Raw genomic sequence first — 56,429 nt, forward strand, 5'->3', positions numbered from 1 at the left:
GGCCCGGTCCGGCCGGATGCCGGCCAGAGCCGTCACCGCAGTCGAGGGCTTCGCCCCGGACCCTGGGGTGGTGCGTCGGCTGCAGGCCGTCGGTGGCCGATCGCGCAGTTCCCCGCGCCCCTTACGGGGCGGAGATCCGCCGGTGGCGGACGGGAAAGGGTGAGCCCCGCGCGCCCGGGGCGCGCGGACGCGAGACGATCAGGGCGTGGAACTGACTCTCCTCGGCACCGGAGCCCCCGACGGGCTGCCGCGCCCCGGCTGCCCCTGCGCGTCCTGCGCCGCCGCCACGGGCGGCGAGGCACGCGCCGCCACGGCGCTGCTCGTCGACGGCGCGCTCCTCCTCGACCTCACGCCCGGCCCCGCGTTCGCCGCGGCCCGCGCGGGACGCTCGATCGCGGGGGTGCGCCAGGTGCTGCTCTCGCACCCGCACGACGGCCCGGCCCTCGAGCTCCCGGCCGGGCTGCCGGCGCCGGTGCGGGTGCCGGACGGGCGCGAGCTGTCGGTGATCAGCGGGCACCGGGTGCGGGCGCTGGCCGTGGACGCGCCGGGGACGGCGTACGAAGTGACGTCCCCCGACGGGGAGCGGCTGCTGTACCTGCCGCCGGGCGCGGCACCGGCCGGGCTGGGGACCGTCCCCGGCCCGTACGACATGGTGCTGCTCGACGTCCTGGACCGGCCCGACGCGCTGGCCCGGCTGCGGGAGGCCGGGGCGGCCGGGCCGACGACGGACGTGATCGCCGTGCACCTGGACCACGACGTGCCGCCCGGCCGCGAACTGCACCGGCGGCTGGCGGCCGCGGGCGCCCGTGCGGTACCCGACGGCACCACGCTGGTCGTCGGCGACTACCACGAGGTGCCGGACCTGCCGCGGCGGACGCTGGTGCTGGGCGGCGCGCGCTCGGGCAAGTCGGTGGAGGCGGAACGGCGCCTGGAGTCCTTCCCCGAGGTGCTGTACGTGGCCACGGGCGGCACGCGCGAGGGCGACCGCGACTGGGCGGCGCGCATAGCGCTGCACCGCGAACGCCGCCCCGGGTCCTGGCGGACGGCCGAGACGTGCGACCTGGTGCCGCTGCTGACGGAGGAGGGGCCGCCGCTGCTCGTCGACTGCCTGGCGCTGTGGCTGACGGACGCGATGGACTCCGTCGGCGCGTGGGACGACGCGACCTGGGCGGACGGCGGCCGGGACGCGCTGGCCGCGCGCACCGCGGACCTGGTGGCGGCGGTCCGGGCCACGCGCCGCGTGGTGGTGCTGGTGAGCAACGAGGTGGGCTCCGGGGTCGTCCCCGCGACGTCGTCGGGGCGCCGCTTCCGCGACGAGTTGGGGCGGCTGAACGCCGCCGTGGCGGACGAGTGCGAGCACGTCCTCCTGGTCGTCGCGGGGCAGGCCCTGCCCCTGCGGGGCGGTGCCGGTTGCGCCCCGTAAGGGGCGCGGGGAACTGCGCGACCAGCCACGACGCACCCGCAGATGACGTGCTGCCCCGGGGTCGTGCGTCGCCTGCGGGCCGACGGTGGCTGATCGCGCAGTTCCCCGCGCCCCTTACGGGGCGCCGTCACCCCGCACGGAGTGCGAACCCGGCACCGTGCGCCCGCTGTCCGGGCCCCCCGCAGGGGTAAGGTGTCGCGGATGAGCGGTCTGAATCTTGATGACTTCGCCTCCCTGATCGAGCGGCCCGACGCAGTCGTCCGGCGGGACGCCGAGGAGCGCCGGGAGCGCCTCGCCCCGCGCCCGGGAGCGCTGGGCCGGCTGGACGAGCTGGGCGAGTGGCTCGCCGCGGGTCAGGGCTCCGTGCCCGTGAAGCCCATCGAGCGGCCCCGGGTGCTGCTCTTCGCAGGCGACCACGGCGTCGCCTCCCTCGGCGTCTCCGGCGGCCCCGAGGCCGGCGCGCAGGAGCTGGTGCGCGCCGCCCTGGCCGGGGAGAGCGCGGCCGCGATCCTGGCCCGCCGCTTCGGCGCCGGGCTGCGCGTGATCGACATGGCCCTCGACTGCGACCCGGACGCCTTCCCCGAGGACGTCACCCGGCACCGGGTGCGCCGCGGCTCGGGCCGGATCGACGTGGAGGACGCGCTGACCGCCGAGGAGGCGGAGCAGGCGTTCCGCACCGGCATGGCCGTCGCCGACGAGGAGGCCGACTCCGGCACCGACCTCGTCGTCCTCGGCGACCTGAGCGTCGGCGGCACCACCGCCGCCGGCACCCTGATCGGCGCCCTGTGCGGCACGGACGCCTCCGTGGTCACCGGCCGCGGCAGCGCCGGCATCGACGACCTGGCCTGGATGCGCAAGTGCGCGGCCATCCGCGACGCGCTGCGCCGCGCCCGCCCGGTCCTCGGCGACCAGCTGCAGCTGCTGGCCGCCGTCGGCGGCGCCGACCTCGCCGCCACCACCGGCTTCCTGCTGCAGAGCGCCGTGCGCCGCACCCCGGTGATCCTCGACGGGGTCGTCGCGACGGCCTGCGCCCTGGTCGCCCAGCGTGTCGCCTTCCGGGGGCCGGACTGGTGGCTGGCGGGCCAGGCGAGCGGCGATCCGGCGCAGGCGAAGGCACTTGACCGGATGGCGCTCAACCCCCTGCTCGACCACGGCGTCACTGTGGGGGAAGGGACAGGAGCCCTGCTCGCCCTTCCCCTGGTGCAGGCGGCTGCGGCCCTGGCGGCGGAGCTTCCCGAGCGTTCCTGAGGCAGGACCGGACCACACCGCGCACCAGGCCCCATACGATCGCTTTTCATGGGAGAGGTCCGCTTGACTCCGGATGAGGGCACCCGCGGCAGCACCTGGCCGCGGCGTGCCGCCGCCTTCGCCGTGTGGTATCTGCGCGCCGTCACGTTCGTCAACCTGTTGGGCGCGTTCTGGGTGTCCTTCGGTGCCGACGTCCGGCGGCACAACGTCGACGAGTTCTTCACGCCGTATCTGCTGTCGGCCGGCTTCTCGGCGACGGTGGTCTCGCTGTTCATGGCGATCACCCTGCGCCGCCGCAAGCGCGCGGCCTGGATCCTCAACCTGGTCCTGTCGGGACTGCTGTTGCTGATCCTGATGCTGGTGATGGCCTTCCCCGAGTACCGCAGGCACGCCCTGAACTGGTTCTCGCTGGTGGTCACGACCCTGTTCGTGGCGGCCCTGGTCGTGGGCCGCAAGGAGTTCTACGCCAAGGGCGACCGCTCCAACCCCAAGCTGGCGGCCGCCGTGGCCGCCGTCGGCCTGCTGGTCACCTCGCTGATCGCCGCCCTGCTGGTGACCGTCACCAACGAGGCGCACGACGAGTACCGCTCCACCTTCCTGGACCGCTGGCACTACGGCGTGATGCGCATGGCGTACATCGCGGCCGACAACTCGCGCTACGCGGGCATCGCTCCCCCGGGCTGGGTCAACGTCGTCATCAACGTGATGAGCGTGGTCCTGCTGGTCCTCGTGGTCTACGCGGCCTTCCGCTCCCGCCGGGCCACCGACCCGATCACCGCCGAGGACGAGGCCGGGCTGCGCGCCCTGCTGGACAAGCACGGCGACCGCGACTCGCTGGGCTACTTCGCGCTGCGCCGCGAGAAGAGCATCATCTGGTCCCCGTCGGGCAAGGCCGCCGTCACCTACCGCGTCGTCGGCGGGGTCTCGCTCGCCTCGGGCGACCCGATCGGCGACCCCGAGGCCTGGCCCGGTGCCATCGAGCCCTGGCTGGCACAGGCGCGCGAGCACGGCTGGATCCCGGCCGTGATGGGCGCGAGCGAGGAGGGCGGCACCATCTACTCGCGGCACGGCCTGGACGCCCTGGAGCTGGGTGACGAAGCCATCGTGGACACCGGGGAGTTCACCTTGGACGGGCGTGCGATGCGCACCGTGCGCCAGGCGTACAACCGCGTCAAGCGCGCCGGTTACACCGTCACCGTCCGCCGCCACGAGGACATCCCCGAGCCGGAGATGGACCATCTGCTGCGCCGTGCCGACGACTGGCGCGACGGCGCCACCGAGCGCGGCTTCTCCATGGCGCTGGGCCGGCTCGGCGATCCGGACGACGGGCGCTGCGTGATGCTCGAGTGCTACGACACCCACGGCGAGCTGCGCGCGCTGCTCAGCTTCGTCCCGTGGGGTCCCAAGGGCCTCTCCCTGGACCTGATGCGCCGTGACCGGGACTCCGAGAACGGCCTGATGGAGTTCATGGTCATCGAACTCCTGCAGCAGGCCCGGCAGCTGGGCATCCACCAGGTGTCGCTGAACTTCGCGATGTTCCGCTCGGTCTTCGAGCGCGGCTCGCGGCTGGGCGCGGGCCCGGTGCTGCGGATGTGGCGGTCGCTGCTGAGCTTCTTCTCGCGCTGGTGGCAGATCGAGTCCCTCTACCGAGCAAATGCGAAATACCGCCCCATCTGGGAGCCTCGTTTCATGCTGTTCGAGAAGAGCAGTGACCTGCTGCGGATCGGCATCGCCAGCGCCCGCGCCGAGGGGTTCCTGGAGGCGCCCGGCCTGCCCAAGTGGCTCAACCGGAAACACCTGGAGAGCCGACGTTGACGATGCGCGCGGCGCTGCGTCGCGCCGCGCGCACCGAGTGGGGTCCGCTGTACGAGGCGGTCCGGGGGGCGTTCGTCCGCAACCGGTTGCGGGCCGTCCCCATGACGCTCACCGCCGTCGTCCTCACCTCGCTCTTCCAGATCGTCCAGAACCAGCACTGGGGCTTCGAGCCCGTCCAGCGGCTCGGCTCCGTCCAGGCGCAGCTGCCCTGGTGGCAGGCGCTGCTGCGGACCCCGCTGTCGCTGTTCGTCCCCGCGCTCGACCTGCCGGTGTGGGGTGCGCTGGCCCAGATCCTGATCGTCTTCGGCATCGCCGAGGCGTGCATCGGCAAGTGGCGCACCCTCGCGGTCTCGTACACCGCCACGCTCGCCGGGACCATGTACGCGCGGCTGGGCGTGGCCATCGGCCCGGGCTCGCCGCTGGGGCTGCCGCCGGAGGCCGCGAAGATCATCGACACCGGCCCGTCGGCGGCGGTGGTCGGCCTGGCGGTGTATCTGTCCTGGCGCTACCGCGCCTGGCTGACCTGTGCCGGCGTGGTGCTGGCCATGGTGGTCGAGGTGCTGGTCAAGCCCAACCTGGCGGGCAAGGAGCACATCGCCGCGGTGGCCGTGATGCTGGTGGTGTGCGGGGTGGACGAGGCCCGAAGACGCCGCAAGCCGCGCAGCGACGAGCACCGGGAGCGGGATCAGCGGTCCGGGGCCCCCGCCACCAGGTCGTGAAAGCGGCGCCGGAAAGCCGCCCAGCGCGCGTCGTGCCGGTAGGCGCGCACCCTCGCCCGGCGCCGGGCCCGCGGCCGGTTGCGGTAGAAGCGCCGGTACCAGGGCGACCCGGGCCGGGCCAGCCGGATCGCGCCCACCAGGGCCACCAGCGGAACGACCGCGCCGATCAGGGCGATCCGGGGCTTGCCCTTGGCGAGGGCGAACAGCGCGATGAGGAAGTTGGCGAGGGTGTTGGCCACCACGATGGTGCGGTTCTGCAGCTCGTCGGGGGTGAGCTCGTTGACCCCGAACGGGGAGAAGCCGGAGAGCACCAGCCCCACCAGGGCTGCCGTGAGCACCACGATCTCCACGCTCTTGCGGCCCTGTTCGGTCCAGTAGACGTCGTCCAGGTGCAGCACCAGCGCGAACTCGTCCAGCACCAGCCCCGCGCCGCTGCCGAACAGCACCGCCGAGACCGCCGCCCCGAAGCCCTGCCGGCTCGCGGCGACCGCGCCGAAGCCGCCGACCACCATCAGCACGATGCCCGGCACCACATGGTGCACGTGCAGCCCGCCGGGCCTGATGTTGCGGAAGGGACCCCTGCCCGCCCGGATGAGACGGGTGATGACCCGGGTGACCAGGAACGTCAGGACGAACGCGGTGAGCGCGAGCAGCAACGGCAGCTTTCCGGGATCGACGATGTTGCGTGCCAGCCAGTGACCCATCTTTCGTCCTTCGCCTGCGGAGCCGCGAAGCGGCGTAGTACGTTGTGCCCCTGTCCTCGGGCAGCGGTCAGGGCTTGGCCGTCATGAGGCTCCCCGGAGCCGAGTGAGAAGCCGCCCCGTTCGCGGGGAGGAGGAGTCACGGAAATCCGCTCCTGCAGAGTGTGCGGTATTTCAGTCGCGCGGTGCATCCGGCCCGCTGGATAGCCTGCCCGGATGCACGCCACGCCCCCGCCCCGCGCCACCGTCGCGGACGCCCTGCGCTTCGCCTTCGGCACCCTGACGGTGCTGCCGGTCCCGCTCACCCGCTGGGACCGCGCCGCGGCCCGCGGCGGAATGCTCGCGGCACCCCTGGCCGGACTGGTCGTGGGCGGCTGCGCGGCGGCCGCAGGCCTGCTGTTGACGCTGCTGGGCGCGGGCCCGCTGCTCGCCGCCGTGGCCACGGTCGCGGTGCCCGCCGTGCTGACCCGGGGGCTGCATCTGGACGGGCTCGCGGACGTCGCCGACGGGCTCGGCAGCGGCAAGCCCGCCGCAGATGCGCTGCGCATCATGAAGCAGTCGGACATCGGCCCGTTCGGCGTGGTCACGCTGGTGCTCACGCTGCTGGGCCAAGTGGCCGCCCTGGCGCAGTCGTACGAGGCCGGTACGGTCCGCGGCGCCGTGGCGGCCGTCGTGGCGGGGCTCGCCGCGCGCTGCGCGCTGACGCTCGCCTCCCGCCGCGGGGTGCCCGCCGCCCGCCCGGAGGGCCTCGGCGCGGCGGTCGCGGGCGCGGTGCCGGTGCCCGCGGCGCTGACCGCCACCGCCCTGGCCCTCTGCGCGGCGGCGGCGACGGGCGCACTGCTCGGCCCGTACGCGGCCCTGCACACGGCCGGCGCCCTGCTGTTCGCCCTGCTCGCCGCCGAACTCCTGCTGCGCCGCTGCTGCACCCGCCTCGGCGGCGTCACGGGCGACGTCTTCGGCGCCCTCGCCGAAACGGCATCGACAGCGGCACTCCTCGCAATGACACTGGCCTGAGCCCCACAGGGCGCTCAGGGAACCGCATGACAAGCCACATACGACCCGCAGCCGGGCGAGGCCCACGCAAACACGGCGCATACGATGCGCAAGGGCCCCGCGGGACGCGCTCGGCCGAAACTCAACGGAAGAGAGACTTCACCACCGTGACTGCTCTGACTCTCAGCACTTCCACAGCGGCGACGCTCCGCGCGGACGTCGTCGTCGTCGGCGTCGCCAAGGGCCCGAAGGGTCCCGTCGTCGCGCCCGGCGCCGAGGTCGTGGACCAGGCCTTCGACGGCAAGCTGGCCTCGGTCCTGGAGACCCTGGGCGCCTCCGGCGACGAGGGCGAGGTGACCAAGCTCCCGGCTCCGTCCGGCCTCAAGGCCCCGGTCGTGCTGGCGGTCGGCCTCGGCGAACTCCCCGCCAAGGACGAGGTCTTCACCGAGGAGGCCCTGCGCCGCGCCGCCGGCACCGCGGCCCGCGCGCTGGCCGGCACCAAGAAGGCCGCGTTCGCGCTGCCCGTCGAGGACGCCGAGTCCGCCGCCGCGATCGGCGAGGGCGCGCTGCTCGGCGCGTACTCCTTCACGGCCTTCCGCTCCAACGGCAACGGCAAGAAGAAGGACGACAAGGGCGGCCCGCTGGGCGAGGCCGCGATCCTCGGCGCCAAGCCGCGCGACAAGGCCTTCAAGGCCGCCGCCGAGCGCGCCGCGGCCGTGGCCGCGGAGGTCAACCGGGCCCGCGACCTGATCAACACCCCGTCCAACGCCCTCACCCCCAAGCTCTTCGCCGAGGCCGCCCAGACCGCGGCCAAGGAGCACGGCCTCAAGATCGAGGTGCTGGACGAGAAGGCGCTGATCAAGGGCGGCTACGGCGGCATCATGGGCGTCGGCCAGGGCTCGGCGAACCCGCCCCGCCTGGTGCGCCTCGGCTACACCCACCCCCAGGCGGAGAAGACCCTCGCCCTCGTCGGCAAGGGCATCACCTACGACTCGGGCGGCATCTCCCTGAAGCCGGCCGGCCACAACGAGACCATGAAGTGCGACATGAGCGGTGCCGCCGCCGTGTTCGCCGCGGTCGTGGCCGCCGCCAAGCTCGGGCTGCAGGTCAACGTGACGGCCTGGCTGGCCCTCGCGGAGAACATGCCCTCCGGCACCGCCACCCGTCCGGGCGACGTGCTCACCATGTACAGCGGCAAGACCGTCGAGGTGCTCAACACCGACGCCGAGGGCCGCCTGGTGCTGGCCGACGCCCTCACCCGCGCCTCGGAGGAGAACCCCGACGCGATCGTGGACGTCGCCACCCTGACCGGCGCGATGGTGCTGGCCCTCGGCGACCGCACCTTCGGCGTGATGGCCAACGACGAGGCCTTCCGCACCGCGCTGTACGAGACGGCGGAGGAGGCCGGCGAGCAGGCCTGGCCGATGCCGATGCCGGCCGAGCTGCGCAAGACCATGGACTCCCCGGTGGCCGACATCGCCAACATGGGCCAGCGCATGGGCGGCGGCCTGATCGCCGGCATCTTCCTGAAGGAGTTCGTGGGCGAGGGCATCGCCTGGGGCCACCTGGACATCGCGGGCCCGGCCTTCCACGAGTCCGCCCCGTTCGGCTACACCCCGAAGGGCGGCACCGGCTCCGCGGTGCGCACCCTGGTCCGCCTGGCGGAGCGCACCGCCGACGGCGACCTGGGCTGACCCGCGGCGCAGGATCCGCGGCCCCGGGAATGCGCCCGGGGCCGTGGTGCGTTCGCTCTCAACGAAAACGTACTTTTCTACGCACTAGTAACCCTCAAAGGTGACGCATCAGTCGCCGCTGAGACCCGCCCGGCGTCCCGCCCTCCGTCAACAAGTGCGAAGATGTTGTCTCGGCAGGACAGGGCCCCCTTATTCACAGGGCCGACGAAATGCGGCCGAACGACAGCCGCCGCCCGGTCACCGTTGACCGGCAACGGCGTACCCATGCATGGAGGACGTGACGTGGCGAACGACGCCAGCACCGTTTTCGACCTAGTGATCCTCGGAGGCGGTAGCGGTGGTTACGCCGCCGCCCTGCGCGGGGCCCAGCTGGGTCTCAACGTCGCCCTGATCGAGAAGGACAAGCTGGGCGGCACCTGCCTGCACCGCGGCTGCATCCCCACCAAGGCTCTGCTGCACGCCGGCGAGGTCGCGGACCAGGCCCGTGAGGCCGAGCAGTTCGGTGTCAAGGCATCCCTCGAGGGCATCGACATCGCGGGCGTCCACAAGTACAAGGACGACGTGATCTCCGGCCTGTACAAGGGCCTGCAGGGTCTGGTCGCCTCCCGCAAGGTCACCTACATCACCGGCGAGGGCCGTCTGTCCTCCCCGACCTCCGTGGACGTCAACGGCCAGCGCATCACCGGCCGCCACGTCCTGCTGGCGACCGGCTCCGTGCCGAAGTCGCTGCCGGGCCTGACCATCGACGGCAACCGCGTCATCTCCTCGGACCACGCGCTGGTCCTGGACCGCGTGCCGAAGTCCGCGATCGTGCTGGGCGGCGGCGTCATCGGCGTCGAGTTCGCCTCCGCGTGGAAGTCGTTCGGCGTGGACGTCACGATCGTCGAGGCGCTCCCGCACCTCGTCCCGGTCGAGGACGAGAACAGCTCCAAGCTGCTGGAGCGCGCCTTCCGCAAGCGCGGCATCAACTTCTCCCTCGGCTCCCGCTTCTCCGGTGTCGAGTACACCGAGTCGGGCGTGAAGGTCTCGCTGGAGAACGGCAAGACCTTCGAGGCCGAGCTGCTGCTCGTCGCCGTCGGCCGCGGCCCGGTCTCCCAGGGCCTGGGCTACGAGGAGGCCGGGGTCGCCATGGACCGCGGCTACGTCCTCGTCGACGAGTACATGCAGACCAACGTGCCGACCGTCTCGGCCGTCGGTGACCTCGTCCCGACCCTCCAGCTCGCGCACGTCGGCTTCGCCGAGGGCATCCTGGTGGCGGAGCGCCTGGCCGGTCTGAACCCCGTGCCGGTCGACTACGACGGCGTGCCGCGCGTCACGTACTGCCACCCCGAGGTCGCCTCCGTCGGCATCACCGAGGCGAAGGCCAAGGAGCTGTACGGCGCGGACAAGGTCGTCAGCCTGAAGTACAACCTCGCGGGCAACGGCAAGAGCAAGATCCTCAAGACCGCGGGCGAGATCAAGCTCGTCCAGGTCAAGGACGGCGCCGTGGTCGGCGTCCACATGGTCGGCGACCGTATGGGCGAGCAGGTCGGCGAAGCCCAGCTGATCTACAACTGGGAGGCGCTGCCCGCCGAGGTCGCGCAGCTCATCCACGCGCACCCGACGCAGAACGAGGCTCTGGGCGAGGCTCACCTGGCCCTGGCCGGCAAGCCGCTGCACTCGCACGACTGAGTCCCGAGCGCACCACCATCCCCCCAATCGTAAGGAGCAACCGCACCATGGCGGTTTCCGTAACCCTGCCGGCGCTCGGCGAGAGCGTGTCCGAGGGCACCGTCACCCGCTGGCTCAAGGCCGAGGGTGAGCGCGTGGAGGCCGACGAGCCGCTGCTCGAGGTCTCCACCGACAAGGTCGACACCGAGATCCCCGCCCCCGCCTCCGGCATCCTCGCGTCCATCAAGGTCGCCGAGGACGAGACGGTCGAGGTCGGCTCGGAGCTGGCCATCATCGACGACGGCACCGGCGCCCCCGCCGCTGCCCCGGCTCCGGCCGCCGCCGAGGCTCCGGCCCCGGCCCCGGTCGTCGAGGCCCCCGCCGCCCCGGCCCCCGTGGCCGAGGCTCCGGCCGCGCCGGCTCCGGCCGCCGCTGCCCCGGCCGCCGTCGGCACCGACGTCGTGCTGCCCGCGCTGGGCGAGTCGGTCACCGAGGGCACCGTCACCCGCTGGCTGAAGGAGGTCGGCGAGACGGTCGAGGCCGACGAGCCGCTGCTCGAGGTCTCCACCGACAAGGTCGACACCGAGATCCCCGCCCCCGCCTCCGGCACCCTGCTGGAGATCCTGGTCGGCGAGGACGAGACCGCCGAGGTCGGCGCCAAGCTCGCCGTGATCGGTGTCGCGGGTGCCGCTCCGGCCGCCGCGCCCGCCCCGGCCGCCCCGGCCCCGGCTCCGGCTCCGGTCCAGGAGGCCCCGGCCCCCGCCCCGGCTCCGGCCGCCCCCGTGGCTCCGGCCCCGGTCGCGCCCGTCGCCCCGGCTGCCCCGGTCGCCCCGGCTCCGGTGGCTCCGGCCGCTCCCGCCCCGGTGGCCCCGGCCGCCCCGGCCCCCGCCGCCGCTGCTCCGGCCGCCGACGGCGCGTACGTCACCCCGCTGGTGCGCAAGCTCGCCGCCGAGTCCGGCGTCGACCTGTCCACCGTCGCCGGCACCGGCGTCGGCGGTCGCATCCGCAAGCAGGACGTCATCGCCGCCGCCGAGGCGAAGGCCGCTCCGGCCCCCCCCGCCGCCGCTGCCCCGGCTCCGGCCGCCGCCCCGAAGGCCCCGGCCCTCGAGGTGTCCCCGCTGCGCGGTCAGACGGTCAAGATGCCGCGCATGCGCAAGGTCATCGCCGACAACATGATGAAGGCGCTGCACGGCCAGGCCCAGCTCAGCTCCGTGGTCGAGGTGGACATCACCAAGATCATGAAGATGCGCGGCAAGGCCAAGGACGCGTTCGCCGCCCGCGAGGGCGTCAAGCTGTCCCCGATGCCGTTCTTCGTCAAGGCCGCCGTCCAGGCGCTGAAGGCCCACCCGGTCATCAACGCCCGGATCAACGAGGACGAGGGCACCATCACCTACTTCGACTCCGAGAACGTCGGCATCGCCGTCGACTCGGAGAAGGGCCTGATGACCCCGGTCATCAAGGGTGCGGGTGACCTCAACATCGCGGGCGTCGCCAAGAAGACCGCCGAGCTGGCCGGCAAGGTCCGCACGGGCAAGATCAGCCCGGACGAGATGTCCGGCGCGACCTTCACGATCAGCAACACCGGCTCGCGCGGTGCGCTGTTCGACACGGTCATCGTGCCCCCGAACCAGGTCGCGATCCTGGGCATCGGCGCGACGGTCAAGCGTCCGGTCGTCATCGAGACCGCCGAGGGCACCACCATCGGCGTCCGCGACATGACCTACGTGACGCTGTCCTACGACCACCGTCTGGTGGACGGCGCCGACGCGGCCCGCTACCTGACCGCGGTCAAGCAGATCCTGGAGGCCGCGGAGTTCGAGACCGAGATCGGTCTGTAACTCCCCGGCACCCTTCGGGTTCCTCAGGGCGCGGCCCCGGATCGTATTCCGATACGACCGGGGTCGCGCCCTTTGCCGTGCTTGCAGCCATAATGACGTCCGATTCCCTCTAATTCCCGCCGATTCACGCCCGTTGAGGAGCACCCATGGCACCACCCGTCGTCCACTCGCTGCGCGAGCAGATCCGCGAGCACATCCTGGAGGGGATCGTCGGCGGGCGCTGGCAGCCGGGCGAGCGGATCGTGGAGCGGCGGATCGCGGCCGAGCTGCTGGTGAGCCAGACCCCGGTGCGCGAGGCGCTGCGCGAGCTGGAGTCGCTGCGGCTGATCGAGTCTGCCCCCAACAAGGGCGTCCGGGTGCGGGAGCTGACCGCGGCCGACCTCAAGGAGAGCTACCCGGTGCGGGCGGGCCTGGAGCAGGTGGCCGCCGAACTGGCCGCCGAGGCCCTGGCCGAGGACCCCTCGGCGCTGGAGCGCGAGGTGACGGCGCTGTACGCGGCGGACGAGGCCGGCGACAGCGAGGCACAGGTCCGGCACACGGTGGCCTTCCACCGCGCGATCGTGGAGGCGGCGGGCAACTCCGTGCTGCTGCACACCTGGGAGTCGCTGGGCATCGAGGTGTGGACGACTCTGTCGATCCGCTGGCTGCGCCCCGAGCCACGGCCCCACGCGGAGGAGCATGCGCAGCTCGTGGCGGCGTTCCGGCGCCGCGACCCGGCCATCTGCGAGCTGCTCAAGGCGCACGTGCTGAGCTGCGCGCCGCAGGTCTGAGCGGGATTTCCGCGCATTCTCCACAGAGGGATTGATCGATCATCGATCAGGGGCGTATGGTCTCCACGGAGCCGCGCCCCTCACGCCCTGTCCTGTGACGGGGGGCGGCACCGGACGAGACTGCAGGTCCCCGAGCGTCATCCGTTGCCCTGGCCGGCGCCGGGGTCCTGTCGTCGCGCCCTGCCGTGTCGGTGCTCCCCGTCATCATGGGAGGCATGCGCGCGGCACGGCTGATCAAGATGGTGCTCCTGCTCCAGTCCCGCCCCACGGTGGGGGTACCTCCCATGCCGTTCAGGCTATGGGGGAGGGCGCGGAGCTGGCGCGCCGCCTGGAGGTCTCGGAGCGCACGGTCGCCCGCGACGTCCTCGCCCTGTCCGAGGCCGGGATCCCGGTCTACGCGGACCGCGGCCGCGCCGGCGGCTACCGCCTCATCGGCGGTTACCGCACCTGCCTCACAGGCCTCGGCCGCACCGAAGCAGAAGCTCTCTTCCTCTCCGGAGTACCCGCCGCGCTGCGCGAGATGGGCCTGGCGGACGCGGCCTCGGCGGCCCGCCTCAAGGTCTCCGCCGCCCTCCTGCCGGAGCTCGGCGACGCCCCCGACAGCGCGGCCCAGCGCTTCCACCTGGACGCCCCCGGCTGGTGGCACCCGCACACCCCGCCGCCCCTGCTGCCCGCCCTCGCTGACGCGGTCTGGGACGACCGCCGGGTCCTCGTCCGCTACCGGCGCAAGGACGCCGAGGTGGAGCGCGAGCTGGAGCCGTACGGCCTCGTCCTCAAGGCGGGCGTCTGGTACGCGGCGGCCCGCGCCGGCAAGGACTTCCGCATCTACCGGGCGGACCGCTTCACGGACGTCCGGCTGCAGGACGAGCGCTTCCGGCGCGCGGAGTCCTTCGACCTCGCGGCCTTCTGGGAGGAGCGCGCGGCGCAGTTCGCCCGCTCGATCCTGCGCGAGACCGTCGTCCTGCGCCTCACCCCGGAGGGCGCCCGCCGCCTGCCGCACACGGCGGACCCGGCCGCGGCCCGCGAGGCGGTCGACCGGGCGGGCGGGCCCGACGAGCAGGGCCGCATCACGCTCACCCTGCCCGTCGAGTCACTGGAGGTGGCCTACGAGCAGCTGCTGACCCTGGGCCCGGAGGCGGAGATCATCGAACCGCCGGAACTGCGCGAGCAGTTCGCCGAGGCGATGTCGCGTGCTGCCGAGCTCTACCGATAATCCTCCGCAGCCGCATCCCGCCCCTCGTACCACACCTCCTGGATGTACCGGAGGGCGTCCGGCCGCGAGCCGTCCACGTCCGTGAACCCGTAGTGGGCGGCCAGCTGCCCGCTGGACAGGGACTGCCCGCTCCACCGCGCCCGCCCGGGATCGGCGGCGAGCGCGACGACCGCCCGGCCGACGAAGGCCGGGGACTCGGCGATGGCGAAGGACGGCTCCTTCTCCACCGCGTCCCGCCAGTTCGCCTCGGTGACCCCGAAGTGGTCGAGCATCTCCTCGGACCGCAGGAAGCCGGGGCTCAGGGCGACGGCCGTGCCCCCGCATTCCCGCAGTTCCTCGGCCAGCGCCCAGGCCATCCTGATCGGCCCGTACTTGGCGAGGTCGTACAGCAGATTCTCCCGGTAGTGGGCGGTGTTGAACTCCGCGGTCCCGTCGGTGACCTCCACCACCAGCCCGCCGGGCCGCCGCACCAGCAACGGCAGCGCGAAGTGGCTGGTGATGGCATGGGTGTCGATGGCCAGCCGCAGCATCCGCAGCCCCTTGTCCAGGTCGAGCTCCCACACCTTCTTGCTGAACTCGATCAGGCGCTCCCCGCCCCACACGTCGTTGACGAGCACGTCGAGCCGCCCGTGCTCATGGTCGATGCGCTCCACGAGCGCCCGGACCTGCTCCGGCTCCAAGTGATCGGTGGGGACGGCGATCCCGGTCCCGCCCGCCGCGGTCACCAGTTCCGCCGTCTCCTCGATCGTCTCCGGGCGCCCCACCTCGCTCTGCCGCTCCCGCGTCGTGCGCCCGGTCGCGTAGACGACGGCCCCGGCGGCTCCCAGGGCCACGGCCATCGCCCGCCCGGCACCCCGCGTGGCCCCCGCGACCAGCGCCACCTTCCCGTCCAGCGAACTCTTCACCACGGTCTTCCTCTCGTCGGTCGATCACCACCGACACTCCCAGCGATACCCGACACCTCCTGTCGTGTATTACGAGACGGCCGCATCCGGCCCGCTCCGGGTGCGTTGCCCGGTGCCAGGGCCGATGCTTGTGGCGTGATGGACGAGACGGAGTTCTGGGACCTGGTCGACAGCGCCCGCGACGCCGCCGAGGGCGATGCGGAGGACCAGGCCGATGTGCTGGTCGAGCGGCTGCTGCAACTCGACCCCGACAGCGTGGTGGACTTCGCCCGGCACTTCGAGGCGCGGTACAACCGCGCGTACCTCTGGGACCTGTGGGGTGCGGCGTCCGTACTGCTGGACGGGGCGAGCGACGACGCCTTCGACTCCTTCCGCTGCTGGCTGATCGGCCAGGGCCGGGAGACCTACGAGGGGGCGGTGCACGACCCGGACAGCCTGGCCGAGCTGCTGGAGGACTTCGACGACGAGGTGGACGGCGACGGGGAGGACCTCGGCTACGCCGCGGACGAGGCGTACGAGCAGCTGACGGGCAGCGAGTTGCCCGACCTGGGCCTGCCGGACCAGCCGGCGGAGCCGCTGGGCACGGCGTTCGACGTGGAGGACGACGCCCTGCTGCCGGAGCGCTTCCCGAAGCTGTGGGACCGCTTCCGGGAGTGACCCGGAACCCCACAGGAAACGGAGGCAGGATGGGTCCCATGCGCATCGCAGTCACCGGCTCGACCGGCCTCATCGGCTCCGCACTCGTCCGTTCCCTGGAGGCAGACGGCCACCAGGTCGTCCGCCTCGTGCGGCGCGCGCCGGGGGCGCGGAACGAGGTGCAGTGGGATCCCCGGCGCCAGTGGGTGGATACGGCGGGCCTGGCGGGCTGCGAGGCCGTGGTGCACCTGGCGGGCGCCGGCGTGGGCGACCACCGCTGGACCGCCGCCTACAAGAAGGAGATCCGGGACAGCCGCGTCCTGGGCACCACCGCGGTCGCCGAGGCCGTGGCGTCCCTCGACACCCCGCCCGCGGTGCTGATCAGCGCGAGCGCCATCGGCATCTACGGCGACACGGGCGACCGACCGGTCGACGAGGACACCCCGCCGGGCCGTGGCTTTCTGGCCGACGTCTGCACGGAATGGGAGGAGGCCGCAACACCGGCCGCCGAAGCGGGAATCCGTACGGTCCTCCCCCGCACAGGCCTGGTGGTGGCCCGGACCGGAGGCGCCTGGGCGAAGCTCTTCCCCCTGTTCAAGGCAGGCATGGGCGGCCGCATGGGCAACGGCGACCAGTACTGGAGCTTCATCGCCCTGAGGGACCACATCGCAGCACTGCGCCACATCATCACAACAAATACACTCTCCGGCCCGGTGAACCTGACAGCCCCCAACCCGGCCACGAACCGCGAAGTCACGGCCGCCATGGGCCGTGTGCTGCACCGCCCCACGCTGTTCACCGCGCCCGCTCCGGCGCTCAGGCTGGCGCTCGGGGAGATGGCGACGGATGTGCTGGCCAGCCAGCGCGTCGTGCCCCGGCGCCTGTTGGACTCCGGCTTCACCTTCTCCTGCCCCGACCCCGAGAGCGCGGTACGCGCGGCGCTGACGGAGGGATGACGCCCACCGTCCCCGCACCCACCGATGGGTTTGTGCGACCACTGTGCGACCGTGCTCACCCCGTGCGCGACTGTGATTGACCGGATTTCTCTCTACGGTCGAGGCGAACTCACGCATCGGCGCAGCCGGTTGGGGGCATCAGGCCCCCGAGCGAGCGGACCGACCCCCGGGAGGGCACGTGCTCAGCAGCGCAGACCACGCCGACGTCGTCATCGTGGGGGCCGGACTGGCCGGCCTCTCTGCGGCACACCACCTGACCGAAGCAGGGGTGAAGGTCCTCGTCCTGGAAACAGCCGACCGGCCGGGCGGCAGGATGAGGACGGACCGGATCGACGATTTCCGACTGGACCGCACCGGCCAGCTGCTCAACACCTCGTTCCCCGAGCTGCTCCGCACGCCCGGTCTCGACGGTCTCACCCTGCGCCCGTTCACCCCGGGCGTGCTGGTCCACCTCGACGGCCGCAACCACCGCACCGGTGAACTCCGGGGCGCGAAGCGTGCGTTCACCACGGCACGCGCCTTCGCCGCCGCCCGGGCATCCCGCAGTGCGGGTCTCGATCAAGCGCGGCTCGGCGCGGCACTGGCCCGCCTTGCCGCGCTGCCCATCGACCGGATGCTGGCCCGGCCGGACCGCCCCACGGCCACGACCCTGGCCGGCCGCGGCCTGCCGGCCCGCACGGTCGACGGCTTCCTGCGCCCCCTCCTGGTCTCCCTGCTCTCGGACCCGGATCTGACGACGTCGAGCCGCTGCGCGGACCTGGTCCTGCGGGGCTACGCAAGGGGCCGCCTCTGCCTCCCCTCAGGAGGGGCGGAAACACTCCCGGCCCTCCTCACAGCGGCACTCCCCCCGGGAACGATCCGCACAGGAGTCAACGCAAAAACGGTCTGCACCACCACAGTGGGCACGGCAGGCCACGGCGACATCACCTGTCGCTCCGTAGTGGTCGCCACGGGAGCCCGAGCCGCAGCGGACCTGATCCCGGGCCTCCGCTGCCCGGACTTCCACCAGGTAGCAGTCCTGCACCACACAACCGACGAAGCGCCGCACCACGACGCCTCACTGATCCTGACGGGCACCTGCCGAGGCCCGGTGTCACACACGACAGTGACAAGCGAAGTAGACCCGTCACGAGCCCCAGCCAACAGGGCCCTCATCACATCAACAATCCTGGGCCCAAGGGCAGGCATCCCCACCACCGAACTGGACCGAGCAGCCCGAGCCCAACTAGCAGAGATCTACCGCACATCCACAACGAACTGGCAACTGCTGTCGGCCCACCACGACCCGGACGCGGTCCCGGCGATGCCGCCCCCGCACGACGTGCGCCGCCCGGTCCGCCTTCTCTCGGGCCTCTACGTCTGCGGAGACCACCGGGACACCAGCACGGTCCAGGGCGCACTCTTCTCGGGCCGCCGAGCAGCCCAAGCGGTCCTGCGCGACCTGGGAATCCACCCGGGCACGGGAGCGGCAACCCTACGAGCGGCGTAACCGACCCCGCACGCAAGGGAGGAGCCCCGAACGCAAGGGGGCGGGGTGGGGACGGGCCCTGGAGAGGGACGTAAAAACTTTTTGGGGCAAAAGTGCGGGGCGCCCTCACGCGGAACAGCTCGCCACAAAAAGTTCAGTCCCCGGAAGGGCCCGTCCCCACCCCGCCCCCGCCCCTGCTCACAAGGCGGCAACCCGCTCCCGGTACCCGCGAACGGCCGCAGCATCGCGGTAGGGCTCGAGCCGCCGCTCGAAGTCCCGCACATACTCGAGCGCCCGCACGGACCGCATCTCGGCAGCAGCCTGAGCCGCCTCAGCCCCCAACGCGCAGGCCTGCTCAAGCTCTCCCAACCCCAGCCGGGCCGAGGCCAGCACAACCCGACAGAACAGCCGACTCCGCGCATAGGCAGGACTCCGCAACTGCAGAGACCTCTCCGCATGTTGCGCAGCAGCCCGATACTGCTGCAGGTCCCGATGACAGTGCGCGAACTCGTCGGCAAGCTGCGCCTCGTCGAAGAACCGCGCCCAATAGGGCACTTCATCCCCGGGCCGAGCCCCTTCCAGAGCCCGCTCGGCCCGGGCCAACGAGGCGGAACAGGCCCGCACTTCCCCGAGCACGCCGTGCCCCCGGGCCTCGACCGAATGAAGCAAGGACTGCACCACGGCAGGCACACTGGACCCGACACCCTGCTGGGCGACCCGGGCCAGCTGCACGGCTTCTCGCCCGTGCCCGAGGTAAACAGCCTGCCGACTCATCGTCACGAGCACATAACTGCCGTAGGCCCGGTCCCCCGCGGCCTGGGCAAGCCGCAGCGCCTGCACGTAGTACCGCTGCGCAAGCCCATGCGCGGCAATGTCGTAAGAGGTCCACCCGGCAAGCCGCGTCAGATCGGCAGCCGCGGCGAAGAGCCGCCGCCCGGTGGTCTCCCCGTACGTCCCGCGCAGCATCGGCTCGGCCTCGTGCTCCAGGTACCGCACGAGCGCCTGCCGGGCGTGGCCACCCCCGTAGGCGTGGTCCAGGGTCCGGAAGAGCTCCCCCACGGACCGCAGTGCCGCGATGTCCCCCATGGACACCCGGCTCCCGGGCGCCCGCTCGGCGAGCCGCTGCCGCTGCGCGGGCACATGCGCGAGCCCCGGGGCGCGCGCCGCCGCAGCAGGCCGCGCGCCCTCACCGGAGGGCGCGGGCGCGGTGCCGCGCGCCACCCGTTCGTCCGCGCGCCCGATGAGCCAGTCCCGGCTCGGCACCACCAGCCCGGCCGGGGTGAAGGCGATCTTCCGCAGCTCGGTGTGGCTCCCGGAGTCCTTGCGCCAGAGCCCGCTCACGATGTCGATGGCCTCCTCCGGGGAGGAGGCGAACTCGAGCCCCGCGTACACCGGGGCGCACGCGTCCAGCCCGAGGTCCTGGGCGGACAGCCGCCGCCCGAGCCGCCGGGTGAAGACCTCGGCGATCAGCGCCGGGGTCGTCCCCCGCGGCTGCTGCCCGCGCAGCCACCGGGTGACGGAGGTCTTGTCGTATCTCAGATCGAGCCCGTGCTCGAGCCCGAGCTGGTCGACGCGGCGGGCGAGCCCCGCGTTGGAGAAGCCGGCCTCCGCGATGAGGGCAGCAAGCTGACGGTTGGGAATGCGCTGTGGGGGTCGTTCCGTCATCAGCCTGCCGGTCTCCCTGATCTCGTCCTGGAACGGCGTGAATTTAGCGGCCGCCTAACGCCCTGATCGCCGCCTTCGCCCCGCATTCATCCGATCGTGTGAGGACAGATCAAATAGACATGGCGGCCTGCTGACGCGACGCCCCCCGAGGACCGCCCCCACAGAGCACCGCAGATCCCCCACGGCTCCCCGCAGTCGGCCGCCTGCGGCAATGCCGCCGGCCGCCCGTACAGTGGCAGGGGCGCGAGAAAGACCGCGCAACCCGCGCAACCGTGCGATACACACGAGGAGCTGTCGTGAGTGAGCTGCGCTTTGTCCATCTGGGCTTCGGGGCGGACGCCGTCGAGTACCAGGAGGCGTGGCAGGAGCAGCGCCGGGTGCACGCCGCCCGGTTCGCGGACGAGATTCCGGACACGTGCCTGCTGCTGGAGCACCCGGCGGTCTACACGGCCGGACGGCGCACGGAGGACAGCGAGCGCCCCCTGGACGGCACCCCGGTCGTCGACGTGGACCGTGGCGGCAAGATCACCTGGCACGGCCCCGGCCAGCTCGTCGGCTACCCGATCCTCAAGCTGCCGCGCCCGGTGGACGTGATCGCACACGTGCGCCGCCTGGAGGAGGCGCTGATCCGCGCCTGTGCGGAGCTGGGCCTGGAGACGACCCGGGTCGAGGGCCGCAGCGGCGTGTGGGTCCTCGGGGACCCGGTCGACCAGCGCCCGGCGATCGGCGGCCTGAACCTGGACTTCGACCCGCGTCTGACGGACGAGGAGTTCGACCCGCGCCTGAACGGCCCGGAGTACGCCCCGTCCAACGCGGGCCAGCGCCGCGAGGACCGCAAGCTGGCGGCCATCGGCATCCGGATCGCCAAGGGCGTGACGATGCACGGCTTCGCGATCAACTGTGATCCCGACAACACCTGGTTCGACCGGATCGTCCCCTGCGGCATCCGCGACGCCGGGGTGACCTCGCTGTCGAACGAACTGGGCCGCCGGGTTCCGGTGTCCGAGGTGATCCCGCTGGTGGAGAAGCACCTGCGGGAGATCCTGACGGCGGCGGAGCCGAAGCCGCGCGTGATCGAAGCGGTCGAGGCGCAGGCGAGCTGAGCCCGGCGCCCCCGGGCGAGCCCACGGCGGGCGCCCGGGAATGGGCCGGGCGGCCCCACGGTTGCCCTGGCTGCCGTAAGAACGTAGGAAACAACGGGCGTACCCTGGTGTCCGCCGAGGAATCGAAGTCATAGGGAGCCGGACGTGTCCGCAGTCGCACCCGACGGACGCAAGATGCTGCGCTTGGAGGTCCGGAACGCCCAGACCCCCATCGAGCGGAAGCCCGAGTGGATCAAGACCCGCGCGAAGATGGGCCCCGAGTACAAGGAACTCCATGGCCTGGTGAAGCGCGAGGGCCTGCACACCGTGTGCCAGGAGGCGGGCTGCCCCAACATCTACGAGTGCTGGGAGGACCGCGAGGCCACGTTCCTCATCGGCGGCGACCAGTGCACCCGGCGCTGTGACTTCTGCCAGATCGACACCGGCAAGCCGCAGGCCCTGGACCGCGACGAGCCGCGCCGCGTGGCGGAGTCCGTGCAGTCCATGGAGCTGAAGTACGCGACGATCACCGGCGTGGCCCGCGACGACCTGGAGGACGGCGGCGCCTGGCTCTACGCCGAGACCGTGCGCCAGATCCACGCCCTGATGCCGGACACCGGCGTCGAGCTGCTGATCCCGGACTTCAACGCCAAGCCGGAGCAGCTGGCCGAGGTCTTCTCCTCCCGCCCCGAGGTGCTCGCGCACAACGTCGAGACGGTCCCCCGGATCTTCAAGCGCATCCGCCCCGGCTTCCGCTACGAGCGCTCGCTGGAGGTCATCACCAAGGCCCGCGAGGCCGGCCTGGTGACCAAGTCCAACCTGATCCTCGGCATGGGCGAGGAGCGCGAGGAGATCAGCCAGGCGCTGCAGGACCTGTACGACGCGGGCTGCGAGCTGATCACGATCACCCAGTACCTGCGTCCGTCGCCCCGGCACCACCCCGTCTCGCGCTGGGTGAAGCCGCAGGAGTTCGTGGAGCTGAAGGAGGAGGCGGAGGAGATCGGCTACGCCGGTGTCATGTCCGGCCCCCTGGTCCGTTCCTCGTACCGGGCAGGACGTCTGTACCAGCAGGCGATCGAGAAGCGGGCGGCCCAGCCCTCCGCCCAGGCCGTCTGAGCCTTGTGAAACGCCGACGCGGCCCGCACGCAAAGCAAGCGTGCGGGCCGCGTCAACGTTTCATAGGTGTTTGACCAACAGGTCATCCGTTGGTAACACCAGTCGGTAACCATGGAAGCACGCACAGCAGTACGCCACCCTCCACGCCTCACCGTTTTCCGCATCCGAGGGGACTTCCACATGCAGGCCGCGCCCGGCAACGCACTCACGGCGACAGCCACCCGCGCCTCCTCCGCACTGCCGTCCACGCTGTCCGTCCGCCCCCCGTCCGTCACCGGGGCCCTGCGCGCCCTGGAGGAGCTGCTGATGCGCAGCGGGCAGCGCACCGCCCGGCGCAACGCCTGGACGGCCGTACTGGAGGACCGGCGCCGGGCCAGGGACCGCAGGGAGGCGCAGCACCTGCTGGAGGCCGTGGCGGCCCCGGGTCCGCAGGCGACGTAAACTTCGCCGTATGGCGAGGAAGGAAACATCCGAGAACCCCGGGCGGCTGAAGCAGATCGCCCTCACCTACAAGATGACCAAGAAGGTCGACCCTCAGGTCGGTCTCGTCGTCGCGGCTGTGGGAATTGTCACCTTCGGTGTCCTGCTCGCCATCGGCTTCTTGATCGGCCACCCCGTCTACCTGGGCATCCTGGGCTTCCTGCTGGCCTTCCTCGGCATGGCGATCCTCTTCGGACGCCGCGCCGAGCGCGCTGCCTTCGGGCAGATGGAGGGCCAGCCGGGCGCGGCGGCCGCCGTGCTGGAGAACATCCGCCGCGGTGGCTGGACCACGACCCCCGCGGTCGCGATGAACCGCAGCCAGGACGTGGTGCACCGGGCCGTCGGCAAGGCGGGCATCGTGCTCGTCGGCGAGGGCAACCCCAACCGGGTCAAGGCCCTGCTGGCGGCCGAGAAGAAGCGCATGGCGCGCATCGTGGCGGACGTGCCGGTGCACGACATCATCGTCGGCGAGGGCGAGGGCCAGGTGTCGCTGAAGAAGCTGCACACCACCCTGCTGAAGCTCCCCCGGGTGCTGCCGGGCGCGCAGGTGACGGCCGTCAACGACCGGCTGCGGGCGCTGGGCGACCTGATGAGCAACATGCCGATCCCGAAGGGCCCGATGCCGGGCAAGGGCGGCATGCGGATGCCGAAGGGACGCTGACGCCGACGCACGGCGAACGACGAAGGGGCGGGCGGAACCGAACAGGTTCCGCCCGCCCCTCGCGCATATCCGTGCGCATATCCGTACGGATCAGCTCCGCACCTGAACGGCGTTCGACAACCGGTCGTGGAGCCCGCGGGAGTCGCGGTCCCAGATGGCCGCGGGCACGACGAGGGCGAGCAGCACACTGCGCACGATCACCCGGGGCACGGAGAGCCGTCCGCCGTCGACGCCGATGACGCGCAGGCCGAGCAGCCGCTTGCCCGGGGTGCAGCCGACCGTCCCGACGGTGAGCACGCTCAGCACGAGGAAGATCAACAGGGCCCAGTTGCCGGCGCGCTGGGACGACCCGTGGGCGAAGAGCCCGTATGCGATCAGCATGCACAGCGCCCAGTCGATGAAGAGGGCTCCGATGCGCCGTCCCGGCGGGGCGATGGACCCCGGCCCGTTCTCCGGCAGTCCCAGGCGCTCGCCGCGGTATCCGAATGCGACGCCCATCTCCTCGGCCGCCGCGCGGGGGCCGGAGAGCCATGAGCCGATTGCTTGCCTCTTGTCCACCCGTCCACGGTACTGGTAAGGCGTACGTTTCCCGGGAGCCGGGTCGGGGCAGGGGCGCGGGGAACGGTTCCTCGCGCACGGCATGACCAGCGGCTCCGCGCCACCGGCCGGTTAACCTCGGCGAAACAAACGGGTCATGCTTGGGAAATCCCGTCTCTCTAGGGTCGGCCCCAGCGCGCCGATGCGAGAAGGACCGCTCGGACCGCGCCACCGAAGCAATCCCCGTTCCCTTCGCGGCGGGCGGGCTAGGAGGAGTTGGATGTTCCAGAACGCCGACGAGGCCAAGAAGTTCATCTCGGACGAGGAGGTGAAGTTCGTCGACGTCCGCTTCTGCGACCTGCCGGGTGTGATGCAGCACTTCACCATTCCGGCGAAGGCCTTCGACCCGGCTGAGGAGCTCGCCTTCGACGGCTCGTCGATCCGCGGCTTCCAGGCCATCCACGAGTCCGACATGGCCCTGCGCGCCGACCTCTCCACGGCCCGGGTGGACCCCTTCCGCCGCGACAAGACCCTCAACGTCAACTTCTTCATCCACGACCCGATCACGGGCGAGCAGTACAGCCGTGACCCGCGCAACGTGGCGAAGAAGGCCGAGGCCTACCTGGCCTCCACGGGCATCGCGGACACCGCGTTCTTCGGCCCCGAGGCCGAGTTCTACGTCTTCGACAACGTCCGCTTCGAGACCACCGCGAACCGCTCGATCTACGAGATCGACTCCGAGGCCGGCGCCTGGAACACCGGCTCCGAGGTCAACAACCGCGGCTACAAGGTCCGCTACAAGGGCGGCTACTTCCCGGCCCCGCCGGTCGACCACTTCGCCGACCTGCGCGCCGAGATCTCCCTGGAGCTGGACAAGGCCGGCCTGCAGGTCGAGCGCCAGCACCACGAGGTCGGCACGGCCGGCCAGGCGGAGATCAACTACAAGTTCAACACGCTGCTCGCCGCCGCCGACGACCTGATGCTCTTCAAGTACATCGTGAAGAACGTCGCCTGGCGCAACGGCAAGACCGCGACCTTCATGCCCAAGCCGATCTTCGGTGACAACGGCTCCGGCATGCACGTCCACCAGTCCCTGTGGAACGGCGGCGAGCCCCTCTTCTACGACGAGCAGGGCTACGCGGGCCTGTCGGACACCGCCCGCTACTACATCGGCGGCATCCTCAAGCACGCCCCGTCGCTGCTGGCCTTCACCAACCCGACGGTGAACTCCTACCACCGCCTGGTCCCCGGCTTCGAGGCCCCGGTCAACCTGGTCTACTCGCAGCGCAACCGCTCCGCCGCGATGCGCATCCCGATCACGGGCTCCAACCCCAAGGCCAAGCGCGTCGAGTTCCGCGCCCCGGACCCGTCCTCCAACCCCTACCTCGCCTTCTCGGCCCTCCTCCTGGCCGGCCTCGACGGCGTCAAGAACAAGATCGAGCCCGCCGAGCCGATCGACAAGGACCTCTACGAGCTCGCCCCCGACGAGCACGCCAACGTCCCCCAGGTCCCGACCTCCCTCCCGGCGGTCCTGGAGGCCCTTGAGGCGGACAACGAGTACCTCCAGGCGGGCGGCGTGTTCACGTCGGACCTGATCGAGACCTGGATCGACTACAAGCGCACGAACGAGATCGCGCCGATGCAGCTGCGGCCGCACCCGCACGAGTTCGAGCTGTACTTCGACATTTAGCAGGGCCCCAGGTCAGAGCGGGTTTCCGCTCGCCTGGGCCGTCTGTGGGCCGTCGGCCGTGTTCTTCCCTCATGGGAAGTCGCGGCCGACGGCCGTTTCTGTGACGGCGCTCAGGCTGCGGCCATCACCTCTCCGTCGTCACTGCCTGTCGCAGTTCGAGCCGGCATCATCGGGGGCTCCAGATGCGTCCGTAGCCGCACGGGCAGACCCTGAAGGGGTGGCCAGACATCCGCGCATCGTTGTCCATCCGCCGTCGCCGTCGGGCGGCCGGCGCGTCACGGTCGGCGCGGAGATTCTCGGCGTGGCGTACGGAGTCGTCGACGTGCTGGAATTCCTGCGGCGATCCGGGGCCGACCTGGACGACGTCCGGCTGGACGATCCCGAGCAGATCGAGTGGCTCGGCGGTGGCCCCGGCGCCTGGCGACTCCCGTAGGAGAGACATTGCCCTGACATGTAGCCACGGTCCGGCTGAGTGTCCAGCTGAGTTGGCGGCCGTCTCCATCGCCTCGGGGCGGTGCTCGCCGGCACCGTAGAGGTGGACGCGTCGGTGATCCCGTGGGTGGCGCAGTGTAGCTGCCCGGCCCGCCGAGGATGCACAACGCGGCAGTGGCTGGGGCGAGTTGGCGTGGGCCCGGGTGCCGTGTGCGCATCGGGCATTCCCTATACGGCGTAGTGCCAGGTGGTGAGCATGTAAGCGGAGTACCAGCAGCCGAACAGGGCAGCACCGGCGAGGATGATGATCTGGACAGAGCCGCGGGCGCGGGCGAGGGCGGTGGCGGCGGGGATCAGGAACAGGATCGCGGGGGCGAGCAGGCGGGGCTTGCACTGGAAGTAGTTGGACTGGCCGATCGTCAGGGCGACGATCAGGACCCCGTATATGAGCAGCGGTGGCCAGGTGCGTGACGACGGCAGCAGGGTGACGGCGGTGGCAGCGAGGGCAGCCACGAGCATGACGGCGACAGAGACAGGTACCCAGTCGCCGGAGGTGGGCAGGGACCAGGTGAGGAACTCCCAGAACGAGGTGCCCCAATCCCAGTGTGTGGACCATCCGGCCTGCTGGATGGTGAACCAGGCGTTGAGGGTGCCGACGCGGTTGCCGACCCACAACAGGTAGAGCGGGGTGCTCGTGCACGCCGCGAGCGTGGCCACGATCGGCTTCCACGAGAAGCCGTGACGGCGCGCTTCGAGGACGGCCGCGACAGCAAGGGCCGCGACGGCCGCGCATCCTGCGGGGCGGGTCATGCCCGCGGCGAAGGCGGCGAGACCCGCGAGGAGCCAGTTGCGCCGGTGGGCGGCGTAGAGGGTGGCGGTGCAGGTGGCGAGGAACAGGGGCTCGCTGTAGGCCATGAAGAACGCGCCGGACATGGGCTGCGCGGCGGCCAGGAGCACGAGCAGGACGACCGCGGTGCGGGGGCCGTAGAGGCGTCGGATGAGGGCGTGGACGAGGAACATCGCGGCAATCATCGCGGCCTGCGAGGCGACGACCGCCGAGCTGGTCCAGTCGGTGCCGGTGACCGTGTGGACGATCCGGATCGTCTGCGGGTACAGCGGGAAGAAGGCGAGGTTGTTGCCCGTCAGCTGTCCGTCGGGGGTGTAGGTGAAGCTGTGCGGGTAGCCGAACCGGGCAATCTGCAGATAGAGCTGGGCGTCCCAGGCGGTGAGCTGGCCGGTGACGGTCTCACCGCTTCCGGCCGGGAGCAACTGGGCGAGAATCAGCAGGTGGCCGAGCAGGGATGCGGCGTAGGCCGTCAGCGGAGGCAGGACCCGCAGACGCAGGAACACCGTGGCGGCGGGCGGCGGGTCGGCCCGAGTGGCGTCGGTGGCCTGTGGGAGGCGGGGTATTCGCAGGTCACTGGTGGCCATGTGGGGGGGTCCTAGCTCGGGGTCGGGGAGGAGGGGGCCAGCGCGGGTCGGCCGCTGGGTGACGCACCGACGGATCCGGTGGGAGTACCGGGTGCTCCGCTGGTCGGGAAAGAGGTACTTCCGGTCGCTGTGCCGGTCGGGGGCGGCGCGTCGTACGGCGGGGACGGCGTCAGGTCCGAGGGGGACGGATCGGTCGGGAACGGCGTCGGGGACGGATCGGTCGGGAACGGCGTCGGGGACGGACCGGTCGGGGACGGCGTCGGAGCGTGGGGGCTGATTGCCGGCGCGGGAGCCGCCGGGCCGGTACGGGGGCCCGGCCCGGCGGAGCTGGTGGTGACGCCCATGACGATGCCGACCACCGCGAGGCAGCAGGCCGTGGCCATGGCGGCGGTGTTCCGCGTCCGGCGGCGTCGACCGAGCCGGCTGATCCGTGCGGCGGGAACAGGGCGGATGCGGGCGGCGGCGAGGTTGGCGGACTGCCGGAGCGTGGCGGCGATCCGCTCGTCATCGGAGGCCATCGGCACTCTCCTCGGTGGCGGTGAGCAGGGGGGCGAGGGCGGCACGCGCACGGGCGAGGTGGGCTTTGACGGTGCCTTCGGCGATACCCGTCTCTCCCGCGACCTGGGCGAGCGGCAGGTCGCAGACGTAGTGGAGGGCGGCACACAGGCGCTGCCGCGGCGGAAGGGTACGCAGCGCGGCGGCGATGTCGACGTGGCCGGGACCCGGCTCGACCACGGTCGAGGGGTGGCCGTGCCGGAGCCAGGCTCTGGCAGCGGATTGGGCACGGCGCCAGCGGGAGACCGCGAGTCGTCCCGCTGTCGTTCGGACCCAGGCTTCGGGGGCGTGGTCGCGCACCAGGGCTGAGCGATGTGCCCATGCCTTCACGAATGCTTCCTGGACGACGTCCTGGGCTTCGTGCAGGTCACCGGTGACAAGGTAGATCTGGCCGGTGAGCCGGGCCACCGAGTGTGTGTAGAACTCGGTGAACTCCTCCTCGGTCAAGGGTGGGGCTCCTAGCGGTGGCTGGCTGGTTCGGGAGGTCTACGCACTGGTGGCCCCCGCAGGTTGACATGGTGTGACAGAAGCCACAGCAGCCGGCAGGGCAGGGACGTTGCCGGATCGGCGGGAGGAACAGCTTCCCCGGTGACGGCTGCCCGGGCTCCATCGGCTGCGGCCTACGGACATCCCATGAGGCGGCCGGACGCCGTCCTTGCGCTGGGCGGCATCGGCGGGCTGTTGCAGGTACCGATCGTGGGCATTCCGCTGGTCGATGGGCCCGGTGAGGGCTCGGCCGGCCACCCCGAGCCACCGGACGCTTCGCCTTCGACCTCACAGTCTCGACCCTGGCCGGCGCCCTGGCCCCCGCGGTGACGCGGGAGGAAGGTCAACCGTGGGTCGAGTGGGACACGGTCGGCGAGCTGATCGGCCAAGGGCTGCCGCAATCCTCCAGTGCCGTAGCTACCCGAGCACAGGGCCAAAGACGAGTACCCCGGCCTCCGGGCAGTCGCCCGCCCGAAGGGCGGTCCTTCTCAGTCAGCCGCGCCAGTAGCCGTTGGCGGCGGCGATGGTCTGGAACTCGATCGCGACGACCCGCGCGGCGTCGATGAGACTGTCCGGGGTGGAGGAGTAGTTGGGACGGCCGCCCGTGAGAATGTCCAGGTCGGGCTGGATGTTGTGGACGGTATGCCGCGCCAGGGCGAGCGCGAGAGCGCGGCCTTCCTCCGGTGTCTCGGTGATCAGAGAGCCGCCGGGGACCAGGACCATGCCGTCGTCGGGTACTCGGTTCATGCACACAGTGTCACTGGGCGGCCGGGCTCTGCTCCGGTCCGACACACAGCACCGGGGCCGGGTCAGGAGTACGGGTTCAGCCGGGAGAGGTCCAAGTCGAATCCGAAGGGCTCGGGAATGCGGACGGTCTCGCCGAACTTCCGGTCGGTGCGCGTGTGGTACCGATCGTGATTCGGCTCGGAGAAGAGTGTCACCGCCGAGTCGCGGGCGTCCACGATGAGGTAGAGCGGGATGCCCATGACCGCGTAGTCCCGCAGCTTGCCCACCCAGTCGTTCTCCGGGTTGGAGGGCGAGACGATCTCCACCGCGATGAGCGCGAGGTCGGCCGACGCCGTGTTTCCTTCGAGCTCCATGACCTCCTCGGGCAGATAGGTGAGGTCAGGGTTACGGAGCTTCGCTGCGTGGGGGGATTCCAGGTCGGTGTTCTCGGTCGGCATGAAGCCGTCCGGGCGGTGCACATCGAACTGCCGGCGCAGGTGGAACAGGTTGCACTGGTGGATCACTGTCGGTGCCGCCTGCATGATGATCGTGCCGTCGGTGTACTCGACTTTGACGCCCTTGGGCGCGATCCGCTGGGCCTCTTCGAGCAGTGCGAGGTGCTGGGGGGCGATGGTCACGCTGTCCTCCAGAGGGTGCCCGGCCAGCGTATCCACTCATGACGTGACAGGCGGGGTCCAAGCCTCCAGTGAAGGCCTCGAACCGGGCCGCGGTTGCACGTGTACGGCATCGGGGGCCGAGGCCGTCCCGGCCCCCGCCCACCCCTACGATGACGTGGACGTATCAACGACAACGCCGCGCCACAGCAGACACAGCGGGCACAACGGGGGATTTTCATGAGCTTCATGGACCGTCTACGCGGCGAGTTCATCGACATCATCGAATGGACCGACGACAGCCGGGACACGATCGTCTGGCGCTACCCGCGCTACGAGAACGAGATCAAGATGGGCGCCAAGCTCATCGTGCGCGAGTCTCAGGTTGCCGTTTTCGTCAACATGGGCCGGATCGCCGATGTCTTCGTGCCGGGCATGTACGAGCTGCAGACCGGGAACCTGCCGATCCTGTCGACCCTGCAGGGCTGGAAGTACGGTTTCCACTCGCCGTTCAAGGCAGAGGTCTACTTCGTCACCACCCGGCAGTTCACGGACATGAAGTGGGGCACGCAGAACCCGGTCACGGTGCGCGACCCCGAGTTCGGCATGGTGCGGCTGAGGGCGTTCGGCGGCTATGCGGTGCGAGTCAGCGACCCCGCCAGGCTGCTCACCGAACTCGCGGGCACCGACCCGATGTTCCGTACCGAAGAGGTCGAGGAATACCTGCGGCAGCTGATCGTCGGGCGGCTCGGCGCGCTGCTGGGCAATTCGGGCATTCCCATGCTCGACCTCGCCGCGCGCCAGACCGAGTTGGGCGACCGGCTGGGCAGGGCGCTGACCGAGGAACTGGCGGCGTCGCACGGTATCTCGGTCCCGAAGTTCGTCATCGAGAACATCTCGCTGCCGCCCGAGGTCGAGCAGGCCATCGACGCCCGCAGCCGGATGGGCATCATCGGGAACGTCGACAACTACGCCCGCCTGCAAGCCGCGGACGCGATCCGGGACGCGGCGAACAATCCCGGAGGCGCCGGGGAAGGCGTCGGTCTGGGGCTCGGCATGGCCGTCGGCCAGCAGATGGCGCAGGCGTTCGCGCCCCAGCAGCCTCACGCGCCCGCCGCCCCGGCGCCTGCCGCCCCGGCGCCCGGCGGTGCTGCCGTTCCGCCGCCGTTGCCCGGTCAGCAGCAGTACCAGTGGTACGTGGCCGTGGACGGGCAGCAGCAGGGCCCCTACGACCACGCGACGTTCACCGGGCACATCGGCTCCGGGGCGGTACGACCCGGCATGCTCGCCTGGCGGGAGGGCATGGCGGCCTGGCAGCCGGTGGAGCAGGTCCCCGAGCTCGCCCAGCACTTCCGCGCCACCCCACCGCCGCTTCCGCCGCAGGCGTGACCGACCGCCAGGATCCCGTGACCCCATGAACCACCAGCCACAGCAGCCTTATCAACAGCCATATCAGCAGCCTCAGCAGCCCTATCAGCCATATCAGGGGGACCAGCCTTACCAGCAGCCGCCCTATCAGCAGCCGCAGCAACCCCAGCCACCCCAGCAGGAACCCGCCCCCCAGCAGTCCTACGCCTGCCCCTCCTGCGGCTCCACCGCCGAATACGCCCCCGGCACCAACTCCCTCCGCTGCCCCCACTGCCGCTTCGAGCAGCCCATCACCCCCGTCAACCGCGAGGTGCGGAAGCACGCCTGGGAGGAACTGACGGCCCTGCCGGTCAGGCCCCGGGCGGCCGGCGGGCAGGTTCTGCACTGCCCCGGCTGCGGTGCGTCCACCCAGACCGACGCCCTCTCCGGGCGCTGCCAGTTCTGCGCCACCCCCATGGTCGCCTCGGCCGCTGCCGACCGGATCGCGCCCGAGGGCCTGGTCCCGTTCCATGTGGACAAGCAGGACGTGCACGACAACCTGCGCAAGTGGGCCCGCTCCCGCTGGTTCGCGCCGAACAGCCTGAAGAAGGTGAACTCGGCGGAGTCCCTGCACGGGACGTACGTGCCGCACTGGACGTACGACGCCGCGACCGCGTCCTCGTACAGCGGCGAGCGCGGCGAGGAGTACACCGTCGGGAGCGGCGAGAACAAGGAGACCAGGGTCCGCTGGTACTCGGTCCAGGGCACGGTCCAGCGGTACTTCGACGACGTCCTCGTCCCCGGCGCCGGGGACGTCCCGGCCGACCGGCTGGAGGGGCTGGAGCCCTGGTCGCTGAAGCAGGCGGTGCCGTACCAGGAGGCGTACCTGGCGGGATTCCGGACCCTGCGGTACGACATCGAGCCGGAGACGGGTTTCCAGTCCGCCCAGCAGAAGATGGCCAAGGTCATCAAGAAGGACGTCGAGAAGGACATCGGCGGCGACCGGCAGCGGGTGCACTCGGTCAACACCAACTACGGTTCGGTGACATACAAGTTGCTGCTGTTGCCGGTGTGGTTCGCGTCGTACGTCTACAACGGCAAGCAGTGGCAGGTCATGGTGAACGCCGAGACGGGCGAGATCACCGGTGACCGCCCCTACAGCCCCTGGAAGATCGCGTTCGCAGTCGCCCTGCTGGCGGTGCTGGTGACGCTCGGGGTCGTGCTGAGCCGGCATCACCATCACTGAGAGCAGCACGTGCTCCCCGGCTTGACGGCCGGGGAGCACGTCAACGCACATTTTCGGCCGCCTCGATCATGAACCGTCCGGCGTCCCGACCACCGCACCGCACGCCTCGGCTCACCCGAGAACCTACCCAAAGCGCAGGCCATCGTCGCATAGCGGACGCGATCAACGCCCCAGTCGGCGCCCGCACGTTGGCGCAAATGCATCGGCCCTCATCCAGCCACCTCGACCAACATCATCTGACGCTGCTTCACTTGCGCGGCGGAGCTCCCTCCGGGCCGGACCGGCCCGTTCCGGGGGCTCCTTCTTGATGCATGCGCCCAGATGGAAGGAAACCGGGGATGTCGCAGCCGGAGCAGCACACGGCAGGCCGGGCACAGCTCAGTCTGGGGATCGCCGCCGCGCGGAACCTGGCGACCACCACCAAGACCGTTCCGCAGATGCAGGGCCTCAGCTCGCGGTGGCTGCTGCGGATGCTGCCCTGGGTGGAGGTCAAGGGCGGTACGTACCGGGTCAACCGGCGGCTGGTGTACGAGGTCGGGGACGGGCGGGTGACGTTCGTCCAGGAAGGGGCCGCGGTCCGGGTCGTCCCCGCCGAGCTGGGCGAACTGCCGCTGCTGCGCGGGTTCGACGACGCCGGGGTGCTGCAGGAGCTGGCCTGGCGGTGCGAGCAGCGGGAGTACGAGTCCGGCCAGGTGATCGTCGAGCAGGGCGGTCCCGTCGACCGCGTCCAGCTGATCGCGCACGGCAGGGTCGAGAAGCTCGCCGCCGGGCATTACGGCGAGGCGACCCGGCGCGGCGTGCTGGCCGACGGCGGGTTCTTCGGCGCGGAGGCGGTGGCCGAGGAGCCCGGCACGTGGGGGTTCACGGCGCGCGCGATGACGGCGTGCACGGTGCTCACGCTGACCCGGGCCGCATACGAGGAGATAGCCGCCCGCCACGAGGGCCTGCGGGCCCACGTCCTGCGGCGCCAGGCCGAGAAGAGCCGGCCGCAGAACCGGAAGGGCGAGGCGGCCATCGACCTCGCCTCCGGGCACAGCGGCGAGCCGGTGCTGCCGGGCACATTCGTCGACTACGAACTCGCACCGCGTGAGTACGAGTTGAGCGTCGCGCAGACGATCCTCCGGGTGCACAGCCGGGTCGCGGACCTCTACAACGACCCGATGGACCAGGTCGAGCAGCAGCTGCGGCTGACCATCGAGGCGCTGCGCGAGCGCCAGGAGTCCGAGCTCGTCAACAATCCCGAGTTCGGGCTGCTGCACAACGCCGACTACAGCCAGCGCATCTCCACCCACTCCGGACCGCCCACCCCGGACGACATGGACGAGCTGCTGAGCATGCGGCGCGGGACGAAGGCGTTCTTCGCGCACCCGAAGGCCGTCGCCGCCTTCGGCCGCGAGTGCAACAAGCGGGGGCTGGCGTTCGACACCGCCGAGGTCGGCGGCCACCCGGTGCCGGCCTGGCGCGGCGTGCCCATCCTCCCCTGCGGCAAGATCCCCGTCTCGGAGCAGGGCACCTCCTCGATCCTCGCCATGCGGCTGGGCGAGGAGGGACAGGGCGTGGTCGGCCTGCGCCAGACCGGGATACCCGACGAGTACGAGCCGGGCCTGAACGTCCGCTTCATGGGCATCAACGAGCAGGCGATCATCTCCTACCTGGTCAGCACCTACTACTCGGCGGCCGTTCTCGTGCCCGATGCGCTCGGCGTCCTGGAGAACGTCGAAGTCTTCGGCTCGCCCTCCTAGCCGCAAGGGGAGAGAACTCCGTGTCGCTGCTGACCCGTATGACCGCCCCCGCGGCCCGCCACGACGTGGCGCGGCTCGTGGCCACGCTGCTCGCCCAGCCCCAGCACCCCCGCATGCGTCCCGAGGGCTTCAGGCTGCCCACCGGGCCGACGGGGCTGGGTACTTCTGCTGCCCGGATCGCGCCCCGGAGGACGGAGGCCGAGGGCACCGCCGTCGTCCCCGACCTGTACTGCCCGCCCGCGCTCCGCGACGACCCCGCACTCGCCGAGGAGGTCAACGCACGCCTGGTGGCCTGGGCCGAGGAGATCGGCCTGTATGCCGGCCGGCTCGGCCGCGTCCGTGCGGCGGACTTCGGGCGCCTGATGATGCTGGCCCATCCCGACACCGACGACCCGGACCGGCTGCTGGCGGCGGGCAAGTGCGCGCTGGCCGAGTGGGCCACGGACGACTACTACTGCGACGACGAGACGATGGGCTCCGCGCCGGCCCTGCTCGGCGCGCAGCTCGGGGTCGCGTACGCGGCCGTCGACCCCGCACATCCTCCGCTCCGTTACGCCCCCGCGGTGGAGCAGGCCATGCAGGACGACCCGGTGCGGGTCGCCCTGCGCTCCGGCTTCGCGCATCTGGCGCAGTACGCCGACCCGTCCCAACTGGCCCGGCTGCACCACGAGGTGGCCGTGCTGTTCGTGGGCTACGGGCAGGAGGGTTCCTGGCGCTCCCAGGGCCGGATGCCCGCGGTCTGGGAGTACCTGGCGCACCGCCAGATCAACAGTTTCCTCCCGTGCATCGCGATGACGGACGCGGTGGGCGGCTACGCGCTGCCCCACGCCGAGTACGCCGACCCGCGGGTGCGCCGCGCCGTGACCATGGCCTCCACGGCCGCCACGCTCGTCAACGACCTGTATTCGATGGCCAAGGAACACCGCTCGGAGAGCGTGGAGTTCAACCTGCCGACCGTCATCGCCGCGGAGGAGCGCTGCTCGCCGCGTGAGGCGGTCGAGCGCAGCGCGGCCGTCCACGACGAACTGGTGCACACCTTCGAGACGGAGGCGGCGGCCCTGTCCCTCACCGGCTCGCCCCAACTACGCCGCTTCCTCGCCGGGGTGTGGGCCTGGCTCGGCGGCAACCGCGCCTGGCACAGCGGCAGTCCGCGCTACGCCTCATCGACTTCCTGACACCCGCACACTGCAAGGAGCTCCACCATGACGACCACCCCCGCCGCCCCCGTCCTGCGCACCGCGTACCAGCAGTCGGTCGCCGATTACTGGAACAGTGAGAAGGACCCGGTCAATCTGCGTCTGGGCGATGTCGACGGCCTCTACCACCACCACTACGGCCTCGGCGACTACGACCCCTCCGTCCTGGAGGGCCCCGAGGACACCCGCGACGCCCGCATCATCGCCGAACTCCACCGCCTGGAATCCGCCCAGGCCGACGTCCTGCTCGACCACCTCGGCGACGTGCAGCCCACCGACCGCCTCCTCGACGCCGGCTGCGGCCGCGGCGGCACCAGCATCATGGCCAACGCCCGCTTCGGCTGCCGGGCCGACGGCATCTCCATCTCCCACACCCAGGTCGACTTCGCCAACACCCAGGCCCGCAAACGCGGCGTGGACGACCGGGTGCGCTACCACTTCCGCAACATGCTCGACACCGGCCTGCCCACCGGCGCCTTCCGCAGCATCTGGAACAACGAGTCCACCATGTACGTGGACCTGTTCCAGCTCTTCGCCGAACACGCCCGCCAGCTGCAGTTCGGCGGCCGCTATGTCGTCATCACCGGCTGCTACAACGACGTCACCGGCGGCCGCTCCAAAGCCGTCAGCCGCATCGACGAGCACTACACCTGCAACATCCACCCCCGCAGCGCCTACTTCAAGGCCATGGCGGCCAACGGCCTCGTCCCCATGAACGTCATCGACCTGACGGCAGCGACGATTCCGTACTGGGAACTGCGCGCCCAGTCCTCCCTCGCCACCGGCGTCGAGGACCCCTTCCTGACCGCCTACAAGGAAGGCAGCTTCCACTACCTCCTCATCGCCGCCGACCGCATCTGACCCGACTCCGGGAAAGGGCAGTGGCCCGCTCGGGCCGTCCGGGCGGGCCTCGCGCCGACACTTCAACCCCGTTGATACCTCAAGGCACTCCAGGTCAACGCAGTCCGGTCTGAGCTGCGTGGCGCCTGCCGATGGCCTGTTCAAGTCTGATGGCGAACGATTCCATCTCGTCCGGCGTGAGGATCAGCAGTGTCGGCTCGGCTGTGCCGTCGTGATGGTGGATTTCGATCGGGACCGCCGTCTGCTGTGCGCGCCGGTCATAGGTCATGTCCCGCTTGACCGGGATGGCATGGGAGATCAAGAGAGTCGCCCTCCGATGACATGTGGGGGTGTGTCCTGCGCCACTCCCCCACACTGGACCGGTTAACCGGTCCAGTCAAGCCGCCGTCAACTCGACGCACTCATGGGATAGTTCTCGACCCGCTCCCACAGGTCGGACGGCGTCACCCCTTCCTCGCACACCAACGCACACCCCTCACCGTCGTAAGCGACATGCAGGTCCACGGCCACCGCCAGGGGACGCTGGTACCCGAGTTCACTCGCCTCGGCTTCGGTTGCGAGCCGTACCGTTGTGGTGTCGGTCCCCTGCGCAGGAATACGGCCGGTCTCACGGGCAACGTAGTTCGTCGTCCCTTCCGCGATCGGCCCTGGCTGAGTCAGCCTCGGGCACCGGTCAACGATGTCCGGCGGGAACCAGGCGCTCACCAGAGACAAAGGCGAACCGTCATCGAGCAGCATCATCCGATCTCGGCGCAGAGACGATTCCCCTGGCTGAAGACCGAGCGCCTCGGTGACATGCGTCGGCGCCACCTCCCTGACCGGAGTGCCGAGCCTGCGGAAGGGGCGTCCGCCCGACACCCTCGCGCGCCCGGCCCTGCGCCCGCCCGCCGACCGGGCAACCGGAGTCTCCGTGACGCGAAAACCCAACCCCTGCCGCGCCACCACCACACCGTCAGCGCGCAGGACATCGAACGCCTTGTTGACCGTCGCCCGCGATACACCCCACTGCTCACACAGGTCCCTGCCCGACGGCAGGAGGTCACCCAGGCCGAACTCCCCCTCAGTGATGCGCCGCCTCAGCGAGTCCGCGATCTGCTCATACTTCAACATCGGCATGGCCCAACACTCCAGTTCCTCTGGACAGGTTGACCGGTCAAGGTAGAGCATCCCCCACATGACCTCCACTCCCCCCGTGGATCCCGAGATCATCGGCTTCTACACGGAGACGTTCGACGAGGCCACGCGTCTGACCGCCACGGCCGACGGCGTGTTGGAGATGGTCCGCACGCAGGAACTCCTCCGCCGCCACCTCCCGCCGACGCCGGCCCGTGTTCTCGACGTGGGCGGCGGGCCCGGGGCACATGCTCAGTGGCTCACGGACGACGGCTACCAGGTCCACCTCGTCGACCCGGTGGCACGGCACATCGAACAGGCCCGGCAGGCCGGCTGCACCACCGAACTCGGTGACGCACGCAAGCTCACAGCTGCCGATGACTCCTACGACGCAGTCCTGCTTCTCGGCCCGCTCTACCATCTGCTCGACCGCGCCGACCGGCTGAAGGCCCTGAGCGAAGCCCGGCGCGTTGCCCGGCCCGGCAGCCTCGTCGCCGCTGCCGCCATCAGCCGCTATGCCTCTCTCTTCGAGCACACCGCGACCACGTGGCTGGAACGTGATCGCGTACACGACGCCGTGCAGGACATCCTCACCAATGGCCGTCACGAGCCGGGCCGCAAGGGCTTCACCGCGGCGTACTTCCACACCGCGGACGGACTGGCCGAAGAGCTGCGCTCCGCCGGGTTCAACGATGCAAAGGTGTACGGCATCGAGGGCCCGACCTGGGCACTTCTGAAGGCGACCGAACAGCACACGGGGACCTCGCTGATCGGATCACCCATGTTCCGCTCAGCGTTGGCGGCCGCACGAGCCGCCGAGCCGTACCCGGACCTACTGGCTGCCGGATCCCACTTGCTCGCTGTCGCTCGCGCGTAACCGGATCTGATCAGCCCCCGGTGAGCTCGGCGGCCCAGGCGATGATGCGAGGGCGCTGAGCCTTGCGCAATTCGCCCGGGCAGTCGGGGTGATTGCACCAGGCCTTGCCTCCCACTCCGTGATAGGTGAACCCCTTCTCGGTGGTGGAGTCCACCACCTGGAGGGGCCAGCCGAATGTCTCGCGCCCCCAGGCGTACACCTTCGCCACGCCTTCGACCTGCGCGTCGGTCAACGGCTCCGACGGATACCCCTCCGTCTCCACCGAGGCGTAGTAGGCATTCCCCTCATGTTGAGCCCAGGCCTGGTCAACGCCGGTGTCCACGTACTGCTCGATTGCTCCGTGCTTGGAGACCCAGAAGTCCGACGAGGCCTTGGATTTCGCCTCGTTGAACCAGTCGTAGGGCGAGTTGTCGCCCAACTGCACGTGCAGGACGAGCCCACGATGGTCGAGAACCCCTCCCTGCGAATGATTACGGACGGGGCGCCAAGCGGCGCCCGGCATGCGCGCCATGGCTCCTCCGGGTTCTCGGTCACATCCGCGTGTCGGTCACCCCGCACTCGCCAAGTGCCTCACAGGTCGTGCGTCATCGCACCGCGAGCCGGGCGAACGGGCGACCGCCGGATGGCACCCCGGCTACGCCCACCGCCGGAACACCAGAACCGCGTTGTGCCCGCCGAATCCGAAGGCGTTGCTGACGGCCGCGTCGACCCTCTGTTGGCGTGGGGCCTTCCGCACCAGGTCCAGGTCGATGTCCGGGTCGACCGTCTCCAGGTTGGCCGTCGGCGGGACCAGCCCGTGCTGAAGCGTCAGCACCGTGAGCGCGGCCTCCACCGCCCCGCTGGCGCCGAAGCTGTGGCCCAGGGCACCCTTGGCCGAGGTCACGGTGGGGGCGTGCGGGAGGACGCGGGCGATCAGGGCGGCCTCGGTGAGGTCGCCCCGACGGGTCGACGTGCCGTGCGCGTTGACGTGGTCCACCTCCCGGGGGGTGACGCCGGCTTCGGTCAACGCCTCCCTCAACGCGGCCTCCGCTACGGCGTGTTCGGGGTGCGGGGCAGTGGCGTGGAGGGCGTCGTTGGTGGACCCGCAGCCCGCCAGGGTCGCGCGCGGGACCGCGCCGCGCCGCAGCGCGTCGGCCGTGCGCTCCAGGACCAGCACTGCGGCACCTTCGCCCATGACGAAGCCGTCGCGGTCGGCGTCGAACGGGCGCGAGGCCGCGGCCGGGTCCGCACGGCGGCGGGAGATCGCGCCCATGCGGTCGAACCCCGAGGCGATCAGCGGTGTGACGGCGGCATCGGCGCCGCCGGCGATCACCACGTCGCAGGAACCGGACACCAGCATGTCCCGGCCCAGTTCGACGGCGTTGGCACTCGACGCACACGCTGCCGACACGCCCAGGCTGACGCCGCGCGCCCGCAGGGCCATGGAGACCTCGGCCGCGGGCATGTTGGGGAGCATCTTCGGCACCAGGGTCGGCGGGACCGCGTCCGGCCCCTCGCCGAGCAGGCCGCGGTGGGCGTCCTCGCACGACGACTGGCCGCCCCAGCACGTGCCGATGACCACGGCGACCCGGGTGCCGTCCCAGGTCCCGGGGTCCAGGCCCGCGTTGCGTACGCCCTCGCACGCCGCGGCGACGGCGAGTTGCGCACAGCGGTCCGTGCGCCACAGGGCGCGGCTCCCGAGATGCGCGTCGGGACGGAAGTCCGGGATGCGACAGGAGAAGTCGACGGGCAGGCCCGCGAGCGCCGGGTCGGGGGAAGCGGTCGGCACCCCGTCGGAGACGCCGCGCCAGGTGGCCTCCGTGCCGGTCCCGGCCGGGGTGACCATGCCGAGGCCGGTCACGGCGACGTCGTGACGGGTCACCGCCCCGGTCCCGCGGACCGCTGGGCGAGTTTCGCCTCCACCGTGGCCAACAGCTCGGAGAACGTGCTCCACTGCGTCACCTCGTCCTCGCCGATCCTGACCCCCAGCTCCTGGCCGACGCTGTAGAGCAGTTCGACCACGGCCAGGGAGTCCATGTCCAGCGAGGACAGGGACACGTCGTGCTCCAGCGCTTCAGGGGGCACCTCGAACTTGGCGGTCATGATGGCTGTCACGGTCTCCCGTGCAGAGGCCTCGAAGGTCTCAGAGGTCACGACACATCACTCCTGGCATCTCGCCTCGACTGCTGTGCCCCGGCCTGCCGCACTGCGGAGCACGCCCTGCACACGGCCGACGAAATCGGCGACGCTCACTTCGGCGGTCCCCGTTCCGGGATAGCGCGCGGTCAGCAGCACCCCGTCGTGGGTGCGGTGGAGCCAGAAGTTCACCTTGCTTCCCCGCGTCCTCAGCCGGGCCACCGTCCGGGCGTTCCACTCGGGCCACTGCCGCACCCCCGGGATCACCCGCGTGTCGATGAAGGAGACGAACGGGAACACCTCCGGCATGCGGCGCTCCCATTCGGCCTCGGTTCCCAGGAGTTCCGCGATCCTCGCGATCGGCACCCGGCCGTGGCGCAGTGTCGTTCTCGCGGACCGGTGTGCGGCCCGCACCACGTCGTGGAAGCCTTCCGCCGCGCCCAGGCCGACCTCGACCGGGGCGACGCCGACGTACCACCCCATCGAATGCTGCTGCTCCGGCCGGGAGCGGGTGTGTACGGGCATCACCGTGCGGTAGACCGGATCGCCGGTGATCGAGTGAGTGACCATCGCGAAGGCCGCGAGCAGACCGGTGAGGAACCCACCGCCCGCATCGTGGCAGACGGCCTCGACCGCTTGGGCCTCGGATGCGTCCAGCAGACGTACGTCCAGCTTCGCGTGTGGCAGCAACTCGCCTTCCGCGACACCGAGGTCGAGCGGGAACCGCAGCAGCCGGTCGTCACCTGCTGCGATGAACCGGCTCCAGTGTCCGACGGCCGGGTGACCGGCATCGATCCGCTGTGCAGCGGCGCGCTCCGCCGCACCGAAGTCCACGTAGCTCCGGACGGCAGGGAGTTCGGCCGACCTCCCCTCCACGCAAGCGGCATACAGGCGCTGCCATTCCGCGACGGCCGTCATGACCGAGAATCCGTCGGTGTGTGCGTGGTCCAACGCCACGATCACCGTGGTGGAATCCGCGCGCTCGACGGTCTCCACCACGTGGCTGGGCCAGCGGAAAGCGTCCGTCGCCTCATCGATGCGTTTCTGCAGACACCCGCTGATGTCGTCGTCGCCCGTGAACTCCCCCAGTACCACGTCCTGCACGGACACGGCGTCGGAGCAGACGGTGAAGAGTTCCGGCTTCGCGCCGGACATGCGGAACCCGCTGCGCAGCGTCTCGTGCTGTCCGGTCCAGGTCCGCAGCGCCTCGCGGAACGCTTCGACGTCCAAAGGTCCCGGGAGTTCGAAGGCGAATCCCATCCACAGCGGAATCCCCGAGCCGCGCTCCGCGAGCCTCGAAGCGAACTTGAGGTGCCATTCCTGGTTGTACGACGGGGGCCCGACCCACTCGGCCGAACCCGGCCGGGCCGCCGCGCGGAAGGGCTCCTCGTCCAGCGTCCACTCCCTGAGCAGCCCGGGGCGCACGCCGTACTCGGAGAGCGTCGTCATCAGCATCCGCACGCTCCGGAACTCGGCACTGCGCCCACCGCGAACCCTGCCCTGCCGGCCATCGCATCACCGTCTCATCCCCCTGCCCGACTGTGTCCCCATCCACGGCGCACAGGCCCGCCTTGCACACGGATTGGTGACCCGGTCCCGAAACGATGACGGCACTCGCTCCTGTGCCGTGGCGGGAGTTCGTCCGACGCGCATCTGGACACTGCCCGGCAGCACCCCGAGACTGCCGGGCGGATCGTTTCGGACGGGCCCACGGTGACACCCGAGGAGTCGCGCATGTCCACGCCAGTCTTCGATCACAGCGCCACCGCATACAGCCCGCGCCTCGCCTACGCGATGGCCCTGGCATCCCAACTCGCCTACGAGGGCGAGGCGGTCATCGAGCGACAGGCCGCCGCGTGGGGGTTCGGGCGCGTGCGGCATCACTGCACGCGGTTCACCCCGCCCTTTCCCCTGGAGGACACGCAGGCGTTCACCATGGCCGGCGACCGGATGGTCGTCACGGCGTTCAGGGGGACCGAGCCGCGGAAGCTGCGCGACTGGCTCTCGGACGTCGAAGGGGTGCCCTGGCCCGGGCCGGGCGGAATGGGGTACGTGCACTTCGGGTTCGGGGAGGCACTCCACCCCATATTCGCCGACGTCGAGAACGCCATCGCCGAGTTGCGCGACAAAGGGCAGACCGTGTGGCTGACCGGGCACAGTCTCGGCGGGGCCCTCGCCATGCTGGCCGGGTGCCGGCTGCACTTCGAGGAGCCGCATCTCACCGCGGACGGCATCTACACCTTCGGGCAGCCGCGGACCTGCGACCGTGCGCTCGCCGACGCGCACGACAAGGCGTTCGCCGGGCGCATGTACCGGTTCGTCAACGACAAGGACGTCGTACCGCACCTGCCGCCCGAGCCCCTCTACTGGCATGCGCAGGCCCTGCGGCACATCGACGCTGCGGGCGCGGTGCGCGAATCGGCGTCGCTGCTCGGCGGGTTCGGTGAGCACGTGGAACGCATCGCGAAAGACATCTGGGACGCCGGTGACGCCTTCCGCGATCACGAGGTCGCCAAGTACGTGGCGGCGCTGGAAAGGAGCCTGATCTAGTCCAGCGCCCGCGCGTACGTCACATACTTCCGCTCCACCGCGAAGCCCATCCGTTCGTAGAGACCCAGTGCCCCGGTCGGGTTGGCGGTGTCGACGACGAGTTCCGCTCTGGTGTAGCCGTGGCGCGCGGCCTCGGTCAGGGTGTGTGCCAGCAGCGTGTGCGCCGCGCCGCGGCCCCGGTGGGCCGGGCGGGTGCCCAGGTGGCCGATGGTGCAGGAGCGGCGCCCGGTGGCCGCGCCGTCGGCCACGTACTCGTCGGCGAGGAGGTACGCCGCCACCTGCCCCTCGGCGTCGAGCAGCAGGGCGGAGAGGTCGGCGCGGAACGAACGGGCGCCCGTGATCCAGGTGTCCCAGTCGGTGCGGTCCATCCCGGTGTGGTTCCAGTGGTCGCGGAAGGCGTCGTTGTGCGCGGTGCGGGTCGCTTCGTCGTAGCTCTCGTCGAAGGGCACCAGGCGCAGCCCAGTCGGTACGGAGGCCCGTACGGACCCGGTGCGCGGGCCGTCCCGCAGGTCGTGCGCCATGCCGAACCAGTAGCGGCAGGGCGCGAACCCGGCGCGGGCCGCCAGCGCCGCCAGGCCCTCGTTCGTGTCCACCCCGTCGATCAGCAGCTCTCCCGGTACGCGCGCGTGGCGCTCGTCCCGCATCGCCCGGGCCCGGGTCCGCATCCAGTCGGTCAGCCGCGCGCCGATCCCCCGGCGGCGCCAGGCGGGGTGGACGGCGGACGCGCCGGCGAAGCGGGCGATCTCCCGGACGTGGTCCGGCTCGTACACCATCGCGTACGCCGCCAGGCGTCCGGCCTGCCACACGCCCACCGCGTTCTTCGCCAAGTCGAGCTTGGGGTCGGTGAGTTCGTCCAGGACGTCGGCCTCGTCGGCGTGCATGCCGGTCCTGTCGGTGTGTTCGACTTCTTCGCGCAGCACCGCGAGAGCCGGGGCGTCTGCCGTGGTGAGGGGCCGGAGCGTGACATCCATGGAAAAACGGTACATAAGGGGGGCGGGCGCGTCGAAGGGATTTTCGGGCCGTGCGCCCGCGGTGTGCCCCAGCCGCCACTCTCGGTGTTGCGATCCTCACGCATCTCATCCCTCCTTCAAGGGTCGGTAAAACCGCTGCAGCTGATAGAAAAGGTCGTCGTCGGCAAAGGTTGACCGCAGCAGCCACGCCCGGCACAGCAGACCTCCCGCGGCTCTCCGAAGGAAGACACATGCCTGCCATACATCCGCGCGCGGCGCGGGTTACAGGGCTGTTCCCGCCACGGCCCACGACGGTTCCGGGGAGCCGGTGGACGACGGACGTTCCGCAGTGAGCCTCATAGCCCGGCCCACCGCCGCCCCCGAGGCCCCCGAGTCGCCCGCCGGCAGCGCCCCCGGCCGGCAGACACGGCTGGACTCGCTCACCGGGCTGCGGTGGTTCGCGGCACTGCTGATCTTCTGCTACCACTTCGCCTACGACCAGTCCGTGGGCACCCCCAAGCACCTCGGCAGGCTGAGGGACGTCACCTTCGCCGGGCCCTCGGCGGTCTCCTTCTTCTTCGTCCTCTCGGGCTTCGTCCTCGCCTGGTCGGCGCGGCCGAACGACACGGTGACCGGCTTCTGGCGGCGCCGCTTCGCGCGGATCTATCCCAGCCACGCGGTGACCTTCTGCGTCGCGGCGCTGATGCTGCTGTGGATGGGGCAGAAGCTGAACCCCGCCATCGCGCTGGGCAATCTGACCCTGACCCAGGCGTGGGTCCCGAACCGGTCCGACTGGTGGTTCGGCTTCAACGGCGTCTCGTGGTCGCTGAGCTGCGAGTTCCTCTTCTACTTCACGTTCCCCTTCCTGGTGCGGCCCATCCGGCGGCTGTCGGTGCGCGGGCTGTGGGCCGTCGTCGCCCTGGGGAACCTGTTCGTGGTGGCCTATCCGGCGTTCATGAACGACATCGTGCACGCCACCGGCTGGGACCCGAAGTACTTCCTCTACATGCTGCCCGCCGTGCGGCTGCCCGAGTTCGCCGTCGGCATCGCCCTCGCCCTGCTGGTGAAGAGCGGCGCCTGGCGCGGCCCGGGCGTGGTGGTGAGCGTCGCCCTGTCCGTGACGGCGATCTTCGCCGTGGTGCACCTGCTGCCCTACGAGTACCGCTGGGGCGCGGCCACGGTGATCCCGTACACGCTCACCATCGCGGCGGCCGCGCGGGCCGATGCGCGCGGGGAGGAGTCCCCGTTCCGGCACCGGGTGCTCGTGTATCTGGGTGAGGTCTCCTTCGCCTTCTATCTCGTGCACGAGATGGTCATCTACAGCACCAACTACTTCCTCAAGCAGCACCACATGGCCCTCAGCATGACCGTGCAGGCGGGGCTGGTCATGGCCATTGCCCTGGCGGGAGCGGTCGTGCTCCACGAGTACGTGGAGAAGCCGGGCGTGAAGCTGCTCACCGGGAAGCGGCGGAAGCCGAAGCCGGCCGCGGGATGAGCGCCGGGGGCCCCTGCCCCCGGCACCCGCTTGCGTTCAGTTCGCGAACTGGATCAGCACCCGCACCAGGCGGCACGTCGTGTCCGACGGCTGGTGCACGCCGATCCGCTCCGCCGTCGCGCGGATCTTCCGGTTGGTCGCCTGCTCCGGCCGGTACATCCCGGAGTGCAGCAGCGCTATCGCCAGGCGCATCGCCTTCAGCTGGCGGTTGTGCGCCTCGTACCAGGCCCTCGGGTGGCCCGCGGGCATCTTCTGTTTCGGGAGGGTGGAAAGGGTGGTCAGTGACGTGGTGGCTACGGCCATCGGAATCCCCCTGTGAGTGGTCGTACAGCCTCTCTCAACTCCCCCCATTTTACTGCGGGGTACTGACAAACGCCCCTGGTCAAACGCTGTTTGACAGTGCCCCGCGGTACCGTGTGCGGCATGGAGATCTGGATCAATCCCGCCTGTTCGAAGTGCCGCAGCGCGCTCTCGCTGCTCGACGCCGAGGGCGCCGGCTACACCGTCCGCCGCTACCTGGAGGACGTGCCCTCCGAGGACGAGATCCGCACCGTCCTCGGTCGGCTGGGGCTGGAGCCGTGGGACATCACGCGCACCCAGGAGGCGGACGCCAAGGAGCTCGGGCTGAAGGACTGGCCGCGGGAGGAGGGAGCGCGCGACCGCTGGATCGCCGCCCTGTCCGCGCATCCCAGGCTCATCCAGCGGCCGATCATCACGGCCGACGACGGCTCCGCGGTCGTCGGCCGCACCGAGGAGGCCGTCCGGGAGGCCCTGGCCAGAACCAGGCGCTGACCAGGGCCGCACCGGACGTACGGCCCGTACAGCGGTATAACGGGTGGTGTGGCATGTCCCGCGACGAGGCGGGAGGGAGCGGCACCCATGAAGCACGCACTCGAGGCACAGCGGATCGGCGACGCCCGCGGCTACCTGCCGATCGAGGACCACGGGATCATCGGTGACCTGCACACCGTGGCCCTGGTCGGGGTCGACGGCACGATCGACTGGTGCTGTCTGCCGCGGTTCGACTCCCCCGCCGTCTTCGGCTCGCTGCTCGACGCCGGGATCGGCGGCTCGTTCTCCGTGAAGGTCCGCGAGGTCGAGCGGACCAAGCAGATGTACATGCCCGACTCGAACGTGCTGCTGACCCGCTTCCTGGCGCAGCGCGCGGTCGCCGAGCTGTACGACTTCATGGTGCCCGACCACCCGTCGTGCCCGGCCTCCGGTGCGCGGCAGATCGTCCGCCAGGTGCGGGTGCTGCGCGGGCGGGCCACGGTCGAGGTGCGCTGCCGGCCCGCCTTCGACTACGCCCGCGCCCCGCACGCGGTGCGCCTGGTGGAGGGCGCCGGGGCGGTCTTCACCAGTCCCGCCGGGACGCTGGTGCTGCGCTCGTCCGTACCGCTGCAGGTGGACGGCGACGCCGCGTGCGCGACGGTGACCCTGGGCCCCGGGCAGTCGCTGGAGCTCGCCGCCCAGTGGGGCGAGCCGGCCGACGGCACGATGCGTCCCCTCGACTGCCCCGAGGCCACCCGGCTGCTGGACAAGACACTGCAGTACTGGGACGGCTGGCTGCGGCACTCCAACTACCAGGGCCGCTACCGCGAAACGGTCGAGCGCTCGGCCCTCGCGCTCAAGCTGCTCGTGTACCAGCCCACCGGCGCCCTCGTCGCCGCCGCGACCACCTCGCTGCCGGAGTCCCCGGGCGGCGGCCGCAACTGGGACTACCGCTACACCTGGATCCGCGACGCCGCCTTCACCCTCTACGCCCTGATGCGCCTGGGTTTCACCGAGGAGGCCGCCTCCTTCATCGACTGGCTGCACCAGCGCTGCGTGCAGGCGCCCCCGGGCACCGGGCTCCAGGTGCTCTACGGGATCGACGGGCGCCCGGAGCTGCCCGAGTCGGTGCTGGAGCACCTGTGCGGCTACCAGGGTGCCCGGCCCGTCCGCATCGGCAACGCCGCCGCCCAGCAGCTGCAGCTCGACATCCACGGCGAGCTGATGGACTCCGTCTACCTCTACAACAAGCACGGGGAGCCGATCTCCTACGAGCTGTGGGAGGCGCTGGCCCGGCAGCTCGAATGGCTGGAGAAGCACTGGGAGGAGCCGGACGACGGCATCTGGGAGACCCGCGGCGGACGGCAGCGCTTCACCTATTCCGCGCTGATGACGTGGGTCGCCTTCGAGCGGGCCATCCGCATCGCCCGGCACCGCGGCATGCCCGCGCCGGTCGAGCAGTGGCGCGACACCGCCGCCTCCGCCTACCGCTTCGTGCAGGACCAGTGCTGGACGCCGGAGCTCGGCGCCTACTGCCAGTACCCGGAGAGCGCCACGCTGGACGCCTCGCTGCTGGTGATGCCGCTGGTGAAGTTCGCCGGGCCCAAGGACCCGCGGTTCCTGTCGACGGTGCGCAGCATCGAGGAGCAGCTCGTCAGCGACAGCCTGGTGCACCGCTACCGGACGGACGGAAGCGACGGACTGACCGGCGGGGAGGGCACGTTCAACCTGTGCTCGTTCTGGTACGTGGAGGCGCTGGCCCGCGCCGGGCGGGTCGGCGAGGCACGCTACGTCTTCGAAAAGATGATCACGCACGCCAATCATCTGGGGCTCTACGCCGAGGAGATCGGGCCCGCGGGCGAGGCGCTCGGCAACTTCCCCCAGGCGTTCACCCACCTCGCGCTGATCAGCGCCGCCACCAACCTGGACCGCGCCGTCGGCAGTCACCACGGCCCGGCCGCCCGCCAGTGGCACACGAGTTGAGCGGTCACCCGGCGGTCACCCGGCGGAGGAGAGCACCGGGAAGGCGTTGCCGCTGTCGCTGCAGCGCAGCGTCCACGGCGGGCCGCCCTGTTCGTGTACCCGGACGTCGACCTCGGTGGCCGGGCGGCCGCCCGGCACCGCGGAGTGGGCGGCGGTGCAGGCGATCTGGCTGACGGCGGCCGGCTGCAACTCCGAGACGGGGACGGGCAGATCGACGTCCACCGCACCGGTGGCCGCGGTCGCGCGCAACGGGCCGATCGTGTCCGGCACCTCGGTGATCAGGCCGCGCGCCCGCTCCGCCGGGGTGGGCCCGGCGAGCAGCAGGTCCATGGCCCGCTGCGGGCCGGCCGGGGTCCGCTCGTGGCGGGAGACGGCCTGGATGCCGACCGGGGAGAGGAAGAAGATCCGGGCGGTGGTGTAGGTGCCGCCGGGTTCCCGGATGCCGGTCGCGGGCTCCCCGGCGCGGACGAGGCCGGTGGGGGCGATGCCGCAGCCCGGCAACGTGCACACGGCGCCCAGGCACAGGGCGAGCAGCGCGCTGCGGCGAAGGGTCACGGCTCCTCCCGCAGCGGCAGGTCGACCGTGAACACGGCGCCGCCCTCGGGCTTGTTGACCGCCCGGAGGGTTCCGCCGTGCAGCCGGACGTTCTCCATGGCGATGGCCAGGCCCAGTCCGCTGCCCTCGGAGCGGACGCGGGCGGCGTCGGCCTTGTAGAAGCGGTCGAAGACGTGCGGCAGGACCTCGGGGTCGATGCCGGGGCCGCGGTCGCTCACGTCGATCAGCAGGCGCCCGCCCTCCGCCCGCGCCGCCAGCCGGACCGGCGGGCCGCCGTGCCGCAGGGCGTTGCCGACGAGGTTGGCGACGACGACGTCGATGCGCCTGGGGTCGAACCGGGCCCGTACCCCCTCGGGCAGGTCCGCGGTCACCCGGTCCTGCCAGCCGCGGGCCTGGAGTGTCTTGCGGAGGGCGACGGCGACGTCGACCTCGTCCAGGTGCAGGGCGGCGGCTCCGGCGTCGAAGCGGGAGACCTCCATCAAGTCCTCGGTCAGCCGGGTGAGTTTGCGCGTCTCGCCGCTGATCAGCCGGACCGCGTCGGCGGTGTCGGTCGGCAGCTGCGCGGCGTCCTCGTCGAGGACCTCGGTGACGGCGGACATGGCGGCGAGCGGGGTGCGCAGCTCGTGGGAGACGTCGGCGGCGAAGCGGCGGGAGTCGGCCTCCAGGCGGCGCAGCCGGGCGTCGTCCTTCTCCAGGGCGGCGGCCATGGCGTTGAACGTGCGGGTGAGGTCGGCGAGTTCGTCGGTGCCGGTCACCTCCAGCCGGGTGTCGAGCGCGCCGCCGGTGATCTTCTCGGCGGCCTGCCGCAGCCGCCGTACGGGCCGGAGCACGCGGCGGGCGGCGAACAGGGCGGGGACGACGGCCAGGGCCAGCGCGGGCACGGCCCCGGCCTGGGCGGCGGTGACCAGGGAGTCGATGTCGCCGCGCTCGTCGGCCAGCGAGAACTCCGCGTAGACGTCGAGTCCGGAGGCCTTGTGGCCGGTGCCGGTGAAGGTGACGGGCATGCCGATGGTCAGCCAGGGGCCGCCGTTCCGCTCGACGCGCTGGTACAGCGGTTCGTTGCGGTCGCGCACCGCGCTGCGCAGGGCGTCGGTGACGACGCCGGCATCGCCGGGCAGGCGTTCGGGGACGGCGGGACCGTTGCCGTAGGCGGCGGAGGTGCGCCAGTTGCGGGAGCCGCCGGCGCGGTCGAGCTGGAGGGCGAAGTTCTGCAGGTCCTGCGGCCTGGGCGGGAAGGGCAGGGCGGGGGCGAGGGAGTCGATCTGGGTGCGCAGGTCGTGCACGGCGGTGGTCTGGGTGCGCTGCAGGATCGCCTCGCGGGCCTCGCGGAAGGTCAGGACGGCGGTGATCAGCGCGCTGAGGGCGGAGACGGCCAGGAAGGCGATCACGAGCCGGGTGCGCAGGCTCTGGGAGAACGCGCGGGTTCGCACGGGGCGATTCTGCTTCCCCGGCTCACGGATGAGGGTTCCCCTTTCCGTTTCCCCAAGGCAAACTACTAGTCATCTTTGGGTAAAGCAGCGTGATTTGATGGAGCCGGCCCCCGTGCCACGCACCCGCCCCTTCCTCAAGGAGAGACAGTGCCGTCCACGAAGACCGTCAGATCCGCCACGCTGCTCACCGCCGCCACCGCCGCGCTCGTCACGGCCCTTCCCGCCCCGGCAGCACAGGCGGCCGCCGTACCGCAGGTGAAGGTGCTCACGTACAACACCTTCCTGATGTCCACGAATCTCTATCCCAACTGGGGCCAGGAGCACCGGGCCGAGGAGATAGCTGCTGCCGGCTTCTTCCGGGGGAACGACGTCGTCGTCCTCCAGGAGGCCTTCGACAACGGTGCCTCGGACACCCTCAAGTCCCGTGCGGCGGAGCAGTATCCGTACCAGACCCCGGTCGTCGGCCGGGGCAAGGACGGCTGGGACGCGACCGGCGGCAACTACTCCACCACCACTCCGGAGGACGGCGGGGTCGCGGTGCTCAGCAAATGGCCGATCGTCCGCAAGGAACAGGTCGTCTACAACGACGCCTGCGGCTCGGACTGGTGGTCCAACAAGGGATTCGCCTATGTGGTGCTGAATGTGAACGGCACCAAGGTGCATGTCGTGGGCACGCACACACAGTCCACCGACAACGGCTGCAAGACGGGCGAGCCGGCGGCGCTGCGGGCCAAACAGTTCCGGCAGATCGGCGCCTTCCTCGACGCCAAGAAGATCCCGGCGGACGAGCAGGTGATGCTCGCGGGCGACCTCAACGTGGACTCCCGCAGCCCCGAATACGCCTCGATGCTGAACGACGCGGGCCTCGTCGCCGCGGACGCCCGCACCGGGCACCCGTACTCCTTCGACACGAAGGAGAACTCGATCGCCTCCTTCCGCTACCCCACCGACGCCCGCGAGGACCTCGACTACGTCCTCCACTTCAAGGGCCACGCCCGGCCCGCGAACTGGCGGAACACCGTGGTCAAGGAGCAGTCCGCGCCGTGGACCGTCTCCAGCTGGGGCAAGCAGTACACCTACACCGACCTGTCGGACCACTACCCCTTGATCGCCGGAGCGGGGGCCAGCTGACCCCGCTGTCAGTGGGTGGTGTCAGGATGCTCGCAACGGGTCGCTGATCGCGGGGCGGCCCTTCGAGCGAGGGGGTCCGTCGATGCTGCCCATCACCGTCAACACCGAGCCCGGCGAGGTGCTTTCGCCGCTCACCGCCGAGCAGCTGGCCGGGCTGATCGGCCGGCTGGGCGGCGAGGGCGACAGGTTCGCGGTGGCCGAGCGGACCGGCGGCGGCGCCGACCACTACATCCAGACGTGGCACGAGGGGGACGGGCCGTACGAGGTGGAGTACCGCGACGGCTCGCCGGAGCGGCACTTCGGGGCGCGGCTGGGCAGCGCCGAGGAGGTCACGGCCGTCTTCGTGGCCTGGGCCGGGCAGGCCGAGGGGTGGGCGGACGGCCACGTGTGGCAGCGGGTGGAGCTGTCGGAGGACGCCCCCGGGGAGGGCGCGGACGATCTCGACCCCGAGCTGCTGGAGGAGGCCGAGGAGCAGGCCCGGCTGCTGATCCGGTGCGGCTTCGACTCTCCCGAGGAGGTCGCCGAGGACGTCTCCGACTACTTCCACGACGAGGGCGTCACCCCCGTGTCCCCGGCCGCGGCCCGGGTGATCGTCGAGCGGCTGTGGCAGGAGCAGCTGACCGAGCAGAAGAGCTGGCCGGAGGTGACGGACGTGGACCGGCTGGAGACGGCCTTCGCCGTGCTCGCCGCCGCCGGCATCACGGCCCGCATGCACTTCACCTGCTGCAGCAAGTGCGGCCTGGAGGAGATCCGCGGCGAGGCGGCCGAGGGCGACCGCGGCTTCGTCTTCTTCCACTACCAGCACACCGAGCGCGCCGCCGAGGGCCACGGCCTGTGGCTGCTGTACGGCGCCTACAAGGGCGGCGCAGAGGATGGCGCGGAGGACGGTGCTGAGGACGGCGGCGGGACGGGCGCCGTCGGGCGGGAGATCGTGACGGCGCTCACGGAGGCCGGGCTGCCGGCCGAGTGGGACGGCGACCCGGACCGCGCGATATGCGTGGCCCCGCTGGTCTGGCGCAAGCGGGTGCAGCCGCTCTGACCGGCCCGGATGCCTGACGGGCGCCGGGCAGGGGGTGTCCGGCGGTAACTGCGGGAGGGCCCGGAAAGGACCCGGAAAAGGGGCTCCTGCAGGGGCGACGGCCATGCTTCAATAGGGGCATGGCCAGCCTCCAGAACACCGCGACGGGTCGCAGCGACCTTGAGCCCTTCTGGCCTTCCCGCCAGCATCACGACTTCGACCGAGTGTGTTGTCGCGCGACCTCCGCGCAGGCCCACTCCTTCCGCTGACCCCTTCGTCGAAGTCAGCCGCCGGGACCGGACCCGGCCAACGGCCCGCGCACGTGCACGTCCTCTCGACGGTCCCTCGCGCGAAAGAGCTGAGCTCTCCATGTCGAACCTCCGTACCCTGACCGCGCCGCACGCGTCCGCCCCCCGCCACCGGCTGCGGGCCGTGGCCCCGGGCGAGGTGCCGCCGCCGGCCGCCGTCGCCGACCTGCTGCAGGCGGGGGCCACCTGGCTGCCCGCACCGCAGCACACCCTGCCTGCCCTGCCGGGGCAGCCGCCGATGATCGGCTACCTGGTCCTGGTCCCGGCCGACCAGGCGGGCCTCCCCGGCGCCACGCCCGTACCGGCCACCGCGGCCGCACCTGCTGCACCTGCCGCCCCCGCCGCACCTGCGCCCGTCACCGAGGGCGACGCGCTGGTGCACATCGACCCCGAGGACCGCACGGTCCGCATCGCGGGCCGGCTGCTGGACCTCACCTACCTCGAGTTCGAGCTGCTGGCCCACCTCGTGGCACACCCCCACCGGGTGCACACCCGCGACCAGTTGGTGACCACCGTGTGGGGCTACGGACACGTGGGCGACGGCCGCACCGTCGACGTCCACGTCGCCCGGCTGCGCCGCAAGATAGGCCCCGAGCACCGCGCGTCGATCGTCACCGTCCGGCGCGTGGGCTACAAGTACGCGCCGCCGGCCCACATCTGACATCCGGCGGATTCGGGCCGCCTGCCGGGGCGGGTGAGTGGGAGGCTGGGGCCATGACGGACAAGAGCACCGACAAGCCCTCCGAACTCGTCACCCTCCTCGGCCTCCAACCGCACGTCGAGGGCGGGTGGTTCAGGGAGACCTGGAAGACCGCGGCCTCCGCGCACCCCGAGGGGTACGAGGGACCGCGGGCGTTCGCGACCGGCATCTACTTCCTCCTCCACCCCGGCGAGATCTCCCGCTGGCACAAGGTCCGCTCCGACGAGATGTGGCTGTGGCACCGCGGCGGCCCGCTGCGGCTGCTCCTGGGCGGCACGGGCGAGGCCGCGGACGAGGCGGGGGCCACCGAGGTGGTCCTCGGCCCCGGCGTCGAGCACGGGGAGCGGCCGCAGGTGCTGATCCCGGGCGGCGCGTGGCAGGCGGCGGAGCCCGCGGGCACCGAGCCGGTACTGGTGTCGTGCGTCGTGGCCCCGGGCTTCGACTACGCGGACTTCGTCATGACGTGAGGGTCATGACGTGAGGAGCGCCCCGCAGGGGCCCGCCGTCGCGGACTCCGGCGACCTTCTTCACAATGAGGGGGAACAAGGTTCAGCCAGACGGGAGACACCCCCCATGCCGCAGCAGATCGATGCCTCCACGATCATCAACCTCCGCGATCTCGGGGGTATCGCGCTCTCCGGCAACTCCGCGGTCCGCCCCGGCCTGCTCCTGCGCTCCGGCCAGCTGGACCGGCTCGACCCCGCGGCCGACCCGGCCGTCGCCGCCCTCGGCATCCACACGGTCGTCGACCTGCGCAGCGAGAACGAGCGGACGGAGCGCCCCGACGCGCTGCCGGCGGAGGCCCGGCTGATCGTCGCCGACGTGATGGCGGACGGCGCCACGGCCGTGACCGGCGGCGAGCAGGTGCCGGCCCGCCTGGAGGACGTCCTCGGCAGCCCCGCGGTGGCCGAGCAGTACCTGGGCGGCGGCAAGGCGGAGAAGCTGCTCGGCGAGGCCTATCGCGCGTTCGTGACGGCCGAGTCCGCCTGCCGGGCCTACGGCACGCTGCTGTCGGCGCTCGCCGAGCCGGACTGCGGCCCGCTGCTCTTCCACTGCACGGCCGGGAAGGACCGCACGGGCTGGGCGACCACCGTGATCCTGCTGCTGCTCGGCGCGGACGAGGCGACGGCCGAGCGCGAGTACCTCGCCGTCAACCCGGCCGTGAAGGCCGCCTTCGGGTCCGTCATCGACCGCTTCACGGCGGCGGGCGGCGACCCGGAGATCGCGGACGCGATCCTGGGCGTCCGGCCGGTGTACCTGGCGACGGCGCTGGAGGAGATGACCCGCCGGTACGGGGACGTGGAGCGGTACGTGCGGGACGGCCTCGGCGTCTCCGCCGAGGCCGTGGAGCGGATTCGGGCGCGGTACCGCGCCTAGCGCGGGGCGGCCGGTTCTTCGGGTGCGGGTTGTTCCTGGTTGCTCGCGCAGTTCCCCGCGCCCCTGACGGGGCACGGAACAAGTGACCATCCGACCATTCACTCGTTCTACCTACGTGGAGCAGCACGCTGTCGTCGACGTCGAGCAGGCCGAGGCCGCGCTCATCGAGCACTATCCGCGGCTGGTGAGGCTCGGGTACCTGGTGCTCCCGCCCTCCCTGGGCCGCAATCGGCGGGTTCTCACCGCGCACGCCCTCGTACAGCGGGCGCTGCCGCGCAGCCGGGGCGCCGAAGTGGCGTCCGCGGCCGTGCCCGGGCCGCGGGACGGCGACGACCCGGGGTACGCGTACGTGCGGCAGCGGGTGCTGCGGGCGGCGCTGGACGCCGGGCTGCCGCGCGGGCGCTGGCAGCTGCCGCGTCCCGGCCGGCTGCCGCCGCTGCTGCCGCAGGTGTGGGGGCTGCGGCTGTTCCCGCGCTCGGGCGGCGCCGACGAGCTCGCCCTCGACCAGGACCTCGCGGCGCTCTCCGGTCCCGGCCGGGCGGCGTACGTGCTGCGCGCCCTGGAGTCGCGCACCGATCGCGACGTGCAGCGGCTGCTGAAGGCCGCCGGGGTGGCCGACCCCGGCGCGGCGCTGGCCGAGGCCGACGGGGTGCGGCTCCCGGCGGGCAGCCGGGACGCCACGCTGCTGGAGTCCGTCGAGTTCGACCCCTGCTCCCTGCAGGCCCGGCCCACGGACCTGATGCGCCGCCGCCAGCACGCCCGGGCCGCCCTCGCGGCGGCCGCGGCGTTCGTCGTGTGCGGGACGCTGATCGGCCTGCCGACGGGCGGGTGGGGCGAGGACGGCCCGGCGGCGCCGCCGTACGCGCAGAACGCGGCCGCCCAGCAGGCCCTGGACCCCGCGAAGCTGACCCGGGTCTCCCCCACCGCCTGGAAGAACGCCGACCGCCCCGGCTTCGCGGCCTGGCCCGCCCGCGGCAACCGCACCGGCGACACGGCCCTGCTCCGCCGCGCCCTCGCCGTGTGGGCGCGGCCGGGCAGCTCGGTGCAGGTCACGGCGACCCCGGGCACCGCGGCCGGGCCCGCGGCGGGGCCGCCGCAGCTGCTCTTCGCGGGGGATGCCGACGCGGCGACGGTCGTACTGCTCTACGACGGGCTGCGCGTGGTGCGCTACGCGGAGTCCAAGGGCGGGGACGGCGGGGGCGCAGCGCTGGACCTCGCGCGGACGGACGCGGCGGACGAGGACTCCGCGACGGCGGTGGTGCTCGGGCGCACCGACGGCAACGTCCGCTATCTGACGGCCCCTTGGGTGGGCGGTGGCGCCGGCGACGCGTCCGTGCGGGACCTGCTGAAGCAGGACGATGCGGGGCAGCCGCTGCACCGGGACGGGGACGGGGTGACCGACGCGGTGCGCAGCCCGCTCGCCGCCGGGACGACGCCGGACGACTGCCGGAGCTGGCCCGCGCTGCAGCTGGGCGGCCGCACGGTGACCGACCTCGGCGAGCTCGTCCCCGCCCGGCTGACCACGGGCAGCCCCGCCCCCTCGACCGGGCCGCACGACGTCGACAGCGCGCAGTCGCGCGGCGAGTGGGCCCACGCAGCCTGCCGTCTGGCGACGGTGCGCGGGCAGGGGGTGCGGTCGGTGAACGTGTGGCAGTTCGCGGCCCAGCCGTTGCCCGGCGGGGCCGGGAGTGCGGAGTGGTCGTGCACCCGGGCGGAGACGTGGCGGGGCACGGGGAGCAGGGTCCTGGCGGACTTCCGGGCACCGTCCGCCCCGGCGACGGTCGTCGCCCGCGCGGAGGGCTCGCCGGTGTGCGGGGCGCGGGAGCCGCGGGTGCTGGCCGGGGTGCTGTGGAAGTCGCACGGGGGCACCTGGTACGCGCTGGCGGCGGCCGGTGGCGGGGACGTGGTGTCGCTCACCGCGACGGGGGGTGTGCATGGCTCCGCCCAGGGGTCATTGTTGGCCGTGCCGGCCCAGCAGGGGGCCCAAGCCAAGCTTGCTGCGCGGCTGGCGGGCGGGGGGACGTTGGTGCCGCTGCAGTGAGGGGTGCCCCGGTCCCGCCCTTTCGCCGTTTCCTGGGGCTGCGCCCCAGACCCCCTTGTCGCGGCTCCGCCGCTCGTCCTCAAACGCCGGACGGGCTGATTTTGCGCCCCGTCAGGGGC

The 56,429-nt window shown here is 71.6% G+C and carries 53 protein-coding genes and 1 pseudogene; 35 read left to right on the forward strand and 19 right to left on the reverse strand.

From position 1 onward, the window contains the following. Window positions 1–205: 205 nt before the first annotated feature. The 4 genes from ACWD4B_RS18585 to ACWD4B_RS18600 all read left to right on the forward strand — a co-directional run bounded on the left by ACWD4B_RS18585 (window position 206) and on the right by ACWD4B_RS18600 (window position 5,205). Window positions 206–1,423 (forward strand): bifunctional adenosylcobinamide kinase/adenosylcobinamide-phosphate guanylyltransferase, encoded by a 1,218-nt coding sequence (locus tag ACWD4B_RS18585; RefSeq protein ID WP_451421732.1) that lies wholly within the window; start codon window positions 206–208, stop codon window positions 1,421–1,423. A gap of 201 nt (window positions 1,424–1,624) precedes the next feature. Beyond that, window positions 1,625–2,671: a nicotinate-nucleotide--dimethylbenzimidazole phosphoribosyltransferase gene (cobT, locus tag ACWD4B_RS18590; RefSeq protein WP_451421733.1), complete on the forward strand. Its 1,047-nt coding sequence runs from the start codon at window positions 1,625–1,627 to the stop codon at window positions 2,669–2,671. Between the two features lie 48 nt (window positions 2,672–2,719). Then, window positions 2,720–4,486 (forward strand): phosphatidylglycerol lysyltransferase domain-containing protein, encoded by a 1,767-nt coding sequence (locus ACWD4B_RS18595; RefSeq protein WP_451421734.1) that lies wholly within the window; start codon window positions 2,720–2,722, stop codon window positions 4,484–4,486. A 2-nt stretch (window positions 4,487–4,488) separates the two neighbouring features. Then, window positions 4,489–5,205: a hypothetical protein gene (locus ACWD4B_RS18600; protein ID WP_336412678.1), complete on the forward strand. Its 717-nt coding sequence runs from the start codon at window positions 4,489–4,491 to the stop codon at window positions 5,203–5,205. Here the strand turns inward: ACWD4B_RS18600 and ACWD4B_RS18605 are convergent. After that, window positions 5,172–5,909: a hypothetical protein gene (locus ACWD4B_RS18605; protein WP_451421735.1), complete on the reverse strand. Its 738-nt coding sequence runs from the start codon at window positions 5,907–5,909 to the stop codon at window positions 5,172–5,174. The two genes, ACWD4B_RS18600 and ACWD4B_RS18605, sit on opposite strands and share 34 nt — an antisense overlap. A gap of 213 nt (window positions 5,910–6,122) precedes the next feature. On the opposite strand from ACWD4B_RS18605, the gene ACWD4B_RS18610 reads away from it, so the two are divergent. The 6 genes and pseudogenes from ACWD4B_RS18610 (at window position 6,123) to ACWD4B_RS18635 (ending at window position 14,064) form a co-directional block, all read left to right on the forward strand. Then, window positions 6,123–6,920 carry an adenosylcobinamide-GDP ribazoletransferase gene (locus ACWD4B_RS18610; RefSeq protein ID WP_451421736.1) on the forward strand — a complete coding sequence of 266 codons (798 nt, stop codon included), beginning with the start codon at window positions 6,123–6,125 and terminating at the stop codon, window positions 6,918–6,920. A gap of 146 nt (window positions 6,921–7,066) precedes the next feature. Next, a complete protein-coding gene (locus ACWD4B_RS18615) occupies window positions 7,067–8,593 on the forward strand; it encodes a leucyl aminopeptidase (protein ID WP_451421737.1) in 1,527 nt (508 codons plus the stop codon). 282 nt (window positions 8,594–8,875) lie between these two features. Then, on the forward strand, window positions 8,876–10,264 hold the full coding sequence (lpdA, locus tag ACWD4B_RS18620) for a dihydrolipoyl dehydrogenase (RefSeq protein WP_451421738.1): 1,389 nt from the start codon (window positions 8,876–8,878) through the stop codon (window positions 10,262–10,264). A 47-nt stretch (window positions 10,265–10,311) separates the two neighbouring features. Further along, a complete protein-coding gene (sucB, locus tag ACWD4B_RS18625) occupies window positions 10,312–12,081 on the forward strand; it encodes a 2-oxoglutarate dehydrogenase, E2 component, dihydrolipoamide succinyltransferase (protein WP_451421739.1) in 1,770 nt (589 codons plus the stop codon). Between the two features lie 146 nt (window positions 12,082–12,227). After that, complete coding sequence (locus ACWD4B_RS18630; protein WP_451421740.1) at window positions 12,228–12,851, forward strand: GntR family transcriptional regulator; 624 nt, start codon at window positions 12,228–12,230, stop codon at window positions 12,849–12,851. Window positions 12,852–13,066: 215 nt separating this feature from the next. Then, a pseudogene (locus ACWD4B_RS18635) lies at window positions 13,067–14,064 on the forward strand (helix-turn-helix transcriptional regulator). Here the strand turns inward: ACWD4B_RS18635 and ACWD4B_RS18640 are convergent. Next, entirely contained in the window at window positions 14,055–14,969 is a 915-nt protein-coding gene (locus tag ACWD4B_RS18640) for an SDR family oxidoreductase (RefSeq protein WP_451421741.1), read from the reverse strand. The pseudogene ACWD4B_RS18635 and the gene ACWD4B_RS18640 overlap by 10 nt on opposite strands. Before the next feature lie 138 nt (window positions 14,970–15,107). On the opposite strand from ACWD4B_RS18640, the gene ACWD4B_RS18645 reads away from it, so the two are divergent. From ACWD4B_RS18645 to ACWD4B_RS18655, 3 genes are all read left to right on the forward strand, one after another. Beyond that, a complete protein-coding gene (locus tag ACWD4B_RS18645; protein ID WP_336412679.1) occupies window positions 15,108–15,626 on the forward strand; it encodes a DUF4240 domain-containing protein in 519 nt (172 codons plus the stop codon). 29 nt (window positions 15,627–15,655) lie between these two features. Next, entirely contained in the window at window positions 15,656–16,561 is a 906-nt protein-coding gene (locus ACWD4B_RS18650) for a TIGR01777 family oxidoreductase (protein ID WP_451421742.1), read from the forward strand. 178 nt (window positions 16,562–16,739) lie between these two features. Further along, on the forward strand, window positions 16,740–18,050 hold the full coding sequence (locus ACWD4B_RS18655; protein WP_451421743.1) for an NAD(P)/FAD-dependent oxidoreductase: 1,311 nt from the start codon (window positions 16,740–16,742) through the stop codon (window positions 18,048–18,050). Between the two features lie 177 nt (window positions 18,051–18,227). Here the strand turns inward: ACWD4B_RS18655 and ACWD4B_RS18660 are convergent, their stop codons facing one another. Further along, the gene (locus tag ACWD4B_RS18660) at window positions 18,228–19,694 is read right to left on the reverse strand and encodes a regulator (RefSeq protein WP_390777686.1); all 1,467 of its coding nucleotides are present in this window, start codon (window positions 19,692–19,694) and stop codon (window positions 18,228–18,230) included. Window positions 19,695–19,990: 296 nt separating this feature from the next. On the opposite strand from ACWD4B_RS18660, the gene lipB reads away from it, so the two are divergent. From lipB to ACWD4B_RS18680, 4 genes are all read left to right on the forward strand, one after another. Beyond that, window positions 19,991–20,797, forward strand: a complete 807-nt coding sequence (gene lipB, locus ACWD4B_RS18665) for a lipoyl(octanoyl) transferase LipB (protein ID WP_451421744.1) — start codon at window positions 19,991–19,993, stop codon at window positions 20,795–20,797. Window positions 20,798–20,941: 144 nt separating this feature from the next. Beyond that, window positions 20,942–21,892: a lipoyl synthase gene (gene lipA, locus ACWD4B_RS18670; RefSeq protein WP_451421745.1), complete on the forward strand. Its 951-nt coding sequence runs from the start codon at window positions 20,942–20,944 to the stop codon at window positions 21,890–21,892. A gap of 180 nt (window positions 21,893–22,072) precedes the next feature. Then, entirely contained in the window at window positions 22,073–22,333 is a 261-nt protein-coding gene (locus ACWD4B_RS18675) for an SCO2195 family GlnR-regulated protein (RefSeq protein ID WP_336414555.1), read from the forward strand. A gap of 10 nt (window positions 22,334–22,343) precedes the next feature. Next, window positions 22,344–23,033, forward strand: coding sequence for a DUF4191 domain-containing protein (locus ACWD4B_RS18680; protein ID WP_390777689.1), 690 nt, complete (start codon window positions 22,344–22,346; stop codon window positions 23,031–23,033). A 90-nt stretch (window positions 23,034–23,123) separates the two neighbouring features. Here ACWD4B_RS18680 and ACWD4B_RS18685 read toward each other — a convergent pair whose 3' ends face one another. Further along, window positions 23,124–23,591, reverse strand: a complete 468-nt coding sequence (locus ACWD4B_RS18685; RefSeq protein WP_451421746.1) for an RDD family protein — start codon at window positions 23,589–23,591, stop codon at window positions 23,124–23,126. 259 nt (window positions 23,592–23,850) lie between these two features. On the opposite strand from ACWD4B_RS18685, the gene glnA reads away from it, so the two are divergent. Both glnA and ACWD4B_RS18695 read left to right on the forward strand, forming a co-directional pair. After that, on the forward strand, window positions 23,851–25,260 hold the full coding sequence (gene glnA, locus ACWD4B_RS18690; RefSeq protein WP_451421747.1) for a type I glutamate--ammonia ligase: 1,410 nt from the start codon (window positions 23,851–23,853) through the stop codon (window positions 25,258–25,260). Window positions 25,261–25,477: 217 nt separating this feature from the next. Next, on the forward strand, window positions 25,478–25,693 hold the full coding sequence (locus ACWD4B_RS18695) for a hypothetical protein (protein ID WP_451421748.1): 216 nt from the start codon (window positions 25,478–25,480) through the stop codon (window positions 25,691–25,693). A 227-nt stretch (window positions 25,694–25,920) separates the two neighbouring features. Here ACWD4B_RS18695 and ACWD4B_RS18700 read toward each other — a convergent pair whose 3' ends face one another. From ACWD4B_RS18700 to ACWD4B_RS18720, 5 genes are all read right to left on the reverse strand, one after another. Beyond that, on the reverse strand, window positions 25,921–27,123 hold the full coding sequence (locus tag ACWD4B_RS18700; protein WP_451421749.1) for a hypothetical protein: 1,203 nt from the start codon (window positions 27,121–27,123) through the stop codon (window positions 25,921–25,923). A gap of 11 nt (window positions 27,124–27,134) precedes the next feature. After that, window positions 27,135–27,641 (reverse strand): hypothetical protein, encoded by a 507-nt coding sequence (locus ACWD4B_RS18705; RefSeq protein ID WP_451421750.1) that lies wholly within the window; start codon window positions 27,639–27,641, stop codon window positions 27,135–27,137. Continuing rightward, window positions 27,628–28,125, reverse strand: a complete 498-nt coding sequence (locus tag ACWD4B_RS18710) for a SigE family RNA polymerase sigma factor (RefSeq protein WP_451421751.1) — start codon at window positions 28,123–28,125, stop codon at window positions 27,628–27,630. The genes ACWD4B_RS18705 and ACWD4B_RS18710 overlap by 14 nt, the downstream gene beginning before the upstream one ends. Window positions 28,126–28,656: 531 nt before the next feature. Further along, a complete protein-coding gene (locus tag ACWD4B_RS18715; RefSeq protein ID WP_451421752.1) occupies window positions 28,657–28,911 on the reverse strand; it encodes a hexameric tyrosine-coordinated heme protein in 255 nt (84 codons plus the stop codon). Between the two features lie 62 nt (window positions 28,912–28,973). Then, window positions 28,974–29,528: a Uma2 family endonuclease gene (locus ACWD4B_RS18720; protein WP_451421753.1), complete on the reverse strand. Its 555-nt coding sequence runs from the start codon at window positions 29,526–29,528 to the stop codon at window positions 28,974–28,976. 225 nt (window positions 29,529–29,753) lie between these two features. Between ACWD4B_RS18720 and ACWD4B_RS18725 the strand changes: the two genes are divergently transcribed. The 5 genes from ACWD4B_RS18725 (at window position 29,754) to ACWD4B_RS18745 (ending at window position 35,896) form a co-directional block, all read left to right on the forward strand. Then, window positions 29,754–30,893 carry an SPFH domain-containing protein gene (locus ACWD4B_RS18725; RefSeq protein WP_451421754.1) on the forward strand — a complete coding sequence of 380 codons (1,140 nt, stop codon included), beginning with the start codon at window positions 29,754–29,756 and terminating at the stop codon, window positions 30,891–30,893. A 25-nt stretch (window positions 30,894–30,918) separates the two neighbouring features. Continuing rightward, entirely contained in the window at window positions 30,919–32,097 is a 1,179-nt protein-coding gene (locus tag ACWD4B_RS18730) for a hypothetical protein (protein WP_451421755.1), read from the forward strand. A gap of 338 nt (window positions 32,098–32,435) precedes the next feature. After that, entirely contained in the window at window positions 32,436–33,839 is a 1,404-nt protein-coding gene (locus tag ACWD4B_RS18735; RefSeq protein WP_451421756.1) for a family 2B encapsulin nanocompartment shell protein, read from the forward strand. 20 nt (window positions 33,840–33,859) lie between these two features. Continuing rightward, entirely contained in the window at window positions 33,860–35,014 is a 1,155-nt protein-coding gene (locus ACWD4B_RS18740) for a family 2 encapsulin nanocompartment cargo protein terpene cyclase (protein ID WP_451421757.1), read from the forward strand. A 27-nt stretch (window positions 35,015–35,041) separates the two neighbouring features. Beyond that, window positions 35,042–35,896, forward strand: a complete 855-nt coding sequence (locus ACWD4B_RS18745) for a geranyl diphosphate 2-C-methyltransferase (RefSeq protein ID WP_451421758.1) — start codon at window positions 35,042–35,044, stop codon at window positions 35,894–35,896. Window positions 35,897–35,990: 94 nt separating this feature from the next. Here the strand turns inward: ACWD4B_RS18745 and ACWD4B_RS18750 are convergent, their stop codons facing one another. Then, entirely contained in the window at window positions 35,991–36,197 is a 207-nt protein-coding gene (locus ACWD4B_RS18750; protein ID WP_451421759.1) for a hypothetical protein, read from the reverse strand. Window positions 36,198–36,283: 86 nt separating this feature from the next. After that, complete coding sequence (locus tag ACWD4B_RS18755) at window positions 36,284–37,012, reverse strand: GntR family transcriptional regulator (protein WP_451421760.1); 729 nt, start codon at window positions 37,010–37,012, stop codon at window positions 36,284–36,286. A 58-nt stretch (window positions 37,013–37,070) separates the two neighbouring features. Between ACWD4B_RS18755 and ACWD4B_RS18760 the strand changes: the two genes are divergently transcribed. After that, on the forward strand, window positions 37,071–37,886 hold the full coding sequence (locus ACWD4B_RS18760) for a class I SAM-dependent methyltransferase (protein WP_451421761.1): 816 nt from the start codon (window positions 37,071–37,073) through the stop codon (window positions 37,884–37,886). Window positions 37,887–37,896: 10 nt separating this feature from the next. On the opposite strand, the gene ACWD4B_RS18765 is transcribed toward ACWD4B_RS18760, so the two are convergent. The 4 genes from ACWD4B_RS18765 to ACWD4B_RS18780 form a co-directional block, all read right to left on the reverse strand. Next, on the reverse strand, window positions 37,897–38,397 hold the full coding sequence (locus tag ACWD4B_RS18765; RefSeq protein ID WP_451421762.1) for a peptidoglycan recognition protein family protein: 501 nt from the start codon (window positions 38,395–38,397) through the stop codon (window positions 37,897–37,899). A gap of 123 nt (window positions 38,398–38,520) precedes the next feature. Continuing rightward, window positions 38,521–39,747, reverse strand: coding sequence for a beta-ketoacyl-[acyl-carrier-protein] synthase family protein (locus ACWD4B_RS18770; protein WP_451421763.1), 1,227 nt, complete (start codon window positions 39,745–39,747; stop codon window positions 38,521–38,523). After that, a complete protein-coding gene (locus ACWD4B_RS18775; protein WP_451421764.1) occupies window positions 39,744–40,019 on the reverse strand; it encodes an acyl carrier protein in 276 nt (91 codons plus the stop codon). The genes ACWD4B_RS18770 and ACWD4B_RS18775 overlap by 4 nt, the downstream gene beginning before the upstream one ends. Window positions 40,020–40,025: 6 nt before the next feature. Continuing rightward, on the reverse strand, window positions 40,026–41,456 hold the full coding sequence (locus tag ACWD4B_RS18780; RefSeq protein ID WP_451421765.1) for a condensation domain-containing protein: 1,431 nt from the start codon (window positions 41,454–41,456) through the stop codon (window positions 40,026–40,028). Window positions 41,457–41,735: 279 nt separating this feature from the next. On the opposite strand from ACWD4B_RS18780, the gene ACWD4B_RS18785 reads away from it, so the two are divergent. Continuing rightward, window positions 41,736–42,551: a lipase family protein gene (locus ACWD4B_RS18785; RefSeq protein ID WP_451421766.1), complete on the forward strand. Its 816-nt coding sequence runs from the start codon at window positions 41,736–41,738 to the stop codon at window positions 42,549–42,551. Here ACWD4B_RS18785 and ACWD4B_RS18790 read toward each other — a convergent pair. Further along, window positions 42,548–43,522 carry a GNAT family N-acetyltransferase gene (locus ACWD4B_RS18790; RefSeq protein ID WP_451421767.1) on the reverse strand — a complete coding sequence of 325 codons (975 nt, stop codon included), beginning with the start codon at window positions 43,520–43,522 and terminating at the stop codon, window positions 42,548–42,550. The genes ACWD4B_RS18785 and ACWD4B_RS18790 overlap by 4 nt on opposite strands. A gap of 328 nt (window positions 43,523–43,850) precedes the next feature. Here ACWD4B_RS18790 and ACWD4B_RS18795 point away from each other — a divergent pair, with 328 nt between their 5' ends. Beyond that, window positions 43,851–44,996 (forward strand): acyltransferase family protein, encoded by a 1,146-nt coding sequence (locus tag ACWD4B_RS18795; RefSeq protein WP_451421768.1) that lies wholly within the window; start codon window positions 43,851–43,853, stop codon window positions 44,994–44,996. Window positions 44,997–45,032: 36 nt separating this feature from the next. Here the strand turns inward: ACWD4B_RS18795 and ACWD4B_RS18800 are convergent, their stop codons facing one another. Continuing rightward, a complete protein-coding gene (locus tag ACWD4B_RS18800; RefSeq protein WP_451421769.1) occupies window positions 45,033–45,299 on the reverse strand; it encodes a hypothetical protein in 267 nt (88 codons plus the stop codon). Between the two features lie 120 nt (window positions 45,300–45,419). Between ACWD4B_RS18800 and ACWD4B_RS18805 the strand changes: the two genes are divergently transcribed. Then, window positions 45,420–45,788 (forward strand): arsenate reductase family protein, encoded by a 369-nt coding sequence (locus tag ACWD4B_RS18805; protein WP_451421770.1) that lies wholly within the window; start codon window positions 45,420–45,422, stop codon window positions 45,786–45,788. 87 nt (window positions 45,789–45,875) lie between these two features. Continuing rightward, window positions 45,876–47,750, forward strand: a complete 1,875-nt coding sequence (locus ACWD4B_RS18810) for a glycoside hydrolase family 15 protein (RefSeq protein ID WP_451421771.1) — start codon at window positions 45,876–45,878, stop codon at window positions 47,748–47,750. A gap of 15 nt (window positions 47,751–47,765) precedes the next feature. Here ACWD4B_RS18810 and ACWD4B_RS18815 read toward each other — a convergent pair whose 3' ends face one another. Both ACWD4B_RS18815 and ACWD4B_RS18820 read right to left on the reverse strand, forming a co-directional pair. Beyond that, complete coding sequence (locus ACWD4B_RS18815) at window positions 47,766–48,305, reverse strand: hypothetical protein (protein ID WP_451421772.1); 540 nt, start codon at window positions 48,303–48,305, stop codon at window positions 47,766–47,768. Continuing rightward, window positions 48,302–49,735 carry an ATP-binding protein gene (locus tag ACWD4B_RS18820; protein ID WP_451421773.1) on the reverse strand — a complete coding sequence of 478 codons (1,434 nt, stop codon included), beginning with the start codon at window positions 49,733–49,735 and terminating at the stop codon, window positions 48,302–48,304. The genes ACWD4B_RS18815 and ACWD4B_RS18820 overlap by 4 nt, the downstream gene beginning before the upstream one ends. A gap of 147 nt (window positions 49,736–49,882) precedes the next feature. On the opposite strand from ACWD4B_RS18820, the gene sph reads away from it, so the two are divergent. The 6 genes from sph to ACWD4B_RS18850 all read left to right on the forward strand — a co-directional run bounded on the left by sph (window position 49,883) and on the right by ACWD4B_RS18850 (window position 56,310). Beyond that, a complete protein-coding gene (gene sph / locus ACWD4B_RS18825; RefSeq protein ID WP_451421774.1) occupies window positions 49,883–50,866 on the forward strand; it encodes a sphingomyelin phosphodiesterase in 984 nt (327 codons plus the stop codon). Window positions 50,867–50,948: 82 nt separating this feature from the next. Next, entirely contained in the window at window positions 50,949–51,905 is a 957-nt protein-coding gene (locus tag ACWD4B_RS18830) for a DUF6891 domain-containing protein (protein ID WP_451421775.1), read from the forward strand. 348 nt (window positions 51,906–52,253) lie between these two features. Beyond that, on the forward strand, window positions 52,254–52,853 hold the full coding sequence (locus ACWD4B_RS18835; RefSeq protein WP_451421776.1) for a winged helix-turn-helix domain-containing protein: 600 nt from the start codon (window positions 52,254–52,256) through the stop codon (window positions 52,851–52,853). A gap of 53 nt (window positions 52,854–52,906) precedes the next feature. Next, the gene (locus ACWD4B_RS18840; RefSeq protein ID WP_451421777.1) at window positions 52,907–53,359 is read left to right on the forward strand and encodes a cupin domain-containing protein; all 453 of its coding nucleotides are present in this window, start codon (window positions 52,907–52,909) and stop codon (window positions 53,357–53,359) included. A gap of 106 nt (window positions 53,360–53,465) precedes the next feature. Continuing rightward, complete coding sequence (locus ACWD4B_RS18845; protein ID WP_451421778.1) at window positions 53,466–54,269, forward strand: tyrosine-protein phosphatase; 804 nt, start codon at window positions 53,466–53,468, stop codon at window positions 54,267–54,269. Window positions 54,270–54,384: 115 nt separating this feature from the next. Further along, window positions 54,385–56,310: a hypothetical protein gene (locus ACWD4B_RS18850; protein WP_451421779.1), complete on the forward strand. Its 1,926-nt coding sequence runs from the start codon at window positions 54,385–54,387 to the stop codon at window positions 56,308–56,310. The last annotated feature ends 119 nt before the right edge of the window (window positions 56,311–56,429 follow it).

The sequence above is a fragment of the Streptomyces sp. NPDC002536 genome, from assembly GCF_053594995.1.

Coding starts and splice junctions, on each gene's coding strand:
- cobT (WP_451421733.1), top strand. CDS start 1,625: ATGAGCGGTCTGAATCTTGATGACTTCGCCTCCCTGATCGAGCGGCCC.
- ACWD4B_RS18595 (WP_451421734.1), top strand. CDS start 2,720: ATGGGAGAGGTCCGCTTGACTCCGGATGAGGGCACCCGCGGCAGCACC.
- ACWD4B_RS18600 (WP_336412678.1), top strand. CDS start 4,489: ATGCGCGCGGCGCTGCGTCGCGCCGCGCGCACCGAGTGGGGTCCGCTG.
- ACWD4B_RS18605 (WP_451421735.1), bottom strand. CDS start 5,909: ATGGGTCACTGGCTGGCACGCAACATCGTCGATCCCGGAAAGCTGCCG.
- ACWD4B_RS18610 (WP_451421736.1), top strand. CDS start 6,123: ATGCACGCCACGCCCCCGCCCCGCGCCACCGTCGCGGACGCCCTGCGC.
- sucB (WP_451421739.1), top strand. CDS start 10,312: ATGGCGGTTTCCGTAACCCTGCCGGCGCTCGGCGAGAGCGTGTCCGAG.
- ACWD4B_RS18630 (WP_451421740.1), top strand. CDS start 12,228: ATGGCACCACCCGTCGTCCACTCGCTGCGCGAGCAGATCCGCGAGCAC.
- ACWD4B_RS18645 (WP_336412679.1), top strand. CDS start 15,108: ATGGACGAGACGGAGTTCTGGGACCTGGTCGACAGCGCCCGCGACGCC.
- ACWD4B_RS18650 (WP_451421742.1), top strand. CDS start 15,656: ATGGGTCCCATGCGCATCGCAGTCACCGGCTCGACCGGCCTCATCGGC.
- ACWD4B_RS18660 (WP_390777686.1), bottom strand. CDS start 19,694: ATGACGGAACGACCCCCACAGCGCATTCCCAACCGTCAGCTTGCTGCC.
- ACWD4B_RS18675 (WP_336414555.1), top strand. CDS start 22,073: ATGCAGGCCGCGCCCGGCAACGCACTCACGGCGACAGCCACCCGCGCC.
- ACWD4B_RS18680 (WP_390777689.1), top strand. CDS start 22,344: ATGGCGAGGAAGGAAACATCCGAGAACCCCGGGCGGCTGAAGCAGATC.
- glnA (WP_451421747.1), top strand. CDS start 23,851: ATGTTCCAGAACGCCGACGAGGCCAAGAAGTTCATCTCGGACGAGGAG.
- ACWD4B_RS18700 (WP_451421749.1), bottom strand. CDS start 27,123: ATGGCCACCAGTGACCTGCGAATACCCCGCCTCCCACAGGCCACCGAC.
- ACWD4B_RS18705 (WP_451421750.1), bottom strand. CDS start 27,641: ATGGCCTCCGATGACGAGCGGATCGCCGCCACGCTCCGGCAGTCCGCC.
- ACWD4B_RS18715 (WP_451421752.1), bottom strand. CDS start 28,911: ATGAACCGAGTACCCGACGACGGCATGGTCCTGGTCCCCGGCGGCTCT.
- ACWD4B_RS18725 (WP_451421754.1), top strand. CDS start 29,754: ATGGACCGTCTACGCGGCGAGTTCATCGACATCATCGAATGGACCGAC.
- ACWD4B_RS18730 (WP_451421755.1), top strand. CDS start 30,919: ATGAACCACCAGCCACAGCAGCCTTATCAACAGCCATATCAGCAGCCT.
- ACWD4B_RS18735 (WP_451421756.1), top strand. CDS start 32,436: ATGTCGCAGCCGGAGCAGCACACGGCAGGCCGGGCACAGCTCAGTCTG.
- ACWD4B_RS18745 (WP_451421758.1), top strand. CDS start 35,042: ATGACGACCACCCCCGCCGCCCCCGTCCTGCGCACCGCGTACCAGCAG.
- ACWD4B_RS18755 (WP_451421760.1), bottom strand. CDS start 37,012: ATGCCGATGTTGAAGTATGAGCAGATCGCGGACTCGCTGAGGCGGCGC.
- ACWD4B_RS18760 (WP_451421761.1), top strand. CDS start 37,071: ATGACCTCCACTCCCCCCGTGGATCCCGAGATCATCGGCTTCTACACG.
- ACWD4B_RS18765 (WP_451421762.1), bottom strand. CDS start 38,397: ATGGCGCGCATGCCGGGCGCCGCTTGGCGCCCCGTCCGTAATCATTCG.
- ACWD4B_RS18780 (WP_451421765.1), bottom strand. CDS start 41,456: ATGCTGATGACGACGCTCTCCGAGTACGGCGTGCGCCCCGGGCTGCTC.
- ACWD4B_RS18785 (WP_451421766.1), top strand. CDS start 41,736: ATGTCCACGCCAGTCTTCGATCACAGCGCCACCGCATACAGCCCGCGC.
- ACWD4B_RS18790 (WP_451421767.1), bottom strand. CDS start 43,522: ATGGATGTCACGCTCCGGCCCCTCACCACGGCAGACGCCCCGGCTCTC.
- ACWD4B_RS18800 (WP_451421769.1), bottom strand. CDS start 45,299: ATGGCCGTAGCCACCACGTCACTGACCACCCTTTCCACCCTCCCGAAA.
- ACWD4B_RS18805 (WP_451421770.1), top strand. CDS start 45,420: ATGGAGATCTGGATCAATCCCGCCTGTTCGAAGTGCCGCAGCGCGCTC.
- ACWD4B_RS18810 (WP_451421771.1), top strand. CDS start 45,876: ATGAAGCACGCACTCGAGGCACAGCGGATCGGCGACGCCCGCGGCTAC.
- ACWD4B_RS18830 (WP_451421775.1), top strand. CDS start 50,949: ATGCTGCCCATCACCGTCAACACCGAGCCCGGCGAGGTGCTTTCGCCG.
- ACWD4B_RS18835 (WP_451421776.1), top strand. CDS start 52,254: ATGTCGAACCTCCGTACCCTGACCGCGCCGCACGCGTCCGCCCCCCGC.
- ACWD4B_RS18840 (WP_451421777.1), top strand. CDS start 52,907: ATGACGGACAAGAGCACCGACAAGCCCTCCGAACTCGTCACCCTCCTC.
- ACWD4B_RS18845 (WP_451421778.1), top strand. CDS start 53,466: ATGCCGCAGCAGATCGATGCCTCCACGATCATCAACCTCCGCGATCTC.